This window comes from Nocardioides sp. URHA0032, from assembly GCF_000620645.1.
GTDB lineage: Bacteria > Actinomycetota > Actinomycetes > Propionibacteriales > Nocardioidaceae > Nocardioides.
The window spans coordinates 244,384-299,577 of record NZ_KK211161.1 but is presented as its reverse complement, the minus strand read 5'-3'; the positions used below and the strand labels follow the sequence as shown (position 1 = coordinate 299,577).

Sequence of the window (55,194 nt, the reverse complement as noted above, 5' to 3'; positions counted from 1 at the left end):
GGACCGTAGGACGGGCCCGGTACGCGCCAGCGCTGATCGGCACCGACGCAGTCAGGTTGGTGGCAGGTTCGCCCGCGGAGGATCTGGCCCTGCTGGCGCCCGGGATCGGGCAGTCCTCCGACCGCCGGTCGGGCCCCAACCCCCGTGGGGGTCCGGCCGGCCCGGGAGCGCCGCCGAGTCAGTCCCGCACGAGGCGGAGCGCGAGCGCCGGACACGCCGCCACAGCGCGGCGGGCGTGACGTACCGAGTCCCGGGCCACGGCGGTGTCGTGGACGACCGGATAGCCGTCGGGGTCGGAGCCGAGGTTCTCGGCCAGCAGCAGGGCGCACAGGCCGTGGCCGTCGCACCGCGTCCAGTCGACCTCGATCCTCATCAACGGACTCCGTCGTCGAGCGGGAGGACGGCGAGGTACGGCCGGCCGCAGCCGCCTCGGTCGACGTGCGCGTCGAGCTCGGCGGTCATGGTGGTCAGCGCGCTGGCGACGAACGCTGCGGTGCCGTCCGGGTGGGCGCAGGCGCCGCGCCGGACCAGCCCGTGGAGCCGGGCGCTCACGTCCGGCGCGGGGCGGCCGTACAGCAGCGTCGAAACGTCGCGGGCGACCGCGGCGGTGCCGAACAGGCACGGGCCGCACTGCCCGGCGGACTGCCGGGCCAGCCAGCCAGCCACGGCGGCCACCTCCGCGAGTGCGCAGCCCGACTCCGGCAGCCGGGCGACGACGCCGGCGTTCAGGGGGACGCCGGCCTCGCGCAGCGACGGGCGGGTGACGCGCAGACCACGCGCGTCCGCGACCCAGTGCCCGTGGTAGCCGCCGACCAGGACCGGGCCGCCGGCAGCCGGCAGCAGCGCGTCGAGCGGCAGGCCGGTCGGCACCTCCGCAACGCCGGGGGCCGGGACGTCGCCGAGGAGGGTGACGAGCGTGGTCCCGGGCTCCGCCCGGTCGCCGACCTCGGCGTACCGCCGTGCGCCGAGCGAGACGAGGACCGCGATCTGGGCGAACGTCTCGACGTTGCTCGCGAACGTGGGCGCACCGCCGAGGCCGTGCCGGGTGGGCAGCACCCGGTGCCCCGGCGGTACGGCGGGCCGGCCGTCGAGGCCGCGCAGCACGGCGCGCACCTCGCCGGACACGAACCGGGCGGGCTGGAGCCGGACCGACACGCGCTCGGGGTGCGGCTCGCTCCCGCGTCGTTCCTCCAGCGCGAGCGTGAGCGAGGCGTGCGCGGCAGTGTCGTGGACGGCGATCGTCACCCGCCGGGTGCGCAGCGCCCGCGCGACGACCAGGGCGCCGTCGACCACCAGGTGCGGCACCAAGGTCATCAGCGTGCGGTCCTTGCGGCTGGCCGGCTCGCTCTCCGAGCCGTTGACGACGACCTCGACCGAGGACCCGGTGGGCATCCCGGCCAGCTTCGTGGACACCGGGAACGCCGCGCCGCCTCGTCCGAGCAGCCGGACGGCCCCCGTCTCCTCGACCAGGGTCGCCCGGGTGCGGTGCTGCTGGGCGCCGTGCACCGCGCGGTGCGCGGCGAGGTCGGCCCGGACGCCGTGGGTGGCTCCTGCGAGCAGCCGTGCGGAACCGTACGCCGTCGGCGCGGCCGGCCGGTGCAGGGTCGTCATCAGGCCCTCCCGGCCAGGCGGCGCTGGGTGTGGCGGGTCGCGGCCAGCGCGCCGGAGACGTGCTCCTCCTCGGCGCCGAGCCGGACCCAGACCGCCCAGACCACGGTGAGCGCCGAGCCGCCGTACAGCAGCCACGCCCACCAGGTCGCGGTGTCGGTGCCCGAGAACAGGCCGTGCGCCATCGCCAGCGGCCAGGCGACATAGGCGAGCGTGTGGACCGGCCGCCACCAGCGGGCGGCCGCCGCCGACCCCGCCAGCCGACCGCGGACGGCGCCGGCGAGGGCGACGACCGCGAAGCAGTAGAGCGCGAGGGTGCCGAGGCCGACGGCCCAGCCCCGGTAGCCGGCGGTGAACGCCACCAGCGCGCCGGGCAGCGAGATCGCGACATGACGGTCCGCGACCAGCAGCACGCCGTGGAGGCCGAGCAGCGCGAGGGTGACGACGGCGGCGGAGCGGTGGGCGAGCTGGAGGAGGAGCCGGGACTCGCGGCGGCGCAGCCGGGTCGCGGGGGAGGAGCCCGACGCGATCGCGCCGAGGGAGACGGCCGCGGTCGCGCCGATCAGCGCCATGAAACCGGCGGCGCGGGCGAGGAACCAGAGCGTCATGCCGCTCGCACCTCGCCGGGCCAGGCGCCGATCGGCCGCACCGCGCCGCCGCGCTCGACGAGCCGGGCCGCGACGCCGGCGAGCTCGAGCCGCGCGGCAGCCGAGCACCCCCAGACCAGGGCGGCGGTGCTGAACGTGTTCGCCTCGACGCAGGTCGGCGCCCACACGGTGGCGGTCCGTACGGCGCCGTCGGTCGGTGCTCCGGTGCGCGGGTCGATCAGGTGGTGCGCCGATCCGGACCCGGTGCGCCAGCGTCGTGCCGACTCCGAGGACGTCGCCAGCCCGCCGTGCGTGAGGCCCACGACCTCCCCGGCGCCGTCGGCGACCTCGGCGACCTGCACCAGCCACGGCTCGTCGGCGGCTCCGGCTACGGCGACGTCGCCGCCGATCTCGACCAGCACGGGACGCCGGTAGCGGGTCACCACCCTCCGGGCCGCCTCGTCCGCGGTCCACGCCTTCGCGGTCGCGCCGAGGTCCAGCCGGAGGCCGCGGGCGACGCCGACCCGCCCCAGGTCACGGTCGACGACGACCCGGCGCCAGTCGGCGGGCGGACCCGGCTCCGGCACGTCCGCACGACGGTCCCGCACGACGGCGATGTCGGCGTCGTACCCCCACGCCGCCACGTGTGCCCCGACCGTCGGGTCCACGGCACCGTCGGTGCCGCGGGCCGCCTCGACCGCGGCTGCGACCAGGCCGAGGGCCAGCCCGCTGACCGGGACGATCCGCGGGGCCAGCTCGTTGACCCGCTCGGTCTCGGAGTCGGAGCGGAACCTGCTGACGGCCCGGTCGACGTCGGCCATCAGCTCCCGGACGATCCCAGCCGCACCGTCGAGCGGGGGGCCGGGCGTGACGACGCGGACGGTGCACGACCAGTCCTGCCAGGTGGTGGTGCTCATGACGCGTTGGTCGCGGCCTGGGGCTGGCTGCTCGCGGGCGCCTGGACGACGCCGGTGCCGCCCTGGGACGAGCGCGCCCGGCCCTGCTGGTCGGGGGCCTGTCGCTGTCCGCCGTTGCCGCCGGTGCTGCCGCCACCCGTGCCGTCGCCGGTGGCGGTGGCGTTCGAGGCGACGGCCGTGAGTGCCCCGGTGCCGGCGACCGCGGTGACCGCGATCCCAGCAGTGGTCAGGCGGGCCCGGCGAAGGAGCCGGCGACGCGGGTTCTCGTTCATGGCACCACGGTCGCTCGCGGCTGCTCAGGTGGACCGGAACAGCCGGTCAAATCGAGGTCAAATCATCCTGTGACCCGGCTCAGGGCCGGCCGAGCCGCAGCCGGACGACGGACCAGCCGTCCTCCCGGAGCACGTCGAACCGCCCTCCACTGGTCTCCGCGCACACGCGCGCGATGTCGAGCCCCAGGCCGGTCGAACCGCGGTCGCTGCGCCCCCGGTGCACGGCGCCCGACGGGATCCCGGGACCACGGTCGCGGACGTCGACCCGCACCAGCTCGGGGTGGTCCGGATCGGGGTCGGTCAGGACGACGGCGATCGCCACCCCGTCCGCGGTGTGCGCGATGCAGTTCTCGATCAGGGCGTCGAGCGCGGCCCGCAGGTCGTCGGCCGCGCAGCGCACCGGGACGGGGCAGGCGGGCAGGTCGAGCCGGACCGGGCGGTCCTGGTCCTCGGCGAGCGGGCGCCAGAAGTCGACCTGCGCGCGCAGCACCTCCGTGGCGTCGCAGCGCGGGCGGACGCCCTCCCGCTCGGGCCGGCGCGCGGCGCGGATGACCGCCGTCAGGGTCCGCTCGAGGTGGTCGAGGTGGGACTCGAGCTCCTCGGTCCGTTCCGACGCCGGCAGCGCCTCGACGTCCAGGCGCACCGCGGTGAGCGGCGTCCGGAGGCGGTGGGACAGGTCGGCGACCGTCTCCCGCTCGGCGGCGAGCAGGTCGTCGATCCGGCCCGCGAGCCGGTTCAGGGCCGCGGACACGCGGCGCACCTCCGAGGGCCCGTCCTCCGACGCGCGGGCGGTGAGGTCGCCGTCGCCGAGCCGGTCGGCGACGGCGGCGGTCCGGTCCAGGTCACGGACCAGGCGACGCGCCACCAGCTCGGCGGCAGCGGCCACCAGCAGCAGGATGACGACGGCCGCAGCGCCGAGCAGCAGCAGCCGGTCGGTCATCCGGGCCCGGGCGTCGGTGGCGGTGGTGTGGGCGAGGACGACGACCGGTCCGTCCGCGGTCGTGGCGCGCACGCTGACGAGCTGGCCGCCGGCCACCTCGTGGATCTCCGGCTCGGACACCGGCATCAGGCCGTCGCCCTCGGGGTCCCCGCTCGGCCCGTCGTCGTCCCCTTGGGGCCCGCGGAGGTCGGTGTCCCCGTGCAGTCCCTCCGGCAGCTCGGCGCCCAGCCGGGTCCCGTCGGGCAGCAGCACGGTCACGGTCGCGCGGTCGTCGCGGGCGTTGAGCCGGTCGACGTACGCCGTCAGCTGGTGCCCGGTCGGGCCGGTGCTCACGTAGTCGGCCACCCCGCGGGCGACGTCCACGGCGCCCTCGCGGCTCTCCTCGGTCGCCGCCCGGTCGAGCAGCAGCCACAGCGGGATCGCGAAGAGGATGAGCACGCTGGCGGTGGCGCCCACCGCCAGCACCAGGATCCGCTGCCGGAGGCTCATCCCGTGCCCGGGTCGACGAGCTTGACGCCGACCCCGCGGACGCTGACCAGGTACCTCGGCTGCGCGGCCGTCTCGCCGAGCTTGCGGCGCAGCCACGACAGGTGCACGTCGACGGTCCGGTCCGCACCGCCCCACGGCATCTGCCAGACCTCCGCCAGCAGCTGCCGCTTGGTGACGACCTCGCCCGAGCGGGAGGCGAGCGCGAGGAGCAGGTCGAACTCCTTGCGGTTCAGCGTCAGCTCCCGGCCCTCGAGCTCGGCGGTCCGTGACACGGGGTCGACGACCAGGTCGCCGACCACCACCCGCGGGTCCTCGCGGACCGCGGGCGTCGTACGCCGGAGCACCGCCCGCACCCGCGCCATCACCTGCGCCGCGGAGAAGGGCTTGATCAGGTAGTCGTCGGCGCCCGCGTCCAGCAGCCGGACGATCTCGCGCTCGTCGTCGCGGGCGGTCGCGACCACGACGGGCAGGTCGCTGCTGGCGCGGATCAGCGCGAGCACGTCGGCGCCGTCGAGGTCGGGCAGGCCGAGGTCGAGCACCACGGCGTCCGGGCGCTCGGTCCCGACGGCCTTGATCGCCTCGACCGCGGTCTCGACGGGGACGACGGTCGCGCCCTGCTCAGTGAGCCCGCGGGTCAGGGTGCGGCGGATGTCCGGGTCGTCCTCGACGAGCAGGAGGCGCACCATGGACGTCACCGTACTGCCGGTCGGCCGGGGCGGTCGGCTCGTCCGGTCAGCCGCCGGCGCTGCCGGTCCCGGACCAGGCCGCCTTGGCGCCGCTGTGCCCGATCCGGGCGACCTGCACGCCGGTGCCGAGCGCGGTCAGGACCGCGAGGACGGCGACGACCGCGGTCAGCGTGCGCATCCGGTCCCGCGACTGCTCCGCCTCCGGCGTCGCCGTACGCCGCCGGTCGAGCCACCAGTACGCGGCCGCGAACACGAACAGCGCGACCGTGAACCAGATCAGCTGGTCGCCGAGCTCTGCGTGCTGCTCGATCAACCGGGTCTCGGGCAGGGAGTGCTCGAGGTTCTCCCCGCTCGCCGTCGACAGCGGGGTGAGCACCAGCGCCACCAGGCTCAGCCCCATCGGCAACGGGCCCGCCCAGCGCCGGAACCGCGGCACGAGCACGGCGCCGAGCACGGCCAGGACCGCCAGGGGCACCATCACGACGGTCGCGTGGACGATCAGCGGGTGCAGCGGGAGGCCGAAGAACGTGGACGGCATGGAGTTCCTCCTGGAGTGGGTGGCACCTGCACGATGGGACATCCAGACTCATTCCGTCCCCAACGCAACGTCAAAACCGGCTCAAATGCGGCCGAGAGGCTCCCGCGGGTACGTCGAGGGCTCAAGTGCGCGGTCCTACCGACCGATGTGCAGACATCGGGGGCACACTCGGAAAGGGAACCTGTATGCACACCATCACCCGGACGCTCTGCGCGTCCTTCGCCGGTCTCGTCCTCGTCGGCGGCCTCACCGCCGTCGCCACGGCCGATGCGCACGAGAGCGGCTCGGGCAAGACCTGCGCCCGGCAGGAGGCCCAGGTCGCGAAGGCCGAGGACGCCCTGGCGCGCGTCACCGCGGTGTTCGAGCGCAAGCAGCAGGCGACCGACGACGCCGAGGAGGCGGTGGTCGCCGCCACGGGCAGCGAGAAGGCGGCAGCCCGGAAGGCACTCGCCCGCGCCAAGGCCGCCGAGGCGGCCGCGAAGGGCGTCAAGAACGCGCAGCAGCAGCGACTCGCCCACGCCGAGAAGCGCCTCGCCGACTGCCAGGCGGGCGAGCAGCCGACGGACGATCCCACGGACGACCCGACGGACGTGCCCACCGACGGGCCGACGGAGACCTCCGCCGCCTGAACGGCGCGGCGGCGGGCCCCTCGCCCGACCACGGCTGAGCCATGCTGGGTCCATGGTCAACCGCCTGAAGGACGCGACCTCGCCGTACCTGCTCCAGCACGCCGACAACCCGGTCGACTGGTGGGAGTGGGGACCGGAACCGTTCGAGGAGGCCCGCCGGCGGCACCTGCCGGTGCTGCTGTCCGTCGGGTACGCCGCCTGCCACTGGTGCCACGTGATGGCGCACGAGTCGTTCGAGGACGAGGCGACCGCGGCGTACCTCAACGAGCACTTCGTGAGCGTCAAGGTGGACCGCGAGGAGCGGCCGGACGTGGACGCGGTCTACATGCAGGCGACCACGTCCATGACCGGGCACGGCGGCTGGCCGATGACGGTCGTGCTCGACCACGACGGCAACCCCTTCTTCGCCGGCACCTACTTCCCGGACCAGCCGCGGCACGGGCAGCCGTCGTTCCGGCAGGTGCTCGAGGCGCTGACCGACGCCTGGGCCAACCGGGCCGACGAGGTGGCCCGGGTCGGCGCGACGCTGCGCGAGCACCTGAACCAGCACGCCGTGCTCGCCGCGGGGCCGATCACCGCCGAGGTCCTCGACGGGGCCGTGGCCACGCTGGCCCGGGAGTTCGACCCGCGGTCGGCGGGCTTCGGCGGCGCCCCGAAGTTCCCGCCGTCGATGGTCCTGGAGTTCCTGCTCCGGTACGGCGAGCGCCGGATGCTCGGCGCGACCCTGGAGGCGATGGCCCGCGGCGGCATCAACGACCAGCTCGCCGGTGGGTTCGCGCGCTACTCCGTCGACGGCGACTGGGTGGTGCCGCACTTCGAGAAGATGCTGTACGACAACGCCCTGCTGATGCGGGTCTACGCCGGGTGGGGGACCCGGCTCGGTGACATCGTCGCCAGCGAGATCGCCGACTTCCTGCTCGAGGAGCTGCTGACCGAGGACGGCGGGTTCGCCTCGGCCCTGGACGCCGACTCCGAGGGCGAGGAGGGCACGTACTACGTCTGGACGCCGGCGCAGCTCGTCGAGGTGCTCGGTCCCGAGGACGGGGCCTGGGTCGCGGACCTGCTCTCGGTGACCGACGCCGGCACCTTCGAGCGCGGTGCCTCGACGCTCCAGCTGCGTCGCGATCCCGACGACTGGAATCGCTGGCTGCAGTGCCGGATCAAGCTGCTCGCCGCCCGCGAGCGCCGCGAGAGGCCGGCTCGCGACGACAAGGTCGTCGCCTCCTGGAACGGCCTCGCGATCAGCGGCCTCTGCAGGGCGGGGTACGTCGAGGAGGCCGAGCGGGCGGCCGAGCTGATCTGGGAGGTGCACATTGTCGACGGCCGCCTGCGCCGCGTCTCCCGCGACGGCGTCGTCGGTACGCCGGCCGGGGTGCTGGAGGACCACGGCTGCGTCGCGGCGGGGTTCCTCGACCTGTTCCAGGTGACCGGTACCGTGGACTGGTTGCAGCGCGCGGGGACGATCCTCGAGGTCGCGCTGACGCACTTCGTGGCCGAGCACGGTGGGTTCTTCGACACCGCCGACGACGCCGAGGTGCTGGTGGCGCGCCCGCGGGATCCGTCCGACAACGCCTACCCGTCCGGGCTCTCGTCGATGGTGCACGCCCTGGCGGCGTACGCCGCGATCACCGGCTCGGGGCGGCACCGGGACGCCGCCGAGGCCGCGCTGGCGACGGTCGCGCAGCTCGCCGAACAGGCACCACGGTTCGCCGGCTGGTCCCTGGCGGCCGCGCAGTCGATGCTCGACGGCCCGGTCGAGGTGGCGATCGTCGGTGCGCCGGGGAAGGACCGCGACGCGCTGGAGAAGGTCGCCCGTCGCGACCCGAACGCCGTGGTGGTCGTCGCCGAGGGTCCCCGTGACGACGTCCCGCTCCTGGTCGGGCGCGACCGGGTCGACGGACGGCCGGCGGCGTACGTCTGCCGCCACCTCGTCTGCGAGCGCCCGGTGACGACGATCGAGGAGCTCAGCGCTGCGCTGAGGCGCTGACCAGCCGGTCGCCGAGGTCGGAGCGCAGGTAGAGCACGGACCGACCGTGCCGGGCGGAGGTCAGCAGCCCGCCGTCGCGCAGGGCGCGGAGGTGCTGGTTCACGGCGCTCGTGGTCACGCCGAGCCGCACCGCGAGCTCGGTCGACGACGCCGGTGACTCGAGCAGCCCGACCAGCCGCGCCCGGACGCCGCCGAGCAGGTCCGCCAGCGCGTCCCGTGCGCCGGGTGGCTCGCTCTCCCAGAGCGTGCCGACCCCGCGGGCGCCGTACATGATCAGCGGCGCCTCCTGCGCCGAGATCGGCGCGGTCGCGTTCCGGGTGAACAGCGACGGCGCCAGCGTGAGCCCCTCGCCGGCGGTCGACCGGCGGAACCCGACCTTCGAGGTCATCTCCACCCGCACCACGTCGTCGACGAGCCGGATCCGCGGCGACAGGTCCGCGAACATCGCGGCCAGGCCCTCGCGCGCGATGGTTCGGCCGCGGAACACGATGTCGGCCTCGAGCACGGTCCGCATCCGCGGCCACCACGGCTCGAAGCAGGCCTCCCAGTACGCCGCCAGCTCGCTGACGATCCGCTTCAGCAGCCGGTCCCGCCGCCCGGTGAGCGCCGCCGGCCGGGCGCCGGGGTGCACCTCGTCGAGGTCGTCGCGCACCACGTCCAGCGGCGTGGCCGCCACGGCCGCGAGCTCGTCGTCGAAGCGGGTCAGCGGCGAGCGGGGCCGCGGGGTGAGGAAGTCCGGCGTCCAGAGGTTCTCGTTGGTGAGCGCGAGCAGCAGCTCGCGATCGAGGCCCGCGCGGGCGGGCTCGGTCAGGTGCAGCCACGGCAGCATGAGCGGGTAGCGGCCCGGCTCGCGCCAGGTCCGCAGGGACAGTGCCAGCTCGTTCATCGGCGACAGCGCGAAGCGCACCTCGCCGAGGTCGGCACCGGCCAGCTCGTACTCGATCAGCCCGGCCATGAAGCCATACGCTACATCGTTGGTGCGCAGCCGTCGGCCGTGACAGAACTGTCCCGTGCTCCTGCCCGACGAACCCGTGCACCGCTCGCTGACCCTGACGACCGCCTCCGCGTCGCTCGCGACCGGCCTGTTCTACAGCGTCAGCGCGTTGTACTTCACCCGCGTCATCGGGCTCGAGGCGACGACGGTCGGACTCGGCCTCACCGTCGCCGGCGCGGTCGGCGTGCTGGCGTCGTTCCTCGGCGGGTACGCCGCCGACCGGGTCGGGGCCGACCGGCTCCAGTTGGTCGCCAACGCCGTGCAGGGGTCGGCGATGCTGGCCTACGTGTTCGCCGGCTCGGCGCTCGCCTTCACCGTCGTGGCGTGCGTCGCCGTGGGCAGCCGGAGCCTCCAGGGCTCCGCCAAGGCGGCGCTCCAGGCACGGTGGTTCGCCGGTGCCGACCGGGTGGAGGTGCGCGCGCGGCTGCGCGTCGTCACCAACGTCTTCATCGGTCTCGGCACGGTCCTCGCCGCCCTCGCCCTGCTGGTCGACACCGCGGCGGCGTACCGCACCACGATGGTCGTCGTCGCCGTGCTCCTCGCTGCGTCGACGGTCCCGCTGCTCGCACTGCGCACGGTCCCGGGTTTCGCGGCGGTGATGGACGTCCACCTCGACCCCGACCGGGTCCGGGGACGGTCACCGCTGCGCGACCGCACCTACGTCACCTCGGTCGCGCTGAACTCAGTGATCGCGATGCAGTTCTCGATGACCAGCGTCGGCGTCCCGCTGTGGATCGTGACGCGCACCGAGGCGCCGACCGTCGTCATCTCGGTGCTGCTCGTCCTCAACACGGTCGTGGTCGCGCTGTTCCAGGTGCGCGCCGCGCGCGGCACCCACGACATCGCGATTGCGGGCCGCACGGTCCGGCGGGGGAGCCTGCTGCTGGCGGCCGGCTGCCTGCTGTACGCCGCGGCCGGCAGCGTCGGCGCCGTGGCCGCCGTCGCGCTGCTGGTGTCCGCGGAGCTGCTCGGGACCTGGGCGGAGATCTGGTGCGAGGCCGGCGGGTGGGGGCTCGCCTTCGAGCTGGCCGACGCCGCGAGCGCCGGCGCCTACCAGGGGCTGACGCAGACCGGGTACGCGCTGGCGAGCATGGTCGCGCCGGCGCTGGTGACGGCCACCGCGGTCGACCACGGGTTCCCGGGCTGGGCCTTCCTCGCCGTCCTGTTCGCCGCCGCCGGAGCCGCCGTCGGCGTCCTGGCGTCGCGGGCCGCGCGACGTACCCCTCAGGCGGTCGGGCTCGCCGCCTGAGCGCGCTCCTCGCCGGCCGCGATCTCGGCCATCAGGTCCAGGCAGTAGCGGCCGAAGTCGATCTGGATCGTGTGCCGGGGGGCTGAGTAGTACTGCTCGAGGTGCGCGGCCTCGTCGGCGCGCATGATCCGCTCCTGCTCCGCGACGCTCGGCAGCACGTAGCTCCCGTCGAGCAGCGTCGCCAGCAGCTTCGACTGCTGCTCGGCGAGGTTGACGATCGTCGGCGACGACTGCGCGAGGCCGAGGTAGAAGAGGTGGTCGACGCCGGGCTTGATCATCCGCTTGAACAGCGGGTAGCGGTGCTGGTCGTCGGGGTGCAGGTCCGGCTCGGTGTCCTCGAAGAACGGGAACCGCATCTCGTAGCCCGTCGCGCAGACGATCACGTCGGCGTCCACGGTGTTGCCGTCGGCGAGGTGCACGGTGTGCCCGTCCAGCCGCTCGATGGCCGGCAGCATGTGGATGTCGCCCGAGCCGGCCTTGGTGAGGAAGTCCGCGCTCACCGACGGGTGCGCGGCGAGCGGCTCGTGATCCGGCTCGGGCAGGCCGTAGGTGCTCATGCTGCCGACCAGCTCGCGGATCAGCGTGCGCGAGGCCGCGAGGGCCTGCTCCTTGGGGATGTCCGGCGGCGCCATCACCTTGTCGGCGGGCTGGCCGTTGCGGTACTTCGGCAGCACCCACACGCCGCGTCGCGCGGACACGTAGAGCTTCTCCGCCATCCAGGGCGCGGACAGCTCGCTGGCGATGTCCATCGCCGAGTTGCCCATCCCCACCACGACCACCCGCTTGCCGCGCATCTCCACCGGCTCGAACGGCGAGACGTAGGCGTGGCTGTGCATGAGGACCCCGTCGAAGGTGCCGGGGTAGTCGGGCAGCCGCGGCTGCCAGTGGTGGCCGTTCGCGACGACCAGGTCCGTGTACTGCCGCGTCTCGCCGGTGCTGAGTTGCACGTCCCACCCGTCCGCCCCGGTTGAACTGGTGGAGCGGCGGGCGCGCTCGACCCCCGGTGTTGAACGCGATCCGGTCGCGCAGCATGAAGTGGTCGACGTAGTCGCGGAAGTACTGGTGGATCAGGGTGTGGTGCGGGAAGTGCGGCCAGTCCTCGGGCGCGGGGAAGTCCTCGAACTGCAGCCGCGTCGTGGAGGTGTCGATGTGCAGCGACTCGTAGACGGCGGAGTGGCCGTTGGGGTTGCGGAAGTACCAGTTGCCGCCCACGTCGTCGGACAGCTCGAACTGGTCGTAGTCGATCCCGTGCTCCTTGAGCCGCTTGGCCGTCGTGATGCCGGAGCAGCCGGCGCCGATGATGCAGACCAGGGGCGGGCTGACGGTCACAGGACCCCCTCGAGACAGGCGAACGCGGTGCGCAGGTAGCCGTCCGTCCGCGGCGACGACGTGAAGTGGCCGACCATCCGGTTCATCGCGTAGGCGACGGTGGTGCGGCGGTCCAGGTCGTTGACGACGATCGACCCGCCGTACCCGGTCCACCAGCAGACCCGGCCCTCCGGGACCGCCGGCGCCGTCGGGTGGGGGAGCGCGTAGCCGATGCCCCACCGCAGCGGGACCAGCAGCACCAGGTCGGGGCCGTCGGCCTGGACCTCGAAGATCCGGTCCAGCGTCTCCTTCGACAGCAGGCGTACGCCGTCCACCTCGCCGCCGTGGGAGACGACGCTCTGGATCCGCGCGACCGAGCGGGCGTTGCCGTGGCCGTTGGCGGCCGCCACCGACACCCGGCGCCACGGCGCGGTGTTGCAGAAGCCGCCGACGTCGATGAAGGGGTTCGCCAGCGTCGGCACCAGCAGGTTGCCCTCCGGCAGGGCTGCGATGTCGATGGTGCCCTGCGGCGGTGCGACGAGATCCGCGCAACGACCGAGCGCGTCCTCGGGCACGCCGAGGTGGAAGTCAGCGCCCATGGGTTCGGCGACCAGCGTGCGGAACTGCTCGGCCAGCGTCGACCCCGTGGCGCCGCGCACGATCCCGTCGAGCAGGTGCCCGTGGCTGAGCATGTGGTACCCGGACGCGGTGCCCGGCTCCCACCAGGGCTGCTGGGCCGCCAGCATCGCCTCGGCGTACGGCAGGTCCATCAGCCCGGCGGCGTCGAGCGGCTCGCTCCAGCCGGCGTACCCGGAGGTGTGGCCGAGGACGTGGCGGACCAGCACGTCGTCGCGGGCGAAATCGGTCCAGTACGTCGCGACCGGCGCGTCCAGGTCGACCACGCCGCGGTCGGCGAGCACGAGCATCGTGAGCGCCGACATCGTCTTGGTGACCGACCAGGTGTGCACGAGCGTGTCCCGCTCCCAGGCCCGGCCGGGTGCCGCCTCGCCGCCCCACAGGTCGGCGACCAGCTCACCGTCGTGCACCACTGCGAGGGAGGCACCGGTGTCGGTGCCGTCCGCGAGGTTGGCCTCGAAGAGCTCGGCGAGGGGCGCGAAGGCGGGATGGGTGGATCCGGGCACCTCCGCACTCTAAGAACATGTTCTAGTCCGGGCAACGGGCCCGCGGTCGGCCCGGACCGTCAGCGGAGGGCGTAGACCGCCATCGAGACGCCGACGTAGTGGGCGACGAACGCGAGGATCGTGAACGTGTGGAAGACCTCGTGGAAGCCGAACCAGCGCGGCCACGGGTCCGGCCGCCGGAAGCCGTAGACGACGCCGCCGAACGTGTAGAGCGCGCCGCCGACGCAGATCATCGTGAACGTCGCGATGCCGATGCCGACGCCGAGCCGGGTGGCCCCGTCGAACAGGCTCGGCATGAAGAAGACCGCGGCCCAGCCCAGCCCGATGTAGATCGGCACGTAGAGCCACCGCGGGGCATCGGTCCAGAACACCCGGAAGCCGACGCCGAGGATCGCGCCGGCCCAGACGGTCGCGAGCAGCACCGTGCGCTGCGTGCCCTCGAGGAGCAGCAGGCTGAACGGCGTGTAGGAGCCGGCGATCAGCAGGAAGATGTTCGCGTGGTCGAAGCGGCGGAGGAACGCCCACACCCGCGGCGACCACGTGCCGGTGTGGTAGATCGCCGAGACGGTGAACAGCACCAGCGCGGATCCGATGAAGACCGCCGACCCGAGGCGTGCGGCGGTCGTCGGGGCGAGGGAGACCAGCACGATCCCGGCGACCAGCGTGAGCGGCGCCGTACCGAGGTGCAGCCAGCCGCGGAGCCGGGGTTTGATGTCGGCCCGGAGGTCGGCAACGGCGTCCTGGAGCGCGTCGACGCCGGCCCGCATCGACTGGTTCATGTCCTCGACCCTACCGGCGGGTCGGTCACGAGAAACCCCACGCCGGGGGATCGCCGGAGTCACCCTGTGAGCAACGTCGCGCCGGTAGGATCGGGGGGTGGCGGACTGGAAACGCGGACTCCGGCGGGTGCTCTACCCGGCGTACGAGGCGCGGATGCTGCGCCGGATGCCGGACTCGGTCCCCAAGCACGTCGGCGTGATGCTGGACGGCAACCGCCGCTGGGCGAAGGCCGTCGGCCGCGACACCGCGCACGGGCACCAGGCGGGCGCCGCGAACATCGAGCCGCTGCTCGGCTGGTGCGACGAGGTCGGCATCGAGGTGGTCACCCTGTGGCTGCTCTCGACCGACAACCTCAACCGGCCCGAGCGCGAGCTGGCGCCGCTGCTCGACATCATCGGCGAGGCCGTCGCCTCGCTGGCCGACCAGCAGAAGTGGCGGATCCACCCGGTCGGCGCGCTCGACCTGCTGCCGGCCCCGGTCGCCGAGAAGCTCAAGGCCGCCGAGGAGGCCACCCGCGAGGTCGACGGGATGCTCGTCAACGTCGCCGTCGGGTACGGCGGCCGGCGCGAGATCGCCGACGCCGTCCGCTCGCTGCTCACCGAGGCCGCGGCCCAGGGCACCTCCATGGAGGAGCTGGCCGGGATCATCGACGTCGAGCACATCTCCGAGCACCTCTACACCAAGGGCCAGCCCGACCCGGACCTGGTGATCCGCACGTCCGGCGAGCAGCGGCTCGGCGGCTTCCTGCTCTGGCAGAGCGCGAAGTCGGAGTTCTACTTCTGCGAGGCGTACTGGCCGGACTTCCGCCGGGTCGACTTCCTCCGTGCGATCCGCGCCTACGCGCTGCGGGAGCGGCGGTTCGGGGCCTGACGACACGTCGGGTTTCTCCGGTCAGCCGGTGAAACCCGCAGGACACGCCGGAGCCCCCCGGCGTGTCGGTCGGGTTTCGGCGGACAACCCCCTCCTCGGGCGGGGGTCCGGGGCCTCATCCACGGTTCATCACGCGTTCTGGCGTGTCGACCGGGAACCGACCGGGTACCGGCGTACTTTCCAAACATCGGGGAGTGGGGAAGCTCTCCGTATCGGGAGGCCCGTTCGTGAGAAATCGCGACTGCACAGCACGGTGGCTCCGCTGCCGCGCGACCGGGAGCCGGCACTCCGGCGCTCGGGTCGGAACCGGTCCGTCTGCTTGACCACACGGCCGGTGCGCGAGTGCACGTGTCGGCCTGCGAAGGGGTGTCACCGTGCCGAACCAGGCTCCGAAGACCCAGCGCTCCGCCTCCGCCACCGCGAAGACCCGGACCCCCGCGAGAACCGCGCCGACCGTGCGCACCTACGTCCTCGACACCAGCGTGCTGCTCGCCGACCCGGGCGCGCTCAAGCGCTTCGAGGAGCACGAGGTCGTGCTTCCGGTCGTGGTGATCACGGAGCTGGAGGGCAAGCGGCACCACCCCGAGCTGGGCTTCTTCGCGCGCACGGCGCTGCGGATGCTCGACGAGCTCCGCATCACCAACGGCCGGCTCGACGAGCCGGTGCCGGTCGGTGACCTCGGCGGCACCGTCCGGGTCGAGCTCAACCACACCGACCCGGAGTCCCTCCCGTCCGGCTTCCGGCTCGGCGACAACGACACCCGGATCCTGGCGGTCGCGTGCAACCTCGCGAACGAGGGGTACGACGTCACGCTGGTCTCGAAGGACCTGCCGCTGCGGATCAAGGCGTCCGCGGTCGGGTTGGACGCGCAGGAGTACCGCGCCGAGGCGATCAGCGACTCCGACAGCGGCTACTCCGGCATGGCCGAGCTCGAGGTCGCCTCCGTCGACGTGGACCAGCTGTACGACGACGGTGTCGTCGACCTCGAGGAGGCCCGGGACATGCCCTGCCACCAGGGCCTGGTGCTGCTCTCCGACCGCGGTACGGCGCTGGGCCGGGTGGGGCCGGACAAGCAGGTCCACCTGGTGCGCGGCGACCGCGAGGCCTTCGGGATCCACGGCCGCTCCGCCGAGCAGCGGATCGCGCTGGAGATGCTGCTGGACCCCGAGGTCGGCATCGTCTCCCTCGGCGGCCGGGCCGGCACCGGCAAGTCGGCGCTCGCGCTGTGCGCCGGCCTCGAGGCGGTGATGGAGCGCCGCCAGCACAAGAAGGTCGTGGTGTTCCGGCCCCTGTTCGCCGTCGGGGGCCAGGAGCTCGGCTACCTGCCCGGTTCGGAGTCGGAGAAGATGTCGCCCTGGGGCCAGGCCGTCTTCGACACCCTCGGTGCGATCACCTCCCGCGACGTCATCGACGAGGTGCTCGACCGCGGCATGCTCGAGGTGCTGCCGCTCACCCACATCCGCGGACGGTCGCTGCACGACGCGTTCGTGATCGTCGACGAGGCGCAGTCGCTCGAGCGCAACGTGCTGCTCACCGTGCTCTCCCGGATCGGCGCGAACTCCAAGGTGGTGCTCACCCACGACGTGGCCCAGCGAGACAACCTGCGGGTGGGACGCCACGACGGCATCGTCGCGGTGATCGAGAAGCTCAAGGGGCACCCGCTGTTCGCCCACGTCACCCTCACCCGGTCCGAGCGCTCCCCGATCGCCGCTCTCGTCACCGAGATGCTGGAGAACGTCACGCTGTGAGGCCGGCGACAGTGGCGGGTTTCCCCGGTTAGCCGGGGAAAACTCCCCACTCCTGAGACCAGTGTGACTGCTGTGGCGGGGGAGGCGGGAACTTCTGGCAGACCAGAGGTCGGATCCGGCCGTTCGGTTTGCAACCTCCTCCCTCGTCAGGCAGGGTGGCCCGTGATCTTTTCGTGACCTTCCGGCCGAGCGTCATCGGGGACAGCGCGCCGGGGGACAGCGGAACGCCCGAGTCGTCTACCCGAATACGAGCCCTTGTCGAAACGCACCAAGTACGTTCCGAAGCACCGGCACGTCCCTGAGCGGACCCTCGTCGAAGCGCCGAAGAAGGCCATCAAGAACACCGTGGTCCTGTCCTCGGTGGCGGTGGCCGTCACCGGCGTCGCCGTGTCCGGTGGCGTCCTGAAGGACGCCACGGGCCTCTCGCCGACGGCGGCGGAGCAGGTCGGCTCGCCGACCACCGCGCCCCTGCAGGGCGGATCTGTCCCCGACAGCGACCGCGCCCCGGTTGCGTCCCGCTCTGGCGACCGGCGCGACGCCGCCGACCCGGCCAAGGAGGCGGCGCTGTCGGTGGAGGGCGGCCCGGCCGTCACCGAGCGGGTCGAGCTCTCCGACGGCGACCCGCGCGACATCGCCCGGGCGCTGCTGCCGCAGTTCGGCTTCTCGTCCGACCAGTTCGGCTGCCTCGACTCACTCTGGATGCGCGAGAGCGGCTGGAATCCCGCCGCGCAGAACGCCTCGTCCGGTGCGTACGGCATCCCGCAGTCCCTGCCCGGCTCCAAGATGGCGTCGGCGGGCGCCGACTGGGCGACCAACCCCGCCACCCAGATCGAGTGGGGCCTCGGCTACATCCGGGACCGGTACGGCAGCCCGTGCGGCGCCTGGGGTCACTCCGAGTCCTACGGCTGGTACTAGGGGTACGACGCAGTCACGGGTGCGTCATCGACTCCACGTCCAGCGCCTCGTCGAGCTGCGCCTCCGTGAGCTCGCCGCGCTCGACGTACCCCAGCGCGAGCACGGTCTCCCGGATCGTCGCGCCGTCGGCCAGCGCCTGCTTGGCGACCTTCGCCGCGGCCTCGTAGCCGATGAACCTGTTCAGCGGCGTCACGACCGATGGCGAGGACTCGGCGTACTGCCGCATCCGCTCGGCGTTCGCGGTGATGCCATCGACGCAGCGCTCGGCCAGCAGCCGTGAGGAGGCGGCAAGCAGCCGCACGGACTCCAGCACGTTGCGCGCCATCACCGGCATCGCGACGTTCAGCTCGAACGCGCCGCTGGCGCCGGCGGCGGTGACCGCCGCGTCGTTGCCGATCACCTGGAAGCAGACCATCAGGGTCGCCTCCGGCAGCACCGGGTTGACCTTCCCGGGCATGATGCTCGACCCCGGCTGGAGGTCGGGCAGGTGGATCTCCGCGAGCCCGGTCGTGGGACCGGACGACATCCAGCGCAGGTCGTTGCAGACCTTGATGAGCCCCACCGCGTAGGTCCGCAGCACGCCGCTGAGCTCGACCAGCGAGTCCCGGGTGCCCTGGGCCTCGAAGTGGTTGCGCGCCTCGGTGAAGGGCTGCCCCGCCGTCTCGGAGAGCACGGCGATCACCCGCTCCGCGAAGCCGGGCGGGGTGTTGATGCCGGTGCCGACCGCCGTACCGCCCAGCGGCAGCTCCCGGACCCGGGGGAGGACCGACTCCAGCCGCTCGGCGGCGTACCGGACCGTGGCGGCGTACCCGCCGAGCTCCTGGCCGAGCATCACCGGCGTCGCGTCCATCAGGTGCGTGCGGCCGGACTTCACGAGGCCGGCGAACTCCTCGGCCTTGCGCTCGAAGCTGCTCGCCAGCACGTCGAGCGCGGGCAGCAGGTCGTCGGTGACCGCGAGCGCGGCCGCGACGTGGATCGCCGTCGGGAACGTGTCGTTGCTGGACTGGCTCGCGTTGACGTGGTCGTTGGGGTGCACCTCGTGGCCGGCGCGCTGCGCGAGGGTGGCGATCACCTCGTTGGCGTTCATGTTCGAGCTGGTGCCGGAGCCGGTCTGGAAGACGTCGATCGGGAAGCCGTCGTCGTGCCGGCCCTCGACCACTTCGGTCGCCGCCGCGACGATGGCGGCGGCCCGGTCGGCGTCGAGGATGCCGAGCTCGCCGTTCACGGTGGCGGCCGCGGCCTTCACCCGGCCGATCGCGTGCACGAGGGCCGGCTCGATCGGCGTACCGCTGATGGGGAAGTTCTCCACCGCGCGCTGGGTCTGCGCCCGCCACACCGCGTCCACAGGCACCCGGACCTCGCCCATGCTGTCGTGCTCGGTCCTGAACTCGCCCTCGTCGCTCATGTCCGGGACGGTACCCGCGCGACATACAGCCAGTACCGCTCGTCGCGGTCCTGGAGCCGCACCCGATGCCCGTGCCCGTGTGCGTCGTCGAAGACCGCGGTCAGGACGTCGAGGAGCTCCGGGGTCTCGGCGGCCGACCAGATCGCGAGGGCGCCCCCGGGACGCAGCGCCCGGCGCGCGGACCGGAGGAACGGCTCGCGGTAGAGCTCTGCGTTGACCTCGTGCACCAGGTAGCCGGGCCCGTTGTCGACGTCCAGCAGGACCAGGTCGTACGACGCGGGTGGGGCCTCGGCGAGTGCCACCGCGATGTCGGCGACGACGACCGTGACCCGCTCGTCGGCGAGCAGCGAGGGGCCGTGGGGAACGGTCCCGTCGCGCATCCAGTCGACCAGCGCCTGCTCGATCTCGACGACCGCGCACTTCTGGACCCGGCTGTCGGCGAGCACCGCGTGCATCGTGAACCCGAGGCCGAGCCCGCCGACCACCACCGCCCGCGGGTCGGCCACCTGGGCGAGCGCCGACTCGGCCAGCGCCTGCTCGCTGCCGGTCTCGAGCGTGTCCATCACGAACACGCCGTTCGCCCGCAGCTCGAGGGTGGTCGGCCCGGCGCCGTTCCGGCGCTCGCGCAGCACCAGCTCGCCCCGCTCCGACTCGGCCCGCGCGATCTCGACGTACTCCACGGGGCAACCGTACGGAACCGCGAAGTGGGTACCTGCCCGCCATGGCTGAGAACACGCAGGACGAGGGTCAGGTCTCCGAGGTCAGCGGGATGAAGGCCCCGGGTGAGTCGATCTCCGACGGCGACGCGGTCTCGGGGCAGCCCGAGGGCGAGAGCGGGAAGGTCGACGACGGCCCCACCGGTCCGGACGCGCCGACGTTCGCGGCGGACCAGCACCGCCACCCGGACCAGGACGACGTCGAGACGACCGGCTTACGCGCGGCGCCTACTCCGCCGAGCGCACCCGGAGTCCGGAGACGGGGACGGTGACGGTTCCGGACGGGTCGGTGAAGAAGTCGTTGCCCTTGTCGTCGACGACGATGAACGCGGGGAAGTCCTCCACCTCGATCTTCCAGACCGCCTCCATGCCGAGCTCGGGGTACTCGATGACCTCCTGGCTCCTGATGCAGTCCTGGGCGAGGCGGGCCGCGGGGCCGCCGATCGACCCCAGGTAGAAGCCGCCGTGGGTCCCGCACGCCTCGGTCACCACCTTGGACCGGTTGCCCTTCGCGAGCATCACCATCGAGCCACCGGCGGCCTGGAACTGCTCGACGTAGGAGTCCATCCGGCCGGCGGTGGTCGGGCCGAACGATCCGGACGCCATGCCGGCGGGCGTCTTCGCGGGGCCGGCGTAGTACACCGGGTGGTCGCGGAGGTACGCCGGCATCTCCTCGCCGGCGTCCAGCCGCTCCTTGATCTTGGCGTGCGCGATGTCGCGCGCGACCACCAGCGGGCCGGTGAGCGAGAGCCGGGTCTTGACGGGGTGCCTCGACAGCTCGGCGAGGATCTCGGGCATCGGCTGGTTGAGGTCGATCGAGACGACCTCACCCCCGGCGATGTCCTCCGCGACGCCGGCGGACGGCATGTAGTGCGCCGGGTCCGTCTCGAGCTGCTCGAGGAAGACGCCCTCGGCCGTGATCTTGCCGAGCGCCTGCCGGTCCGCCGAGCAGGACACCGCGATGGCCACGGGGCAGGAGGCGCCGTGGCGCGGCAGCCGCACCACGCGCACGTCGTGGCAGAAGTACTTGCCGCCGAACTGCGCGCCGATGCCGAACGACTGGGTCAGCTCGAAGACCCGCTGCTCGAGCTCCACGTCGCGGAAGCCGTGCGCGGACATCGATCCCGAGGTCGGCAGGGTGTCGAGGTAGTGCGCGGAGGCGTACTTCGCGGTCTTCAGCGCGAACTCCGCCGAGGTGCCGCCGATGACCACGGCCAGGTGGTACGGCGGGCAGGCCGCGGTGCCGAGCGAGCGGATCTTCTCGGCGAGGAACTCCAGCAGCCGCTGCGGGTTCAGGATCGCCTTCGTCTCCTGGAACAGGAACGACTTGTTCGCCGAGCCCCCACCCTTGGCCATGAACAGGAACTTGTACTCCGGCGACCCGTGCGAGGGCGTCGAGTAGATCTCGATCTGCGCCGGCAGGTTGGTCCCGGTGTTCTTCTCGTCGTACGTCGTCAGCGGCGCGAGCTGCGAGTAGCGCAGGTTCAGCTTCGTGTAGGCGTCGTACACGCCGCGCGAGATCGCCTCGCCGTCGTCGGCCCCGGTGAGCACGCCCTCGGACTTCTTGCCCATCACGATCGCGGTGCCGGTGTCCTGGCACATCGGCAGCACGCCACCGGCGGAGATGTTGACGTTCTTGAGCAGGTCGAGCGCGACGAAGCGGTCGTTACCGGACGCCTCCGGGTCGTCGATGATCTTGCGCAGTTGGGCCAGGTGCGCCGGTCGGAGGTAGTGGGAGATGTCGTGCATCGCCTCGGCGGTCAGCCGCTGGATCGCCTCGGGCGAGACCTGCAGGAAGGTCCGGCCGTTCGCCTCGAACGTCGACACGCCCTCGGTCGTGACCAGCCGGTACGGCGTCTCGTCGGTCCCGGTCGGGAGGAGGTCGCTGTACCGGAACTCCGGCTGGCTCTGGGGTTCGCTCACGAGCGTCGAGAATATCCGCCCGACTACGCTGACCGGCATGGAGGGACCGCTCGAGCCCGACCCCGCCCGGATGCGCATCTCGGACGCCGACCGGCACCGCGTCGCGGAGATCCTCCGCGAGGCCGCCGGCGAGGGCCGGCTCGAGCTCACCGAGCTCGACGAGCGCCTCGAGGCGACGTACGCGGCGCGCACCTATGCCGACCTGGTCCCGATCACCCACGACCTGCCGGTCCAGGGCTCGCCGCCGCAGCCGGCACGCCGGCCGTCCCCGGTGGTGCCTGGACCGGTGGGGGAGCGGCACGTCGCGATCCTCGGCGGCTTCGACCGGAAGGGCGCGTGGATCGTCCCGCAGCACCTCTCGATCTTCGCGATGATGGGCGGTGCGGACCTCGACCTGCGCGAGGCGAAGTTCGCCGCCCAGGAGGTGACGATCACCGTCAACTGCTTCATGGGCGGCGCCCAGATCACCGTCGGCCCGCACGTGAACGTGGTGATGGAGGGGACCGGCATCATGGGCGGCTACTCCGGCCCGGGGCGGCGTACGCCGGCCGAGGTCGACGACAGCTCCCCGACCGTGCGGGTCCGCGGCGTCGCCGTCTGGGGCGGCGTCTCGGTCGAGCGGAAGGCCTAGACGGCCTCCGGCTCGGCCTGCGCCCGCGACACGGCCTCCGCCTCCGCGACCGGTGGGGGGATCCGGCCGCAGCGCTCGCGGTCGACGGTGAGGTTCTCGCCGGTGGCGGGTTCGAAGAGGTGGATCTTCGAGCCGTCCACCCAGATCTCCGCCTCCTCGCCCTCGCGGATCCGGCTGGCGCCGTCCAGCGACACCACGAGCTGGGTGCCCATCGGCTCGCCGTCCAGGTCGCGCTCGAGCTCGCGCAGCTGCGCGTCGACCTCCGGGGGCGCCTCGAACGGGATGTAGGCGTACGTCTCGTTGCCGAGCCACTCGACCACGTCGACCGTGGCGCGGAACGTCGAGCCGCTGCCCTGGTCGGTCTTCACCGAGGCGTCCTCGAAGTGCTCGGGCCGGATGCCGGCGATCAGCAGCCCCTTGCCGTCCGCCTTGCTCGCCTTGTCGGGGGGCAGCTGGACGGTGCCGAACGGCAGCTTCGCGGACGTGCCCTCGACGGTCACGGGGAGGAAGTTCATCGGCGGCGAGCCGATGAACCCGGCCACGAAGAGGTTGCCCGGGTGGTCGTAGAGCTCGCGCGGCGTCGCGAGCTGCTGCAGGATGCCGCGCTTGAGCACGGCGACCCGGTCACCGAGGGTCATGGCCTCGGTCTGGTCGTGGGTGACGTAGACGGTGGTGATGCCGAGACTCTTCTGCAGCCGGGCGATCACGGTCCGCATCTGACCGCGCAGCTTGGCGTCCAGGTTCGACAGTGGCTCGTCGAAGAGGAAGGCGTCGGCCTCGCGCACGATCGCCCGGCCCATCGCGACCCGCTGCCGCTGGCCACCGGAGAGGTTGCCGGGCTTGCGCTCGAGGTGCTCGTCGAGCTCGAGGGTCTTCGACGCCGCGCGGACCTTCTCGTCGACCTCGGCGTCCGGCACCTTGGCGAGGCGCAGCGGGAACGCGATGTTCTCGTAGACGGTCAGGTGCGGGTACAACGCGTAGTTCTGGAACACCATCGCCAGGTGCCGGTCGCGCGGCGCCAGGTCGTTGACCCGCCGGTCGCCGATGATCATGTCGCCCGAGGTGATGTCCTCCAGGCCGACGATCATCCGCAGCAGCGTGGACTTCCCGCAGCCTGACGGCCCGACGAGGATCATGAACTCGCCGTCCTGCACGTCGATGCTGACGTCGTTGACGGCCGGGAAGCCGTCGCCGTACTTCTTGACGATGTTCTTCATGTCGATGGCAGCCACGAGGTCACCCCTTCACGGCGCCGGAGGTGAGCCCGGCGACGATCTTTCGCTGGAACAGCAGGACGATGATGATGATCGGGACGGTGACCACCACGGAGGCGGCGGCCAGCAGTCCGTACGGCGGGTTGAACGGGTCGGGTCCCACGAAGAAGGACAGCTGCGCGGGCACCGTCCGGGATTGCGTGGTCGAGGTGAGCGAGATCGCGAGCACGAACTCGTTCCACGCGAAGAAGAACGTCAGGATGGCGGCGGTGAACACCCCGGGCGCCGCGAGCGGCACGATCACCTTGCGGAAGGCCTGCCAGGACGTCGCGCCGTCGACCTGCGCCGCCTGCTCCATCTCCCACGGGATCTCCCGGAAGAACGCCGAGAGCGTCCAGATCGCCAGCGGGAGCGTGAACGACATGTACGGGATGATCAGCCCGGGCCAGGTGTTGAACAGGTGCAGCGTCCGCCAGAGGTCGAAGAGCGGGCCGACCAGGGCGACGACCGGGAACATCGCGATCGCGAGCGCCAGGGAGAGCACCAGCCGCTTGCCCTTGAACTCCAGGCGGGCGATGGCGTACGCCGCCAGCGTCGCGAAGAGCACCGCCAGCAGGGTGGAGATCGCCGCGATGCCGAACGAGTTGCGCAGCGCGTCGAGGAAGTCGCTGTGGGTGTTCTCCTGGCCGGGGGTGACCGTGCCGAAGCCGAGGATGTCCCGGTAGTTCTGGAGCGTCCAGACCTTGGGCAGGAACTGCGGGCTGCCGGCGGCGGTCTCGCCCGGCCCCTTGAACGACAGCGAGAGGATCCACGCCACCGGGAGCAGGCACCACACCAGGACGAGGACGAAGCCGACCCCGGTGCCGACCTGGGTGCGCGTGCTACGGGCCGCCATCACGCCTCACCCCTCGCCTGCGCCAGGTCGACGCGGAAGAGCCTGACGATCAGGTACGCCAGCAGGAGCACGGTGAGGAAGAGCAGCACCGAGAGCGCGGAGCCCAGGCCGAGCTGGAACTGCTGGATCACCTGGCGATAGGTCAGGAACGACGACGACTCGGTGTCCTGGGCGCCTCGGGTCATCACATAGATGTTGTCGAAGATCCGGAACGCGTCGAGCGCCCGGAAGAGCACCGCGACCATGATCGCGGCCCGCATGTTGGGGAGGATCACCTTCCAGAGCCGTTGCCACCAGGTCGCGCCGTCGACCTCGGCCGCCTCGATCATGTCTTCCGACACCTGCGAGAGACCCGCGAGCAGGAGCAGGGCCATGAACGGCGTCGTCTTCCAGATCTCCGAGACCATGATCGCGAACATCGCCGGCCAGTGGCTGCCGAACCAGTTGGTGTCGGGCGTGATCCACGGCAGCCAGGCGAACCACGCGTTCACGAAGCCGTTGTTGAGGCTGAACGCGAACTGCCAGGCGTAGGCCGAGACCACCGTGATGATGCCGTAGGGGATGAGGATCGAGGTCCGGATCGCGCCCCGGGCGAACACGATGCGGTGCATCACCATCGCGAACGCGAAGCCGATGACGAGCTCGACGGCCACGGTCAACACCATGATGATCACGGTGTTGAGGGTGTCCTGCCAGAACAGCGAGTCGGTCAGGACGGTCCCGTAGTTGGACAGGCCGACGAACGCCTTGTCGTCCGGCGTGGTCAGCCGGTAGCGGAACAGCGACAGGTAGATCGCCTGGATCATCGGCCACGCCGTGACGAGCAGCATGATGATCACGGCGGGCAGCACGAGCTTCTGCCCGAGCCGGTTCTCGGCCCTCGCCCGGTCGCTCACCACCGGCTTGCCCGGTGCCTTCGCGATGGCACTCACAGCAGGCTCCTTCCGTGGAGGACGTCGTCGACGAAGCTCTGCGACTCTGCCGGGGTGCCGGCGTTCACGCCCGAGGGCGGGTGCCACGTCGACTGGAGGCCGCCGGAGATGTCGCTCCAGTACGGCGTGACGGTGCGCGGCGCCGCGGCGTCGAGGCTGTCCTGGAACAGCTTGAGGAGGTCGGCCGGGTAGATCTTCTGCAGCGCGTTGTCGTTGGCCCCGTAGCCCGCTTGGCTCGCCGGCATGTTGCCGGTGATCTCGGCGTTGACCTCCTGGTTCTCCGGGCTCGTGAGGCACTCGACGGCCTGCATCGCCTCGTCGACGTGGTTGGAGTAGGCGCTCACGCCCAGCCCGATCCCGCCGTACGGCGGGTGCGACTCCTGGCCCTGGACCGTCTGCGGGTAGCGCGTGTAGCCGATGTCCTTGTTGAAGCCCGGGTTGGTCGCCTCGTAGCTGTTGAAGATGTAGGTCCAGTTGACCATGAAGGCGCCCTGCGGGCCGCCGAACGTGCTGCCGGCCTGACCTTCCTGGGCGACCGACAGGTCGGCCGGTGCGGCCGCGGAGTGGGCGAGCTTCTGGATCACCGCGGCGGCCTTGTCGCCCGCGTCGGAGTCGATCTCGAGCTTGAGGTCGATGCCCTTGTCGGTGTCGGTGGCGAGCTCGCCCCCGGCGCCGGCGATGAGGGCGTTGATCCAGACGACGTAGCCCTCGTACTTGTTCGCCTGGACGGCGACCTTGCCGCCGTTCTTGGCCGCGGCGTCGATGATCTGGTCCCAGGTGACCGGCTGGTTCATGTCGATGCCGGCCTTCTGCACGAAGGACTTCCGGTACCAGAGCACCTGGGTGTTCGACCAGAACGGCGCCACCACCAGCTGGTCGTTCCAGGTGGCCGCATCGGTCGCGCCCTGGAAGGACTGCTGCTTCAGCTTGTCCTGGAGGTCCTGGGGGATCGGCGCCAGGAACCCGGCGTTCGAGAACTCCGCGGTGAAGGGCGGGTCGATGCTCATGATGTCGATGCCGGAGTCCCCGGCGGCGAGCCGCCGGGCCAGCTGGATGCGCTGCTCGTTGGCGTCCTGCGGGAGGACCTGAGTGGTGATCGTGTAGTCGTCGGTGCTGCAGTTCGCAGCCACCTTCGCCTGGCCGCCCGAGTCCGGGTTGATGTACCAGATCAGCTGCGTCTTCCCGTCGTTCGCACTGGCCGAGCAGGCGGCGAGCAGACCGGCGGCGGTCACGAGGGCCGCGGTCGCGGCCAGTGCGCGAACCCGAGACATGCGCTCTCCCTCCCTTGTGGTCTACCTCACACTTAGCCCCCTGAGGGGGGTCTGTAAACCCCACGCCGGCCACCAACTGGCACCGCGAGGTACTGTGACCGCGCTCACCTTTACTACGGATCGTCCGGCACGTACCTGCCGGTGAAGGAGTTGTCGAAGCATGGCCACAGTCAGGTTCGAAGAGGCACAGCGCTGGTATCCCGGCGCGGACAAGCCCGCCGTACCAGGGATCAGCCTGGAGATCGGCGACGGAGAGTTCATGGTCCTCGTGGGCCCCTCCGGTTGCGGCAAGTCCACCACCCTGCGGATGCTCGCGGGGCTGGAGGAGGTCAACAAGGGGAAGATCTTCATCGGTGACCGCGAGATCACCCACACCCCGCCGAAGGACCGGGACATCGCGATGGTGTTCCAGAACTACGCGCTCTACCCGCACATGTCGGTCGCGGACAACATGGCGTTCGCGCTGAAGATGGCGAAGGTGCCGCACGACGAGCGGCAGCGGCGGGTGGCGGACGCTGCCAAGATCCTCGGCCTCACCGAGTACCTCGACCGCAAGCCGAAGGCGCTGTCGGGCGGCCAGCGGCAGCGGGTCGCGATGGGCCGCGCGATCGTGCGCCAGCCCCAGGTGTTCTGCATGGACGAGCCGCTGTCGAACCTGGACGCGAAGATGCGCGTGCACACCCGCACCGACATCGCGAAGCTCCAGTCCGACCTCGGCGTCACCACCGTCTACGTCACCCACGACCAGATCGAGGCGATGACGATGGGCGACCGGGTCGCGGTGATGAAGGACGGCTACCTGCAGCAGGTCGACACCCCGCTGGCGCTCTACGACCGGCCGGTCAACCTGTTCGTCGCCGGCTTCATCGGCTCGCCGCAGATGAACCTGATCGAGGCCAAGGCCGACAACGGCCAGGCCAAGATCGGCGACTACCTGGTCCCGGTCGACCCGACCGCCGCCAAGAAGATGACGGGCAACATCACCGTCGGCGTACGCCCGGAGGCCTGGCGCGTGGTCGGCAACAGCGAGGACGGCCTGCCGGTGAAGGTCACCGTGGTCGAGGACCTCGGCGCCGACGCGTTCGTCTACGGCACCTGCGGTGTCGAGGGGACGCCCAACAACATCATCATCCGGGTCGCCGGTCGTGATCACCCGATGAAGGGCGAGACGATGTACGTGACCACGGACCCCCGCAACGTGCACGTGTTCGACAGCGACACCGGTCACCGCCTCTCCGAGTGACCAACGCCGAGTCGGCGCAGTCTCAGCCTGACCAGACGCCGAGTCGGCGCAGTCTCAGCTGAGACTGCGCCGACTCGGCGTTTCAGGATCGATCGGCAGTGCGGCGGATGGCCGCCACGAAGGTCTCGAACAGCGCGGGCGGGAGGTCGTGGCCCATGCCGGCGATCAGCAGCAGCTCCGCGCCGGGGACGGCCGCGGCGGTGGCCCGGCCGCCGGAGACGTGCACCATCCGGTCCGCGAGGCCGTGCACGACCAGGGTCGGGACGCGCACCGAGCGCAGCCGTTCGCCGCGGTTCGGCTGGGTGAGGACCGCCAGCATCTGGCGGGTCACACCGCTCGCGCTGACGCCCCGGTCGAAGGTGTCGCCCGCACGCTTCTCGACCTGCGCCCGGGTCTGCGGGTAGCCGGGCGAGCCGATCAGCTTCCAGAACTCCGCGCTCGCGCGGACGTAGGCCTCCCGGCCGGGCTTGCGGCCACCGATCAGGCCGGGGATGAGCGAGGGGTGCTGCCAGCCGACGGTGCGCTTCCCGGTCGTCGACATGATGCTGGTCAGCGACCGGACCCGGTCGGGCCGGATGATCGCCATGGTCTGGGCGATCATGCCGCCCATCGACACGCCCACGACGTGCGCCGACTCGAGCCCGAGGTGGTCGAGGAGGCCGAACGCGTCACCGGCCAGGTCCGCCATCGAGTACGGCGTGCGCACCCGCGCGCCGGCGAAGGCCCGCACCAGCGTGGACCGGCTCACCCGGGCGTCCAGGACCGTGGACCGCCCGACGTCACGGTTGTCGTAGCGGACCACGTAGAACCCCGCCCGGGCCAGGGCAGCGCAGAGCTCGGGGTCCCACCAGGTCATCGGCCCGCCCAGCCCCATCACCAGGAGCAGCGGGTCGCCGTCGGGGTCGCCGAAGGTCTGGTAGCAGAGCTCGATGCCGCGGCCGACGGGGGCGAACAGCTCCTCGGAGACCGGGACGGCGGCGGGGGCTGGCATGCCCCCCAGTGAACCAGCCGGGCGAGAAAGGGACGCGACACCCCCGATTCACCGGCCGCCGTTCGGGTACAGGACGTAACGTGAGTCACATGTCGTCCACGCTGGCGGACTTCCTGCTCCCGCAGGGGTTCGCGGCCCCGCACCCGGCCGCCGTGCTGCGCGAGGGGAGCGCGGCCACCGAGTTCGGCCGGTACGCCCTGCGGGCCGCCGCCGACCGCCGGGCCCGCCGCAGCACGCCGTACGCCGCCCGCCCCGGCTCACGGCTGGGTGACCCGGTGCTGCTGGTGCCCGGCTTCCTCGCCGGGGACGGCACCCTCGCCCTGATGGCGCGGTCGCTGCGGGCGCAGGGCTTCCGGACCTACCGCTCGCACATCCACTCGAACATCGGCTGCACGCTGAACGCCGCCGCACAGCTCGAGGCGCGGCTGGAGTCGATCGCGGCGCGGCGCGGCTCGCGGGTGCAGCTCGTCGGGCACTCCCTTGGCGGCATGCTCGCGCGCGGCATCGCCGTACGCCGGCCCGACCTGGTGTCCAACGTCGTGACGATGGGCAGCCCGATGCTGGCGCCCGGCGCGCACCACGTCTCGCTGGCGGCCAGCGTCGACCTGCTCGTGCGGCTCAGCAGAGCAGGGATCCCGGGCCTGATGTCCGCCGACTGCGTGCGCGGCCACTGTGCTCGGCAGAGCTTCGGCGAGAGCCGGCAGCCGGTGCCCGTGGGCGTCGGCCTCACGACGATCTACAGCAGGCGCGACGGCATCGTCGACTGGCGGGCGTGCATCGACCCGGCCGCGGTCGCGGTGGAGGTGAGCGCCTCGCACCTGGGCATGGCCTTCGACCCGCGGGTGATCGACGTGGTGGTGGGTGCGCTGCTGCGCACCGACACCTCAGCTGTCGAAGTCGATCGCGGCAAAAGCGCGTAGCTTCTGGAGCTGGTGCTCCGAGGTGATCGAGCGGATCGTGCCGCTGCGCGACCGCATCACCAGCGAGTGCGTGGTGGCGCCCCCGGCGCGGTAGCGCACCCCGCGCAGGAGCTCGCCGTCGGTGATGCCGGTGGCGACGAAGAAGCAGTCGTCGCCGGTGACGAGCTCGTCGGTGGTGAGCACGTTGTCGGGGTCCAGGTCGTGCCCGGCGTCGAGGGCCTTCTGCCGCTCCTCGTCGTCCAGCGGCCAGAGGCGGCCCTGGATGGTGCCGCCGAGCGACTTCATCGCGCAGGCGGTGATGATGCCCTCCGGCGTGCCTCCGACGCCGAGCAGCAGGTCGATGCCGGTCTCCGGGCGCGCCGCCATGATCGCGCCGGCGACGTCGCCGTCGGTGATGAACTTGATCATCGCCCCGGTCGCGCGGATCTCGTCCACGAGCTGCGCGTGCCGGGGACGGTCGAGCAGTACGACGGTGACGTCGGTGGGCCGCTTCCCCTTCGCCTTGGCGACCTGCTGGATGTTCTCGGCGACCGGGTAGCGGATGTCGACGACCCCGGCGGCCTCCGGACCGGTCACCAGCTTCTCCATGTAGAAGACCGCGGACGGGTCGTACATCGAGCCGCGCGGCGCGACGGCCATCACCGAGACGGCGTTCGTCATGCCCTTCGCTGTGAGCGTGGTGCCGTCGATGGGGTCGACGGCGACGTCGCACTCGGGACCGGTGCCGTCACCGACCGCCTCGCCGTTGTAGAGCATCGGGGCGTTGTCCTTCTCGCCCTCGCCGATCACGACGGTGCCGTTCATGCCGATCGTGGAGATCATCACCCGCATCGCGTTGACCGCGACGCCGTCGGCGCCGTTCTTGTCGCCGCGGCCCACCCAGCGGCCGGCGGCCATCGCCGCCGCCTCGGTGACCCGCACCAGCTCCAGCGCCAGGTTGCGGTCGGGTGACTCGGGGGTGACGGAGAGGCTGTCGGGCTCGGTCATGGGGTGACTGTACCGAGCCTCAGGTCCCGTAGACCGCCACCTCGCTCGCCTTCACCGCGAAGACGACCGGCGTCCCCGGAGCGAGGTCGAGCTCGGCGGCCGACTGCACGGTGACGTCGGCCGCCAGGTGGTCCGCCCGGATCCGGACCTGGTCGCCGCGCGGCTCGAGGTCCGTCACGGTCACCGGCAGGCTGTTGCGCGGGCTCCCTCCCGGCGCCTCGCGGAACACCGAGACCGCACTGGGCCGGAACACCGCGACCGCCGGGGCGCCGGACGCGGGCTCCGGACCGACCGGGATGCCGCGCACGCCGCCGACGGCGCCGTCCCGCCAGCTGCCGGACACGAGGTTCAGGCCGGCGATCCGGGCGGCGAACGCGCTCCGCGGCCGCTCCAGCACCGCGGCCGTCGGGCCGGCCTCGACGACCCGGCCGCCCTCGAGGACGACCACCCGGTCGGCGAGCAGCAGGGCGTCGAGCACGTCGTGGGTCACCAGGACGACGGTGCGGCCGGCGAGCACCCGGCGCAGCGTCTGCCGGAGCGCCGGGAGCACGGCCACGTCGAGCGCCGCCATCGGCTCGTCGAGCAGCAGCAGGACCGGGTCGGCGGCAAGGGCGCGGGCGAGCGCCACCCGCTGGGCCTGGCCGCCGGACACCTGGCCGGGCCGGCGATCGGCGAGGTCCGCGGCGCCCACCTCGCCGAGCCAGTGCCGGGCAGCGGCGTGCGCGTCCCGGCGGCCGGCGCCGCGGCTGCGCGGGCCGAAGGCGACGTTCTCCAGCACGGTCAGATGCGGGAACAGCAGTGGGTCCTGGGCGAGCATCGCGATCCGGCGGTCGTGCGTCGGGACGAAGGTGCCCGGCGCGGTGAGCTCCCGGTCGTCGAGCGTGACCCGACCGCGATCGGGCCGCAGCAGGCCCGCGGCCACCTCGAGCAGGGTCGACTTCCCGGCACCGTTCGGCCCGAGCACCGCCAGCGTCTCGCCATCCGCGACGTCGAGCGTGACGTCGACGCCGCGGTCCGCCACGACTGCCTCGAACCGCAGGTTCACGCCGCGCTCCGGCCCTGTCGGGCGAGGCCGATCACCAGCACGGCCACGACGACGAGCACCAGCGAGAGCGCGACGGCGGCGTCCACGTCGGTCTCGCGGAGCTGGTAGATCTCCAGCGGGAGCGTCCGGGTCACGCCCTGCAGGCTGCCGGCGAACGTGATCGTCGCGCCGAACTCGCCCAGTGAGCGCGCGAACGCGAGCACCGCCCCCGACACCAGCCCGGGCAGCACGAGCGGCAGCGTGACCCGGCGGAACACCGTCGTCGGGCGCGCGCCCAGGGACGCGGCTGCCACCTCGTAGCGCTGGCCGGCCGTGCGGAGAGCGCCCTCGATGCTGACGACGAGGAACGGCATCGCCACGAACGTCTGCGCCAGCACGACTGCGGTCGTCGAGAACGCGACCTGGAGGCCCAGGACGTCGAGCTCGTGGCCGAGCAGCCCGCGCCGGCCGAAGGTGTAGAGGAGTGCGATCCCGCCGACCACAGGCGGCAGCACCAGCGGGAGCAGGACCAGGGACCGCACCACGCCCTGCCCCGGGAACGAGGTGCGGGCGAGCACCACGGCCATCGGCGTACCGAACAGCAGGCAGAGCAGGGTGGCGATCGCCGAGGTGCGCAGGCTCAGCCAGAGGGCGTCCTTCGACGCCTGGGACGTGACCAGGTCGAAGAGGTCGGTCCACTCCACCCGCGCCGCGATCGCGACGAGCGGCAGCAGCACGAAGGCGGCACCGACGGCGGCAGGGGCGTAGAGCCAGCGGGGGATCACGGCTGCCCGAAGCCCGCGTCCTGGAGGATATGCTGGCCGGCGTCACCGAGCACCAGCTCGATGAACTCGCGCGCCAGGTCGGGGTCGTCGGTGCCCTCGACCGGCGCGATCGGGTAGGTGTTCACGACCTCGGCCGACTCGGGGAACTCGATGCCGTCGACGCTGTCGCCGGCCGCGAGGACGTCGGTGACGTAGACGACGCCGGCGTCGGCCTCACCCGAGGTGACCTTGCCGAGGACGTCGGTCACCGACTGCTCCTCGCTCACCGGGTGCACGGTGACGCCCGCCCGCTGCGCGACCTGGCTGGTCGCCGCTCCGCACGGCACCTCGGGGGCACAGACGACGACCTTGACGTCGGGTCCGGCGAGGTCCTGGAAGGAGTGCACGTCCGCCGGGTTGCCGGGCGGCACCGCGATCTCGAGGACGTTGGTCGCGAAGTCCTGGGGGTCGCCGCCGTCCAGCCCCGCAGCGACGAGCTTGTCCATGTTCGCGGTGTCGGCAGAGGCGAAGACGTCGGCCGGGGCGCCGTTCTGGATCTGGGCGACGAGGTCGGAGGAGCCGCCGAAGCTGAACTTCACCTGGACGCCGTCGTGCTCCGCCTCGAAGCGCCTGCCGATCTCCTCGAACGTCGAGGTGAGCGACGCGGCGGCGTACACGGTGAGCGTGGTCGTGCCCCCGCCGGTCTCGTCGTCGCTCCCGCAGGACGCGCTCGGCAGCGCCAGGACGGCCAGGGAGATCCCGAGCAGGACCCCGCGGGCGCGCCGGGTCACGGACGCTCCACGACGACGTTGGTGGACTTCACGGACGCGATCGCGCGAACGCCGGGCTCGAGCCCGAGCTCCCGGGCGGCCTCGGAGCTCATCAGCGAGACCATCCGGTACGGCCCGCAGATCATCTCGACCTGGGCCATGACCGTGTCCTTGGTGACCTTCGTGACGATGCCGGCCAGCCGGTTCCGCGCGCTGACCGAGGCGGCCCGGGTGGCCTCACGGTCGGGCTGGTCGGCGAGCGACTCGGCGAGCGCCGCCAGGTCGGTGCCGCGCACGACCGTGCGCCCGTCGTGCCGGGTGCTCGGGACCCGGCCGGCGTCGATCCAGCGCCGCATCGTGTCGTCGCTGACGCCGAGCAGCTCTGCTGCCTCCGCGACCCGGAAGGTGTTCATGCTCCCATCATGCCGCATCTGCGGAGAGTATAGCGCTAGTTACCCGCAACTGCGGAGAGCATCGTCACGGCGGCGAGCAGGCTGAGCGGGGTCGCGACGAGCGACACGCGGTGCAGCCGGCCGAGGGACGGCCGGATGTCGAGGCGGACCAGGGTGCGCCGCCACAGCAGGTTCGCGAGCGAGCCCGTGTAGGTGAGGCCGGACCCGATGTTCAGCCCGAGCAGGGCGGCGAGCACCGCCGTGTCGCCGAGCGGGGCCACCAGTGGCACCAGCAGCAGCGTGGCCGAGAGGTTCGTCAGCAGGTTCGCGAGCACGGTGGCGAGGACGGCGATCGCCAGCAGGTCGGCGTACGACGTCCCGCCGGGCACCAGGTCGGCGACCAGGTCGCCGAGGAACCCCGTCGACAGGGCCGCGACGACGATCCCGAGACAGAGCACGAACACCGCAAAGGCCGGGTGCGCGGCGTGACCCGCCTGGCTCGGGGTGACCAGCCCACGGTGTCGCGCCCAGGCGACGAGGGCCACCGCGGCCGCCGCCGAGATCCAGCACGGGTCGACGCCGAGCGGCGACCCGACCGCGAAGCCGGCCAGCATCAGCGCGACGACGACCAGCGGCACCGGCTCCAGCGCCGGGTCCGGGCCGTGGTCCGCCGGCTCGCCGGGGGTGGCGAGCTCGCGGCGGAACAGCAGCCGCAGGACGACGTACTCCACCACGAGGACCGCGAGCAGCACCGGCGCCATCACGACGGCGAATCCCGCGAACGTGAGGTCGAGGTGCGGCATCGCGAGCAGGTTGGTCAGGTTCGAGACCGGGAGCAGCAACGAGGCGGAGTTGGCCATCCGCAGGCAGGCGTGGGAGCCCGGCCAGACCGACGTCCCCGCGGCCGCGGCGGCTGCGACGACGACCGGGGTGAGCAGTACGACGGTGGCGTCCAGGCTCAGCGCCGAGGTCACGACGGCGGCGAGCAGGAAGACGCCCGTGAACAGCCGGACCGGTCGGCCCGAGCTGGCGTGCCTGATGCGGGCGGCGACGGCCGCGAACAGCCCGGCCCGCGCGCACACGTCCGCGACCACGAGGATCGTGACGAGGAAGAGCACCACCGGCCCGAGGTGGCGCAGCACCGCCTCGACGTCGCCGGCGTCGAGGATGCCGGTCGCGAGGGTGGCCGCGGCGGCGGCGAGGCCGACACCGAGCTCGGTGCGCGCCGAGGGGTGGACGTACGCGGTCACGAGCAGCACCAGGAGCGCCGCCAGCGGGATCGCGTCGAGGGGCGGCACGCGGCGACCCTAGAGGACTTGCGAGGATGGGCCGGTGAGCCAGGCGTCAGACACCGGTCAGCCGAGCCGGTACCAGCGGAGCTTCGGCGGGCTCGTCGGCTCGATGATCGTGCTCGTGCTCGTCGTGCTGGGCATCGTCGCGTTCCGCGCTGCCTTCCGGGACACCCCGGAGTACGACCCGCAGCCCGTGGACTACCGGTCCCTGGTCGTCAGCATCCAGCAGGCCGGCATCACCCCGGCGTACCCCGCCGAGCTGCCGGACGGCTGGTTCGTCAAGGACGCGACCTTCGACACCGGCGACCGCCCGGTGCTGGACCTCGCGATGACCACGTCCGACGACCACTTCGCGGGGCTGCACGAGGAGGACGAGGACGTCGCCGAGCTGGTCGACACCTACGTCGGCACCGACGCCATCGAGGGCGACCCGGTCACGCTCGACAGCGCGGTCGCGTCCCGGTGGCTGACGTTCTCCGACCCCGGCGGCGACCATGGGTACGCCGCCGAGGTCGGTGGCCAGACCGTCCTCGTCTATGGCTCCGCCCCCCAGACGGAGCTGCAGACACTGGTCGAGTCCTTGACGACCGAGCCGCTCAAGCCCTAGCCCTGTCGGCCTAGCCGATGGCGACCCCGACTCCGTGGAACAGGGGTCCGGGATAGCCGGCCAGGTCGGAGCGACCACGGACCGTCAGGTAGTAGTCGACGCCGTGGAAGGTGACGACGCTGCCCGGGATCGTCCCCTGGTAGGTGCCGTGCCCGGTGGACCTCATCGGCGCGGACCTCCACACGCCGTCGTGCGTCCGGTAGTGCAGCACCACCGGCGCCGCCCTGCCCCCGAGCACCACCGCGGTCACCGGGATCGCCCGGCCGACGATGTCGTCGCGGACCGCGGTCGTGTAGACGACCGGCTTGCCGGCCGGGTGGTACCGGCCGGTCCTCACCCCGAAGTGCTTGAGCACGGTGCCGAGCAGGTCGAGGGTCTCGGCCGCCTTCGCGTCGTCGCCGAGGTTCCACCCGAGCGTCACGGTCCGGAACGACTGGTGCGCCGCGTCTCCGTCGACCGCGATGCCGACGTACGGCGGGTCCTCGGCCGGGACGACCGCGGCCAGGGCCGACTCCGGCGCGGTGAGGATCCCGGTCGCCGTGCCCAGCGGGTCGATCGCGGTGCCGAGGGCGCCGTTGCCGGCCGAGGAGAGCCCGGAGAGGCCGAAGAACGGCCGCGCCGGGGCCTGCAGGCTGGTCACCTGGGTGCCCTTCAGCAGGCCGGCACCGCTGAACGTGAGGGCTCCGGACTGCGAGGCGACGTACGACGCGTTGCCCTCCGGCGTGCGGATGCCGAGGTACTGGCCCGCGAACGTCGGGTCGACCACGCTCGACACGCCGTCCGGGCGGTTCGTGCTGAGCAGCAGCCGGCCGCCACCGTCGAGGTAGCGCTTCAGCGCGGCCACGTCACCGGGCGCCAGGACGCCGGGTCCGCGGTCCGTGCCGTTCTCCCAGATCACCGCGCCGTACCTGCCCATCTCGGTGGCGTTGGGGGACTTGGCGGCGATCGCGTACGGCACGCCGAGCGCCGCCAGGGCGCCGGCGATCGCACGCTCGTGGGCGAGGGTCTGGTCGTCGTCGACGACCAGGACGCTCGGGTCCTTCGGGCCGGACCACAGCGTCGTGACCTGCGCCTGGTTGCGCTCGCTGCCCTCGCTGATCCGGTCGGCCGGATCCACGACGGTCACCAGCTTCGTGACGCCCTCGCCCGCCGGCCGGTAGGTGAAGCGGACGTCCTTGCGCTCGTAGGCGCCGAGGCCGACCTGCTTGCGGGCGACCACCGGGCCGTTGACGGTCCGGGAGTGGACGACGACGTCGACCTTGCCGGGCGCCTTGCCGCCGTTGGAGAAGACCGGGACGGTGAGGACGTTGTCGCGGCCGGCGTTCAGGCGGCCGGTGACGAAGCCGGGGGAGACGTCCTTGTCGCCGGACAGGTCGAGCACGTCGAGCGTGATCGTGCTCGTGTCGCCGGACTCCGGGCTGTTGTCGATGCCGTTGCCGTAGCCGGACACGTTGGTGAACGCCCAGCCCGTGGGCTTCTCGGTCCAGCTCGACCAGGTGTCGGCCGCTCCCTGGGTGTTGAACGCACTGGCCCCGGTGAAGACGGCGCGGCCGGAGAACTGGAGGCAGGCCGCGAAGTCGCCGACGTTGGCGGTCCAGGTGCCGGCGGCCGGCTTCTTGACCGTGATCGACTCGGGGTCGCCGAAGCTGCCCGCGTCGGACTCGGCGGTCGTCGTGCCCGACGGGTCGGTGAGCGACAGCTTGCAGTCGCCCATGTTGTCGCTCGCGACCGTCACCGTCATCACCTGGTTGTTCGGGTTGTCCTCGACGTCGAACTGGACCGAGCCGCCCGCGACCGGCGCGGATGTGCCGGTCAGCTCGACCGGCTCCTGCGGCTCGCCGGACGTGGTCGGTACGCCGGGCGGCGCCTCGTGGGTGCCGGAGGTGATGCCGGTCGCGGCGCCGACCAGGAAGTCGGCCGGGTTGCCGCGGCTGTAGTTCAGCTGGAGCTCCTGGGTGTTGTCGTTCTGGTCGAACTCCTCGACGTCCATCTGGTAGCGGTTCGGGTCGCTCTGCGCGTCGTTCCCGTGCCCGAAGTACGTCGTGGACTGCCGCCAGTAGTCGAAGTGCCACACCAGCAGGCCCGAGGCGTGCTGCCGGTGGTCGAACATCGAGCCGGACGGGTTCTGCGGGGACAGCTTCGTCGTCACCGCGTCGCGGCTGACGTTCTCCACGTAGTAGCCCTCGACGACGAACTTGCCGGTCTTCGGGTCCGTCGCGAGGCCGTAGACGTCCTCCTGGGTCCAGGTGTGGCCCAGGGAGTCGGTGTCGCCGACTGCTACCTCGTAGGTCGGGACGAGCAGCAGGTTCGGGTCGACCATGCCGACGTGGTAGCCCTTCGCCGGCAGCGCGGTGCGAGGCGCCAGGGTGTAGCCGTTCAGGTCGCCGTGCACGACGGTCGGCGTGACCCACCCCTGGAAGACCCGGGTGGCGGGGTTGAACATCGTCGGGTTCGAGCCCGCCGGGTCACCCATGTACGAGCCGCCGGCCATGATGTCGAAGTCGCCGGTGCCGTTCGAGGTGTACGCCGTGTCGTAGTAGTCCGGCTCCCCGAGGGCGTGCGCCATCTCGTGGGCGGCGACGCCGATCGTGAGCGGGTCCTTGAGCGAGCCGCGCTCGGGGATGGTCACCACGCGGTCGACGAAGACGCCCGGGCTGTTGGTCGGGATGCCGGCCTTGAGGGTGCCCGCCGGCAGGCCGAGCGTGCTCTCCGCGGTCGAGGGCAGGCCGAGGGTCGCCTGCAGCGCGTGGGAGTGCGTGTCGCACGGATCGCTGGTGAACGCGTGGTCGGAGCCGGAATGGATGATGATCGTGAAGTCGACCTGGCCGTCGCCGTCGTTGTCGTACTTCGACCAGTCCATGCCCGGGTCGGCGAACGTCTGCGGGACCGCCTCGACCGCCATGCCGAGGGCGCCCGCGCCGCCCACGCCGAGCACCGAGCCGGCCGGGTCGGTGACCTTGAGGTCGCCGTCGTCGGGCGTGCCGTAGTGGCACGGGTCGCCGATCGACTCGGCCGAGGTGTACGGGCCGAACACGTCGATCTCCACCAGGAACTGGCCGAACGACGCCTCGTAGTAGAACTGCGTGACCGAGCCGTTCGGGTTGCCGCCGAAGCCGTCGAGGATCTTCTTGAAGTACGCGGCGTCGTGGCCGTCGTGGAACTGCGGCGTCGTCTCGCCGGCGTCCTCGTCGTACCAGGTCGCCAGCATCAGCGCGGGCACGTGGAAGACCCGCTCCTCGCCCTCGGCGGCGGCCGCGAGCTGGGCCCGGTAGGACGCGACCTGGAGCTGGCGCAGGATGCTGGCGCGGGCCGCCTCCTCCTTCGCGCTCACCCGCGTCTGCTGCCGGCCGGCGTGCGGTGCGACGGACGCGGGCGGGCCGGCGGGGCCGACCGCGTGGGCGAGCTGGACCCGGCCCTGCGCGTCCCGGCCGGACACGTAGTGCCAGGTGCCGGCCCGGTCGCGGCTCACGCTGTAGCCGTCGACCTCGAAGAGGCCGCCCGCCCTCGCGTCCGTGAGGACGGCCCGGAACTGGTAGCCACCGGGCTGCCGCAGCACTTGGGAGTACGGGACGGTCACGCCCGGATCGGCCACCGGGTGAGAGTGGTGGCCGGCCGCGGTCGCGGGGACCGCGGCGCCGGCGGCGCTCCCGATCAGCGCGAGGGCGGCGAGGGCGGCGATGCGGGCGCGCAGGGGCATGGTGGCTCCAGGGGCGAAACGACAGGTGTACGGGGGTTTCCCGCCGACGCCGCAACGACTCCTGTCCGCACCGGGTTACGCGGGAAGGTCTAGACGTCCGGGCCGGCGTCCTTCTCCACGGCCGCGTCGAGACGCTTGCGGGCGCCGTCGAGCCAGTCCTGGCAGATCGTCGCGAGCTTCTCGCCGCGTTCCCACAGCGCGAGCGACTCCTCGAGGGTGGTGCCGCCGGCCTCGAGCGAGCGGACCACCTCGACCAGCTCCTCGCGCGCCTCTTCGTACGACGGCGTCTCAGTCTTCTTCTCGGCCATCGGTCTCCTCGAGCTGCTCGGTCCTGGTGGTGGTGGCGTGGATGCGGCCGTCGGCGACCCGGACGCTGATCTTCTGCTTCGCGGCGACGCCGGCGACGGAGGTGATGACGTGGCCGTCGGCGTCCTGGAGCACGGCGTACCCGCGCTGCAGCGTCGCGAGCGGCGACAGGGCCCGCGCGCGGGCGCGCTGGTGGCCGACGTCATCCGCGGCGCGGTCGAGGGCGTGGCCGAGGGTGCGGCGGGCCCGGTCGCGGAGCCGGTGGACCTCCTCGAGGCGCGCGTCGAGCAGGGTCCGCGGATCGGCGAGCGCCGGGCGCGACCGCAGCGCGTCGAGGCCGGCCTGCTCGCGGGCCAGCCAGCCGGTGAGGGCGGCGCGGATCCGCTGGCGGGCGTGCACGACGTTGCGGGCCTCCTCGGCGACGTCGGGCACGACGAGCTTCGCGGCGTCGGTCGGCGTGGACGCCCGGACGTCCGCGACCAGGTCGAGGAGCGGCTGGTCGGGCTCGTGGCCGATCGCCGAGACCACCGGCGTGCGGACCTTCGCGACCGCGCGGACCAGCGCCTCGTCGGAGAACGGCAGCAGGTCCTCCACCGAGCCGCCGCCGCGGGCGACCACGATGACCTCGACGTCGGCGTTCCGGTCCAGCCGCTCGACCGCCTCGATGACCTCGGCTGCGGACCGTGGACCCTGCATAGCGGCGTACGCGACCTCGAAGCGGACCGCCGGCCAGCGGCGGCGAGCGTTCTCCAGCACGTCGCGCTCGGCGGCGCTGTTGGGTGCGGTGACCAGCCCGACGGTGCCGGGCAGGAACGGCAGGGCACGCTTCAGCTCGGCCGCGAAGAGCCCCTCCGCGGCGAGCAGCTGGCGGCGCCGCTCGAGGCGCGCGAGCAGCTCGCCGAGGCCGACCATCCGGATGTCGCGGGCGTAGAGGGACAGCGTGCCGCGGTTGGCGTAGTACGACGGCTTCGCGTGCACGACGACGCTGGCGCCCTCGACCAGGGGCGGGTTGAGCCCGTCGAAGAGGGTGCGCGAGCAGGTCACCGGGACCGAGATGTCCGCGACCGCGTCCCGGAGCGTGAGGAAGACGGTGTTCATGCCGGGGCGGCGGCTGACCTGCGCGACCTGGCCCTCGACCCAGACGGCGCCGAGCCGGTCGACCCAGCCCGCGATCGCGTTCGCGACCTGCCGGACCGGGGCCGGCGACTCGAGCGAGGTCTCCAGGGCCATGCGGGCGAGATTAGGGGATCGCGCCGACGCTCCTAGACTGGACACATGACGACCGACATGGGCATGCCGCCGATCCTGTCGCCGGAGGACGCCGACCGGGCCGTCCTGCTGGCGGCGCCGCGCGGCTACTGCGCCGGGGTCGACCGCGCCGTGATCACCGTCGAGAAGGCGCTGGACCTGTACGGCGCCCCCGTCTACGTGCGCAAGCAGATCGTCCACAACAAGCACGTCGTCGCCGACCTCGAGGGTCGCGGGGCGATCTTCGTCGAGGAGCTCGACGAGGTGCCGGCGGGGGAGACCGTGGTGTTCTCCGCGCACGGCGTCTCGCCCGAGGTGCACCGCCAGGCGGAGGCCCGCTCGCTCAAGACCATCGACGCGACCTGCCCGCTCGTGACCAAGGTGCACCACGAGGCGAAGCGCTTCGCGAACGAGGACTACGACATCCTGCTCATCGGCCACGCTGGCCACGAGGAGGTCGAGGGCACCGCGGGGGAGGCGCCCGAGCACATCCAGCTGGTGCAAGGACCCGACGACGTCGCCGGCATCGTGGTGCGTGACCCCTCTCGCGTGGCCTGGCTGTCGCAGACCACGCTCTCGGTCGACGAGACGCTGGAGACCGTGGCCGCGATCCGGGAGCGCTTCCCCGAGCTGCTGGACCCCCCGAGCGACGACATCTGCTACGCCACCCAGAACCGCCAGCTCGCGGTCAAGGAGATCTCCGCCGGCACCGACCTCGTCATCGTCGTGGGCTCCGGCAACTCCTCGAACTCGGTGCGCCTGGTCGAGGTTGCGCTCGAGGCCGGCGCGCACGCGGCGTACCGCGTCGACGACGCCTCGGAGATCGACGAGACCTGGCTCGAGGGTGTGAGCACCGTCAGCGTCACCTCGGGGGCGAGCGTGCCGGAGGAGCTCGTGAACGGTGTGCTGTCGTTCCTCTCCGACCGGGGCTACCCGGACGCCCGGGCCGTGCACAGTGCCGAGGAGTCGCTGATCTTCGCGCTGCCACCGGAGCTGCGCCGCGACCTCAAGGCGGCCGGCCGAGTCTGATGGCCCGCTTCATCGACGTACACCCCGACAATCCGCAGCCCAGGCTGGTCCAGCAGATCGCGGACGCGCTGCGCGAGGACCAGCTCATCGCCTACCCGACCGACTCCGGCTACGCCCTCGGCTGCCAGCTGGGCAACCGCGACGGACGGGACCGGATCCTGCGGATCCGCGGGCTCGACGACAAGCACCACTTCACGCTGATGTGCAAGGACTTCGCCCAGCTCGGGCAGTTCGTGAAGCTCGACAACTCGGCGTTCCGCGCGATCAAGGCGGCGACGCCCGGGCCGTACACGTTCGTTCTCCCCGCGACCCAGGACGTGCCGCGCCGGCTGATGCACCCGAAGAAGCGCACGGTCGGCGTCCGCATCCCCGACCACGTCTTCGTGCAGGCGCTGCTGGACACCCTCGGCGAGCCGCTGCTCACCAGCACCCTGATCCTGCCCGGCGAGACGGAGCCGCGCAGCCTGGGCTGGGAGATCAAGGAGGAGCTCGACCACGCCGTCGACGTCGTCGTCGAGGCGGGCGAGACGCTCGCCGAGCCGACGACGGTGATCGACTGGTCGGAGGGCTACCCCGAGGTGGTGCGCCTCGGCGCCGGGGACCCCGCGCGCTTCGAGGCCGCCTGACGCCGGTGGGCGCTGTCAGTGGTCGCTGTCAGTGGGCGCTGCGGGCCGGAGGCCGCGACTGCGTGAGCACCCGCTGCCGGACCGCGAGGATCCCCAGGCACAGGGCGTAGCCGGTGACCAGCGCGGCCGCGTGGTGGCCGAGCCCGGAGACGACGGCCTGGATCACGCCGTCGCCCTGGTCCGCGATCACGTCGGGGCGGGTGAGGCCGAGCAGCGTGAACACCGCGACCATGAGCAGCGGTGGCAGCACGCCGACGGTGAAGAAGTCGCTCGGCCGGACGGCGAGCGCCATCGCGATGCAGATCAGCACGTAGCAGACGTCGAAGAACGGCCCGACGTGCCCGAAGACCGCTTGGTCCAGCACCACCGCGGTGAGGGCGAGCGCCAGCCCGAGCGCGACGACCTGACGGCCTGGCTCGCGCCCCTCCTCCCAGAGAGTCCGGCGCTGGCTCACAGGGCCACGGTATGGTCCGTGCCCTCCTCGCCGTCGGCGGCGCGCCGGTCCACGACCCGCAGGTCGACCGGTGCCATCGACCGGGTCTGCGACTCCACCTGGCGGGGTGCGGGCAGGTCGCCAAACCGCCGGGCGCTGACCAGCACCCGCGACTCCAGCGAGCCCACCGTCTGGTTGTAGTGGCCGACCGCGGCGTTGATGGACCGGCCCAGCTGGTCGAGGTGGGCGTTCAGGCCGGCCAGCCGGCCGTGCAGCTCGCGGCCCGCCCGGTGGATCTCGCGGGCCTGGTCGGCGAGGGCCTCGTGGCTCCAGCCGTGGGCGACCGTGCGCAGCAGGGCGATCAGCGTGGTCGGGGTCGCGAGCACGACCTGCCGCGCGGCGGCGTACTCGATCAGCGACCCGTCGGTCTCCAGCGCCGCCGCGAGGAAGGACTCGGCCGGCAAGAACAGCACCACGAACTCCGGAGTCTCGGTGAGCGAGCGCCAGTACTGCTTGGAGCCGAGCGCGTCGACGTGGGTGCGCAGCTGCCCGGCGTGGCGGCGGAGGTGGTGCTCGCGCTGGTCGTCGTCGTCGGTCGAGGTGGCGTCGAGGTAGGCGTCGAGCGGCACCTTGGCGTCCACGATCACGCTGCGACCACCGACCAGGTGAACGACCAGGTCGGGCCGTCGGGCGCCGTCGTCGAGGCGCACCTGCTCGGCGAAGTCACACCGGTCGACGAGCCCGGCGAGCTCCACGGCGCGGCGCAGGTGCAGCTCGCCCCACCGCCCGCGCACCTGCGGCTTGCGCAGCGCGGTCGACAGCGAGCGGGTCTCGCGCTGGAGCTGCTCGACCTGGGTGTCGAACTGGCCCTGCCAGGTCGCGCGGGCCCGGTCGAGGTGCTGCATCTGGTCGCTGAGGCGGTCCAGCCCCTGCATCACCTCGGCCTGGTCGACCAGGCCGGCGACGTACGGGGTGCGCGAACGCGACCACAGCACGCCGAGCAGGCCACCCAGGCCGAGCCCGACGAGCAGGGTGAGGAAGAGCGTCACTGCGGTCATGGCGCCAGCATGGCGGGGGCCACCGACAGTGGGGTCGTTGTTCGGGTCCGCGGTGAACCTGAGGCGGTCGAGCGCGAGGTCGAGGTCCAGGTCGACCGACCCGTCAGTCGAGGTCGACGACCACCGGCGCGTGGTCGGAGGCGCCGGTGCCGGCGCGCTCCTCGCGGTCGATGAAGGCGCCGGTCACCCGGGCGGCGAACGACGGCGAACCGAGCACGAAGTCGATCTTGAGGCCGCGGTCGCGCTCGAACCGCTGGCGGTAGTAGTCCCAGTACGTGTAGCCCGGCGCGTGGGCGCGGGTCACCTCGACGTACCCGTCGTCGAGGAGCGCCTGGAACGCCGCCCGCTCGCGCGGGGTGACGTGGGTCGACGTCGCGAACTGCGCGATGTCGAACACGTCCTCGTCGCGGGGTGCGATGTTCCAGTCGCCGACCAGCGCGGTGGCGCCGTCGCGCCACTCGTGGGCGGCGGTCCGCAGCTTGGCCAGCCAGTCGAGCTTGTAGACGTAGTGGGGGTCGTCGGGCTTGCGGCCGTTGGGCACGTACAACGACCACAGGCGTACGCCGCCGCAGGTCGCGCCGATCGCCCGCGACTCCGGCTCGGCCACCTCGCCCCAGGCCGGTTGTCCCGGGAACCCGGTCTCGACGTCGTCGAGCCCGACCCGGCTGATGATCGCGACCCCGTTCCACTGGTTCACCCCGGCGACCGCGACGTCGTAGCCGCGCGCCTCGATGCCCATCAGCGGGAGCTGGTCCTCGCGGGCCTTGGTCTCCTGGAGCGCGAGCACGTCGATCTCGTGCCGGTCCAGGAAGGCCTCGACGCGGTCGATGCGGGAGCGGAGGGAGTTGACGTTCCAGGTGGCGATGCGCACGCGGGCCACCCTAGTGAGGCAGGCCGACCGGCTACGGGATGACCTCGAACGTCGTTGTCATCCCGTGGTCCTCGTGCTCCAGCATGTGGCAGCGGATCCTGAACGGCCCCGTGTAGTCGGTGAACCGGGCGGCGACCACGACCTCCTGGCCCGGGGCCAGCTTCCAGGTGTCGTCGAGCCCTCGTTCCCAGGCCGGCGGCGGCTGCCCGTCACGGTTCGCGGTGCGCCACTGCTCCTCGTGGAGGTGCACCTGGTGGGCTCGTCGATTTGCGAGCCTCACCCGGCATCTCGACCCGGCGATCGGGCTTACAGTGCTGGAATGCGCAGACTTCTCGGCATCCTGTCAGTCGCTCTCCTCGCCCTCTCCCTCGCGGGCTCGGCACACGCCGCCGCGCCGCTGCCGCACTGGAGGCACGTCGACGTCCACACCGACCAGCAGTTCCGCGGCCTCGACGCGGTCGACGCGCGCACCGCCTGGGTCGGCGGCAGCGCCGGTGGCGTCTGGCGTACGACGGACGCCGGCCGCACCTGGCACAACGTCTCGCCGGCGGGTGCGAAGGGGTTGCTGTTCCGCGACGTCGAGGCCCGAAGCGCTCGTGTCGCGCTCGTGATGTCGATCGGCAACGGCCGCGACAGCCGGATCTACCGCACCACCAACGGCGGGCGGACCTGGACGAAGGCCTTCGTCAACCGGGACAGGAAGGCGTTCTACGACTGCATGGCGATGTACCCCGGCGGCAAGAACGGGCTCGCGATGAGCGACCCGGTGAACGGCAGGTTCCGGATCATCGCCACCCACGACGGCGGCGCCTCGTGGCGGCGGGTCGACCCGGCCGGGATGCCGCGGGCGAAGAAGGGCGAGTTCGGGTTCGCCGCGAGCGGCACCTGCCTGGTCACGGCCGGGGCGCACGACGCCTACCTCGCCTCGGGCGGGTCCGTGGCGCGCGTCTTCGCCAGCCACGACCGGGGCAAGCACTGGACCGCCACGAACTCGACGATCCCGGCCTCGGCCGCGGGCGGGGTGTTCTCGCTGGCGTTCCGCTCCGGCGTCGGTCTCGCCGTGGGCGGCGACTTCGAGCACGAGAACCGCGGGGCCGATGCCTCGGCGTACTCCCACTCGCACGGCCGCCACTGGCGGAACGGCGGCGACCTCTCCGGCTACCGCTCCGGCGTCGACTGGCGGACCGACGACGTCGCCGTCGCGGTCGGGCCGTCCGGCAGCGACCTGACCCGCAACGGCGGGAAGCACTGGACGCGCTTCAGCCGGCTCGACCTCGATGCGGTGCAGTGCGTGCCCGGCACGTGCTGGGGCAGTGGACCCGAGGGCGTCGTGGTGCGCCTCGTCAAGCACTGACGTCTGCCACGATGCGCCCATGAGGCGCACCGTGCAGGCGATGCTCGCCATCGCGATCCTGATCGACGTCGCGTACTGGTCGATCTGGTTCACCGATCGCGACGTGCTCGCCAGCGAGCACACCCAGGGGTACTACGACTTCGAGAACGCCTTCCCGCTCGCCGACCTGTGGCTGGGCCTCGCGTGCGTGCTCGCCCTGGCGGCGCTCGCGCGGGACACCGCGTCGGCGACCTTCTGGCTGACGTGTGCCGGTTCGGCGGGGATGTACCTGTTCGGGATGGACTTCCTGTACGACGTCGAGCACGGCATCTTCACCTCCGGTGGGGGTGGCGCCGTCGAGGCCGTGATCGTAGCGCTCACGCTGGTGTTCTCCGTGACCGTGCTGCGGTTCGCCTGGACCCGGCAGCCCGCCGTAGCGTGAGGACGTGACTGCCCGCCTGACGTCGATCCACCGGTTCCCGGTCAAGTCGTGCCGGGGTGCGGCCGTCGAGGTCGCGACCGTCGACCCGTGGGGCCTCGCGGGGGACCGGCGCTGGATGGTCGTCGACGACCGGGGCGTCGTGGTCACCGCGCGAGAGGTCAACAGGTTGGTGCTCGTCGCGCCCGAGATCACGGCGTACGGACTCCGCCTGACCGCGCCCGACCTGCCCGCGCTCGAGGTGGACCTCCCGGACCCAGGCGACCAGGTGCCGGTGGAGATCTGGTCCTCGCGGCTGACCGCGGCCGCAGCCGGACCGGAGGCCGACGCGTGGTTCAGCAAGGCCCTCGGCAGGGCCGTGCGACTCGTGCACCTCGACGACCCGATGCGCAGGCCGACGAACATCGAGTTCAGTGAGCGGGGCGACCGGGTGTCGTTCGCGGACGGGTACCCGCTGCTGCTGGCGACCGAGGCCTCGCTGGGCGCGGTGAACGACGAGGTGCTCGCGTCGTCGCCGTTCGACCGCGAGCCGCTGCCGATGACGCGGTTCCGGCCGAACGTCGTCGTCAGCGGCGTCGAGGCGTGGGCCGAGGACGACTGGCGCCGGATCCGGATCGGAGACGCGGTGTTCCGGGCCGTCAAGGGCTGCGACCGATGCGTGCTCACCACGATCGATCCCGACACCGCCGTACGCGAGAAGGAGCCGATCCGCTCGCTCGCGAGGATCCGCCGCTGGGACGGCGCCACCTGGTTCGGGATCAACCTCGTGCCGGACACCCCCGGAGTGACCATCCGGGTCGGTGACGACCTCGAGGTGCTCGAGGCCGTGCCGCCGGGCGGCGGCCCGATCCGGCCGCCGCGCTGATTCGGGCGCGGTCCGTCCGCGCCGTAGAGTTGCCGCCCGTGGCTCTCACCATCGGCATCGTCGGACTCCCCAACGCGGGGAAGTCGACCCTCTTCAACGCCCTGACCAAGAACGACGTCCTCGCGGCGAACTACCCGTTCGCGACGATCGAGCCGAACGTCGGCGTCGTGGGCGTGCCGGACGATCGGCTGCCGAGGCTCGCGGAGCTGTTCGGGTCCGTCCGGATCCTGCCCGCGACGGTGGAGTTCGTGGACATCGCGGGCATCGTGCGCGGCGCCTCCGAGGGCGAGGGCCTCGGCAACAAGTTCCTCGCGCACATCCGCGAGTCCGCGGCCATCTGCCAGGTGACCCGGGTGTTCCGGGACGAGGACGTCACCCACGTCGACGGCGAGGTCAACCCCGCCAACGACATCTCCACGATCCAGACCGAGCTGATCCTCGCGGACCTCCAGACCGTCGAGAAGGCGATCCCCCGGCTGGAGAAGGAGGCCCGCGGCAACAAGTCGCTCGTCGCCAACCTGGACGCCGCGAAGGAGGCGCTCGGCCACCTGGAGGCCGGCACTCCGATCACCGCGACGAAGGTCGACCGGACGCTGGTCCGGGAGCTGTCGCTGCTCACGGCCAAGCCGTTCATCTACGTCTTCAACTGCGACGCCGACGAGCTCGCCGACGAGGCGCTCAAGGCGCGGATGCAGGAGCTCGTGGCGCCGTCCGAGGCGATCTTCCTGGACGCGAAGTTCGAGGCGGAGCTGGTCGAGCTCGACGACGACGAGGAGGCCCGCGAGATGCTGCGCGAGATGGGCGTCGAGGAGCCCGGTCTCGAGGTGCTGGCCCGGGTCGGGTTCGAGACCCTGGGCCTGCAGACCTACCTGACGGCGGGCCCCAAGGAGACGCGCGCCTGGACGATCCCGAAGGGCGCGACCGCCCCCGAGGCCGCCGGCGTGATCCACACCGACTTCCAGCGCGGCTTCATCAAGGCCGAGATCGTCTCCTTCGACGACCTGCTCGAGGCGGGCTCGCTGCTCAAGGCACGCGAGAGTGGCAGGGTCCGCATGGAGGGCAAGGACTACGTCATGCAGGACGGCGACGTCGTGGAGTTCCGCTTCAACGTGTGAATCGGCGCGTTTGCCCAGGCCAGATGGGCTGTGACCCCTCAAGGTCCGCACCAGTCCCCAAAAAGATTTGGTGACCCGGGCCCGATCGGGCGGTTTCAGAGGCGCGCCGTGGGGATCGCGCGGGCATGACGGGGCCGCGCGTGGGGTCCGCATCCTCGCCTTCACCCGCGGTGAGCGGGGGAGGCGGAGCCGGGCGCGTGGACACGCTGGTGGAGGTGGTGACTCAGCGGTGTGCGGTTCACCGCCAGCGTGGGGTGTTAGTCGCGCCCGCGTCCGGCCGGAGAAGGCCGGTCAGTGGGCCGGGATCTCGAGACCCTCCTCTTCGGGCAGCACGACCTCGCGCATCATCTCCTCGATCTCTTCCTGGGGCAGGCAGACCTGCATGGCCCAGTAGAAGATCGCGAAGCTGAACAGCACCGTCACCAGCATGTCCCACAGGAACGGCAGGGGCGGGTCGTCGAGGGGACCGAACGAGCTGATGTAGATGATGATCCCCAGCCCGACGAGGTACGCCGGCAGCCAGGCCGCGGCTCGCCAGTTGATCATCGGCCGGTGCTCGTTGAGGTGCAGCAGTCGGTTGCCGATCAGGATCACGTAGCCGATCAGGATCGCGACGCCGAGTTTCCAGTCGGTGTTCCACGTCGTCCAGAGGATGATCAGGCTGGCCACGGCGAACGCGACCGGCGAGAGGACCTCAGCGGCCGGCAGTCGGAAGGGCCGTTCCTGGTCGGGCAGCCGCTTGCGGAAGGCGCTCAGGGACAGCGGCGCCCCGGCGTACATGAGCACCGAGGCGCTGGTGATCAGACCCACCAACGACTGCCACGACGGGAACGGCAGGAAGCAGATGCAGCCGGTGATGAATGCGGCGATGAGCCCGACCCAGGGGACCGCGCGCTTGTTGGTCCACTCGAAGATCGAAGGGACGTAGCCGTTGCGCGACAGCCCGTAGGCCACCCGGGATGACCCGGTCGTGTAGATGATGCCGGTCCCGGCCGGGCTGATGATCGCGTCGGCGTAGATGATCGCCGCCAGCCAGCCGAGGCTGAGCAGCGTGGCGATCTCCGCGAAGGGGCTGGTGAACAGCGTGTAGTACGTCTCCTGGCTGGTGGAGGTCCACGTGTTGCCGATGGCGCTGTCGGGCAGCGCGAACAGGAAGGCGACCTGCAGCAGCACGTAGATGACCGTGCCGATGAGCATGGAGCCGATGATCGCGAACGGGATGTCGCGCTTGGGGTTCCGCGCCTCGCCCGCTAGCTGGTCGGCCTGCTCGAAGCCCAGATAGCTGAAGATGATGCCGCCGGTCGACACCGCCTCGAGCACGCCCTTGAGTCCGCTCGGAGCGAACCCGTCCGCGGCGTGAAGATTGCCGGTGTCGAAGTTGTTGAACGACAGCACGATGATCACCAGCAACGGAACGGCGACCTTCCACCACGTCATCGCACTGTTCGTCGTCGCCAGTAGCCGGACACCCAGGAAGTTGATGGCCGTGAAGATCGCCATCAGGATCACGGCGACGATGATGCCGGTGGTGGTGAGGACGCCGTTCTCGGGCTTCACCCAGCTCTGCGCCCAGCTGTAGTGCTGGGCGTAGGTGATCATCGCCGAGACCTCGATCGGCGCGACCGTCGCCGCCTGCAGCCAGGAGAACCAGCCGAAGGAAGCGCCGACCGCCCCTCCGAACGCGTAGTGCGGGAAACGCGCGGTGCCTCCAGAGACGGGGAACATCGCGCCGAGCTCGGCATGGACCAGCGCCAGGAGCAACATGCAGACCGCACCGATGATCCAGGCGAAGATCACCGCCGGTCCAGCGGCGATGAGGCCCTCCTGGGCCCCGAACAGCCAGCCCGAGCCGATGATGGACCCCATCGAGGCCCACATCAGGCCGATCAGACCGACTTCCCGCTTCAGCGCGAAGTCGCGCCTCCGACCGGGCTGTGACGAAGTGGCATCCACGGACATTGACGTCCCCTTCGTTCGGGGGCCCCCCGGACCGGCCCGCGCCGGTGCCCATTTGACGTATGTCCCCCGCACGGGTCACCTCGAAACGCGCGCTCTCCCATGGCGTCACGAGCGCGCATCCGGAATGATCCCGCGCGTCTATGCCCGCCCTGACGCGTCCTGACGCGGGCGGCCGCTCTCCGAGCTCCAGCAGCAATCAACGACACCGACCGAGCCCGCGCCCCGTGCCTCGCGCATATTGATGATGCGCCCCCGGTGGCCGGCGAAGATGCTGGCAATGAGTGCGTGGCGTCCCCGACGACTTCCCGTTCGCGACCGAACTCAGGCGCCGCCTTCGTGCGTGCTCGCGAGTGCCCGGGATCGGGCGACCGTCCGATGCCCACCCTCCGTCCGGGAGTTGAGCTCTATGCGCCGGTCCATCAACATCATCTTGTCCGCCACGTGCGCCGTCGCGCTCAGCGCCAGCACAGCTGGCGCGGTCAGTGCCCGGGGACACACCAGCGGGTCGCCCGAGTCAGCCGATCTGGCAGTCAGCGGCGCGGTCGCCGGTGGCGCGCGCACCTTGGAGTACGGGCACCTGGCGGTCTTCGTCTTCACGCTGCGTAACCGCGGGCCTGCCGCCATCGTCGACAACTCCGCCGACATCGGCTACACCGCCGTCCGGAACGGCACCGTGGTCGATCAATACTGCATCAACACCAGCGGCAGCAGCTTCAACCCCGACTCGCCCGCGTGCGAGTTCGGCGACCTGGCGCCAGGGGAGCACACCCGCATGGTCGTGATCGTGCAACCGGACAACGTGGCCTCAGCCTACGTCAGGGTCCGGGTCTGCGCCTCGAACGAGGCAGGGGTTCCCGACGACTTCCCGGGTAACGACTGCGTCACCAGGAGCGTCCTCGTCTGAGGGGCAACCGCCGCAGTGCTTGCGGCTCGCGGCAAGGTGGTCGGGCAGGTCGCCGTACCGCAGGCTCGGCCACCTCGCGCCCGATGCCGAGGCCGCCGTCCGTGGCTCCCACGTTTCGGGACATGGTGGGTGGGGAGATCGCCCAGGCCGCAGACGTCGCGCGGACCGGTTCCGTGGACCAGTCCGCCCGACGTCCGCCCGAGGGCGCAGCGGCCCGGTCGGCTCCCCCGACTGTCGACCGGTCCGCTGCGCAGTCATGAGACCGTGTCGCCCGCGGCATGTCACGCGCGTTGCAGGATCCTGCAATCAGGTGTCGGCGTCAGCGTCGGACCAGAACTGGAGCCGCACGCCGGCAGCGAAGCGCGTTCGCACGCCGAGCAGTTCGAGCAGCGCGGCCACGTCCGCACGGACGGTCCGCACGCTGACGCCAAGCCACGTCGCGATGGCGTCGTCCCCGAGACCGCTCGCCATGAGCGCCACGACCTGCCGTTGTCGAGGCGTCAGGTCGACGACACCACCGACCCAGTCCGGAGCCGGGACCGCGAACCGCCGGACGGCTTCCCAGTAACGCCAGGCGGCCTCGAGGCAGGGCCCTGACCGCACGACCATGACCGAGGCGGTCCCGTCGAGCTCAGGCCCCTGGAGCATGACCTCGGTGCGGTCGACAATCTTCATCGTGACGGGTGCGAAGCTCATCAGGTAGCTGCCGATCGGCTCGTTCGCCAGCAGCAGCAGCGCGCCGACGCCGGTGCCCTGGGCATCGAAGACGCTCTCCATGCGGAGGCCGCCCTCGAGGACCCTGCGGTTGTTCGGCAAGCTGCGCCGCAGCTGGGAGACGTTCGCCCAAGCGCGCACCGAGTGCAGCTCCCGCCAGCGCGACGACTGGTCGATGACGAGTCGGTTCAGCTCCACCTGATCCTGGCTGCTGGCCAGGATCTCGGCATCCCGCACCGGACCCGCCTCCAGCGCCGTCGCCACCTCGCTGCGGCGTACCTGGAGCAGCGCCGCGGCGTCGAGGACAACCTGCTTCTCGGACTCGGTGAGCAGCTGCCGCGGCGGGAATCCGAGGTCCGTCACAGTTGCACCTTCTCCGCCGACCACTCCCGCAGCCGCTGGCCCGCGGCAGACCGGGACCGCACGTCGACGGCGACACGGTCCGCTGCCGGCTCCGCGGCGATCTGCTCACGCCGCACCTGGAGCACGGCGGCGGCGTCCAGCACTGCTTGACGCTGCTCAGCGGTGATGACCCGACGCGGTCGGTCGCCAAGGACGTCCACCGTGAGGCACCCCCGTGTGCATCGTTCTCCAGGACACCCGAAGTCTAGGGTGGATCCATGGGCAGCGTGGTCGACCAGCTGATCCGGTGGGAGGAGTCCGGCGGGACCTGGTACGCCGTCGGCACGACCGAGGTCGCGCTCTGCCGCTGCGACGGCGGGGAGATCGTCGAGCGGCTGCGGGTCGAGGACGCCGAGACCGCGGCGTACCTGCGCCGGCGCCCGTCCAGCGACCCGGCCGGCGATCCTTCCGGCGGCTGAGCGTCAGCGACGCAGGGCGTCGATCGCCGCCATGTCTCCGTCGCTCAGGCTGAACCCGGCGACGTCGGCGTTCGAGCGGATCCGGTCCGCGTGGACCGACTTCGGGATCACGACGACGCCGTGCTGGAGGTGCCAGCGGATGATCACCTGCGCCGGCGTGCGCCCCAGGCGCTCGGCGAGCGCGCCGATGGCGGGGTCGTCGAGGGTGCCGCCCCGCAGGGCGCTGTAGCCCTCGAGGACGATCCCGCGCTCGCGGTGGGCGTCCAGTGTCGCGCTGTCGAAGAGGAACGGGCTCCACTCGATCTGGTTCACCGCCGGCACGACATCGGTCGCGCCGGTGACCTCGTCGAGCAGCGCGACGTCGAAGTTGCTGACGCCGATCTCGCGGGCGAGGCCCGCGTCGCGCGCCTCGACGAAGGCCCGCCAGATGTCGCTGTTGACCGCTCCGTCACCGGGCCAGTGGATGAGCCAGAGGTCGACGTGGTCGGTGCGCAGCGCCTCGAGGCTCTGCTCGAGCGTCTCCCGCTCCCGCCCGGCGCGGTTCGGCGGGCACTTCGTCGTGATGAACACGTGGTCACGGGCGACACCGCTGTCGGCCAGCGCCCGCCCGACCTCCGCCTCGTTGCCGTACACCGTGGCGGTGTCGAGGTGGCGGTACCCCGCCTCCAGGGCCGCGGCCGTGGCGCGGACCGCGTCCTCGCCGGTGATCTGCCAGGTGCCGAAGCCGAGCAACGGCATGGAGCTCCCGCCGGGGAGCGGGGCGGCGTCGGCGGGCAGGGCGGGTGCGATGTCGGTCATGTCCCGAGTTGTACCCGGTTTGCCCAAGCGGAGCATCGGGGAACCGCCGGATATGGCCGTCTTCATGGCGTGGACCGACGCCGACCTGACCGGCGCGGACCTGCCCGGCCCGTGGTGGGAGGTGGTCGTCGCCGCGCCGGGCCTCCTGTTCGTCGACAGCGACGAGACGCTGTCGCGGGTCTACCACGAGCTGAAGTGGTCGCTCCCGAGGGCTCTGCGCTGGCCGTCGCCCCGGTCGCCGGGCGGCCGAAGGCCAAGGGCCTCGCTGCCGGGACGAACACCTGGCTACGTCAGCGCACCACGATCGAGGCGTCGCCCGCCGGCACCAGCTCGCCGATCACCGGGTAGCCGGGCACCTCGCCGGCGACGAGCAGGCCGCCGGACGTCTGGGCGTCGGCGAGCAGCACCAGCTCGTCCTCCGGCACCGCGGTGTCGACGTGAGGGCGCACCCACTCCAGGTTGCGCCGGCTGCCGCCGGGGACGTAGCCGGCGGCGTACGACGCCCGCACCGGGTCCAGGTACGGCACCGCCGCGGAGTCCACCACCGCGGAGACCCCCGATGCGCGGCACAGCTTGTGCAGGTGGCCGAGCAGCCCGAAGCCGGTGACGTCCGTCGCGCACACGGCGCCGGCGGCGAGGGCGGCGCGGGAGGCGTCGCGGTTGAGGGTCGTCATCACGTCGACGGCGTCCGGGAACACCTCTCCGGTGGCCTTGTGCCGGTTGTTGAGGACGCCGAGGCCGAGCGGCTTGGTCAGCGTGAGTGGTACGCCGGGGGAGCCAGCGTCGTTGCGCAGCAGCCGGGCCGGGTCGGCGATGCCCGTGACGGCCAGCCCGTACTTGGGCTCGGGGTCGTCGATGGTGTGCCCACCGGCGAGGTGGCAGCCGGCGAGGACGGCGACGTCGGCGCCACCACGCAGCACCTCTGCAGCGAGCTCGAACGGGATCCGGTCACGCGGCCAGGCCAGCAGGTTCACCGCCACCAGCGGATCGCCGCCCATCGCGTACACGTCGGAGAGCGCGTTCGCGGCCGCGATCCGGCCCCAGTCGTAGGCGTCGTCGACGACCGGGGTGAAGAAGTCCGCCGTGAGGACCACGGCACGAGACCCGTCCAGGCGGACCACCGCGCCGTCGTCGCCGTTCTCGACCCCGACCAGCAGGTCGGCTCCGGCGGCCGGCGTGAGGCCCCCGAGCACCCGCTCGAGCTCACCGGGCGGGACCTTGCAGGCGCAGCCGCCGCCGGACGCGAACTGGGTGAGTCTGAGCGCGTGAGTCGTCACTGCGCCATTGTGCCGGGCGCTCTCGGGATGGATACCCGGTGAGCCGGGGATCCCGGCGCTTATGG

56 protein-coding genes and 2 pseudogenes are annotated in these 55,194 nt (G+C 72.1%); 19 read left to right on the top strand and 39 right to left on the bottom strand.

What is annotated here, in order from left to right; all coding sequences use genetic code 11:
• Positions 1–178: 178 nt before the first annotated feature.
• From N538_RS0122645 to N538_RS0122610, 8 genes are all read right to left on the bottom strand, one after another.
• Positions 179–373, bottom strand: coding sequence for a ferredoxin (locus N538_RS0122645; RefSeq protein WP_028639184.1), 195 nt, complete (start codon positions 371–373; stop codon positions 179–181).
• A complete protein-coding gene (locus N538_RS0122640; RefSeq protein ID WP_028639183.1) occupies positions 373–1,611 on the bottom strand; it encodes an NADH-ubiquinone oxidoreductase-F iron-sulfur binding region domain-containing protein in 1,239 nt (412 codons plus the stop codon). The genes N538_RS0122645 and N538_RS0122640 overlap by 1 nt, the downstream gene beginning before the upstream one ends.
• Positions 1,611–2,216: a hypothetical protein gene (locus N538_RS26905; protein WP_051549556.1), complete on the bottom strand. Its 606-nt coding sequence runs from the start codon at positions 2,214–2,216 to the stop codon at positions 1,611–1,613. The genes N538_RS0122640 and N538_RS26905 overlap by 1 nt, the downstream gene beginning before the upstream one ends.
• Positions 2,213–3,112, bottom strand: coding sequence for an FAD:protein FMN transferase (locus N538_RS0122630; protein ID WP_028639182.1), 900 nt, complete (start codon positions 3,110–3,112; stop codon positions 2,213–2,215). Before N538_RS0122630 ends, N538_RS26905 begins: the two co-directional genes overlap by 4 nt.
• The gene (locus N538_RS0122625) at positions 3,109–3,384 is read right to left on the bottom strand and encodes a hypothetical protein (protein WP_028639181.1); all 276 of its coding nucleotides are present in this window, start codon (positions 3,382–3,384) and stop codon (positions 3,109–3,111) included. The genes N538_RS0122630 and N538_RS0122625 overlap by 4 nt, the downstream gene beginning before the upstream one ends.
• 79 nt (positions 3,385–3,463) lie before the next feature.
• Positions 3,464–4,813, bottom strand: coding sequence for a HAMP domain-containing sensor histidine kinase (locus N538_RS0122620; RefSeq protein ID WP_028639180.1), 1,350 nt, complete (start codon positions 4,811–4,813; stop codon positions 3,464–3,466).
• Positions 4,810–5,499 (bottom strand): response regulator transcription factor, encoded by a 690-nt coding sequence (locus tag N538_RS0122615; RefSeq protein WP_028639179.1) that lies wholly within the window; start codon positions 5,497–5,499, stop codon positions 4,810–4,812. Before N538_RS0122615 ends, N538_RS0122620 begins: the two co-directional genes overlap by 4 nt.
• A 46-nt stretch (positions 5,500–5,545) precedes the next feature.
• Complete coding sequence (locus N538_RS0122610; RefSeq protein ID WP_028639178.1) at positions 5,546–6,037, bottom strand: DUF2231 domain-containing protein; 492 nt, start codon at positions 6,035–6,037, stop codon at positions 5,546–5,548.
• A gap of 185 nt (positions 6,038–6,222) precedes the next feature.
• Between N538_RS0122610 and N538_RS0122605 the strand changes: the two genes are divergently transcribed.
• Together N538_RS0122605 and N538_RS0122600 are read left to right on the top strand one after the other, a co-directional pair.
• Complete coding sequence (locus N538_RS0122605; RefSeq protein ID WP_028639177.1) at positions 6,223–6,666, top strand: hypothetical protein; 444 nt, start codon at positions 6,223–6,225, stop codon at positions 6,664–6,666.
• A 52-nt stretch (positions 6,667–6,718) separates the two neighbouring features.
• Positions 6,719–8,653, top strand: a complete 1,935-nt coding sequence (locus N538_RS0122600) for a thioredoxin domain-containing protein (RefSeq protein WP_028639176.1) — start codon at positions 6,719–6,721, stop codon at positions 8,651–8,653.
• Here N538_RS0122600 and N538_RS0122595 read toward each other — a convergent pair.
• On the bottom strand, positions 8,631–9,608 hold the full coding sequence (locus N538_RS0122595; RefSeq protein ID WP_231496305.1) for an ArsR/SmtB family transcription factor: 978 nt from the start codon (positions 9,606–9,608) through the stop codon (positions 8,631–8,633). The two genes, N538_RS0122600 and N538_RS0122595, sit on opposite strands and share 23 nt — an antisense overlap.
• 55 nt (positions 9,609–9,663) lie before the next feature.
• On the opposite strand from N538_RS0122595, the gene N538_RS0122590 reads away from it, so the two are divergent.
• Positions 9,664–10,896 carry an MFS transporter gene (locus N538_RS0122590; protein WP_051549555.1) on the top strand — a complete coding sequence of 411 codons (1,233 nt, stop codon included), beginning with the start codon at positions 9,664–9,666 and terminating at the stop codon, positions 10,894–10,896.
• Here the strand turns inward: N538_RS0122590 and N538_RS26900 are convergent.
• The 4 genes and pseudogenes from N538_RS26900 to trhA all read right to left on the bottom strand — a co-directional run.
• Positions 10,872–11,846 (bottom strand): annotated as a pseudogene (locus N538_RS26900) (flavin-containing monooxygenase); the annotation flags it as partial. The gene N538_RS0122590 and the pseudogene N538_RS26900 sit on opposite strands and share 25 nt — an antisense overlap.
• 61 nt (positions 11,847–11,907) lie before the next feature.
• Positions 11,908–12,225 (bottom strand): annotated as a pseudogene (locus tag N538_RS29745) (NAD(P)-binding protein); the annotation flags it as partial.
• Complete coding sequence (locus N538_RS0122580) at positions 12,222–13,346, bottom strand: EstA family serine hydrolase (protein WP_028639173.1); 1,125 nt, start codon at positions 13,344–13,346, stop codon at positions 12,222–12,224. The gene N538_RS0122580 and the pseudogene N538_RS29745, both read right to left, overlap by 4 nt.
• Before the next feature lie 59 nt (positions 13,347–13,405).
• On the bottom strand, positions 13,406–14,125 hold the full coding sequence (trhA, locus tag N538_RS0122575) for a PAQR family membrane homeostasis protein TrhA (protein WP_028639172.1): 720 nt from the start codon (positions 14,123–14,125) through the stop codon (positions 13,406–13,408).
• Between the two features lie 97 nt (positions 14,126–14,222).
• Here trhA and N538_RS0122570 point away from each other — a divergent pair, with 97 nt between their 5' ends.
• From N538_RS0122570 to N538_RS29175, 3 genes are all read left to right on the top strand, one after another.
• Positions 14,223–14,996, top strand: a complete 774-nt coding sequence (locus N538_RS0122570) for an isoprenyl transferase (RefSeq protein WP_028639171.1) — start codon at positions 14,223–14,225, stop codon at positions 14,994–14,996.
• 455 nt (positions 14,997–15,451) lie between these two features.
• Positions 15,452–16,744 (top strand): PhoH family protein, encoded by a 1,293-nt coding sequence (locus N538_RS0122565; RefSeq protein ID WP_231496315.1) that lies wholly within the window; start codon positions 15,452–15,454, stop codon positions 16,742–16,744.
• 255 nt (positions 16,745–16,999) lie between these two features.
• Positions 17,000–17,659 carry a transglycosylase SLT domain-containing protein gene (locus N538_RS29175; RefSeq protein WP_028639169.1) on the top strand — a complete coding sequence of 220 codons (660 nt, stop codon included), beginning with the start codon at positions 17,000–17,002 and terminating at the stop codon, positions 17,657–17,659.
• Between the two features lie 13 nt (positions 17,660–17,672).
• On the opposite strand, the gene N538_RS0122555 is transcribed toward N538_RS29175, so the two are convergent.
• The gene (locus N538_RS0122555) at positions 17,673–19,064 is read right to left on the bottom strand and encodes a class II fumarate hydratase (RefSeq protein WP_028639168.1); all 1,392 of its coding nucleotides are present in this window, start codon (positions 19,062–19,064) and stop codon (positions 17,673–17,675) included.
• Complete coding sequence (locus N538_RS0122550; RefSeq protein ID WP_028639167.1) at positions 19,061–19,744, bottom strand: spermidine synthase; 684 nt, start codon at positions 19,742–19,744, stop codon at positions 19,061–19,063. The genes N538_RS0122555 and N538_RS0122550 overlap by 4 nt, the downstream gene beginning before the upstream one ends.
• A gap of 41 nt (positions 19,745–19,785) precedes the next feature.
• Here N538_RS0122550 and N538_RS0122545 point away from each other — a divergent pair, with 41 nt between their 5' ends.
• Positions 19,786–20,052, top strand: a complete 267-nt coding sequence (locus tag N538_RS0122545; RefSeq protein ID WP_028639166.1) for a hypothetical protein — start codon at positions 19,786–19,788, stop codon at positions 20,050–20,052.
• Here N538_RS0122545 and N538_RS0122540 read toward each other — a convergent pair.
• Entirely contained in the window at positions 20,009–21,703 is a 1,695-nt protein-coding gene (locus N538_RS0122540) for a fumarate hydratase (protein ID WP_028639165.1), read from the bottom strand. The two genes, N538_RS0122545 and N538_RS0122540, sit on opposite strands and share 44 nt — an antisense overlap.
• A 37-nt stretch (positions 21,704–21,740) precedes the next feature.
• On the opposite strand from N538_RS0122540, the gene N538_RS26895 reads away from it, so the two are divergent.
• On the top strand, positions 21,741–22,334 hold the full coding sequence (locus N538_RS26895; protein WP_051549554.1) for a DUF1707 SHOCT-like domain-containing protein: 594 nt from the start codon (positions 21,741–21,743) through the stop codon (positions 22,332–22,334).
• On the opposite strand, the gene N538_RS26890 is transcribed toward N538_RS26895, so the two are convergent.
• The 4 genes from N538_RS26890 to N538_RS0122515 are packed head-to-tail and all read right to left on the bottom strand — an operon-like array spanning position 22,331 to position 26,646.
• Positions 22,331–23,566 (bottom strand): ABC transporter ATP-binding protein, encoded by a 1,236-nt coding sequence (locus N538_RS26890; RefSeq protein WP_051549553.1) that lies wholly within the window; start codon positions 23,564–23,566, stop codon positions 22,331–22,333. The genes N538_RS26895 and N538_RS26890 overlap by 4 nt on opposite strands.
• A 4-nt stretch (positions 23,567–23,570) precedes the next feature.
• Positions 23,571–24,443, bottom strand: a complete 873-nt coding sequence (locus tag N538_RS0122525; RefSeq protein ID WP_028639164.1) for a carbohydrate ABC transporter permease — start codon at positions 24,441–24,443, stop codon at positions 23,571–23,573.
• Entirely contained in the window at positions 24,443–25,375 is a 933-nt protein-coding gene (locus N538_RS0122520; protein WP_028639163.1) for a carbohydrate ABC transporter permease, read from the bottom strand. Before N538_RS0122520 ends, N538_RS0122525 begins: the two co-directional genes overlap by 1 nt.
• Positions 25,372–26,646 carry an extracellular solute-binding protein gene (locus tag N538_RS0122515; protein WP_028639162.1) on the bottom strand — a complete coding sequence of 425 codons (1,275 nt, stop codon included), beginning with the start codon at positions 26,644–26,646 and terminating at the stop codon, positions 25,372–25,374. The genes N538_RS0122520 and N538_RS0122515 overlap by 4 nt, the downstream gene beginning before the upstream one ends.
• Positions 26,647–26,806: 160 nt before the next feature.
• Between N538_RS0122515 and N538_RS0122510 the strand changes: the two genes are divergently transcribed.
• Positions 26,807–27,889: an ABC transporter ATP-binding protein gene (locus tag N538_RS0122510; RefSeq protein ID WP_028639161.1), complete on the top strand. Its 1,083-nt coding sequence runs from the start codon at positions 26,807–26,809 to the stop codon at positions 27,887–27,889.
• An 82-nt stretch (positions 27,890–27,971) separates the two neighbouring features.
• On the opposite strand, the gene N538_RS0122505 is transcribed toward N538_RS0122510, so the two are convergent.
• Positions 27,972–28,880: an alpha/beta fold hydrolase gene (locus tag N538_RS0122505; RefSeq protein WP_051549552.1), complete on the bottom strand. Its 909-nt coding sequence runs from the start codon at positions 28,878–28,880 to the stop codon at positions 27,972–27,974.
• 89 nt (positions 28,881–28,969) lie between these two features.
• Here N538_RS0122505 and N538_RS26885 point away from each other — a divergent pair, with 89 nt between their 5' ends.
• Complete coding sequence (locus tag N538_RS26885) at positions 28,970–29,800, top strand: alpha/beta fold hydrolase (RefSeq protein ID WP_051549551.1); 831 nt, start codon at positions 28,970–28,972, stop codon at positions 29,798–29,800.
• Here the strand turns inward: N538_RS26885 and glpX are convergent.
• The 6 genes from glpX to N538_RS0122470 are packed head-to-tail and all read right to left on the bottom strand — an operon-like array spanning position 29,765 to position 35,035.
• Positions 29,765–30,787, bottom strand: a complete 1,023-nt coding sequence (gene glpX / locus N538_RS0122495) for a class II fructose-bisphosphatase (RefSeq protein ID WP_028639159.1) — start codon at positions 30,785–30,787, stop codon at positions 29,765–29,767. The two genes, N538_RS26885 and glpX, sit on opposite strands and share 36 nt — an antisense overlap.
• Before the next feature lie 19 nt (positions 30,788–30,806).
• Positions 30,807–31,832, bottom strand: a complete 1,026-nt coding sequence (locus N538_RS0122490) for a sulfate/molybdate ABC transporter ATP-binding protein (protein WP_028639158.1) — start codon at positions 31,830–31,832, stop codon at positions 30,807–30,809.
• Complete coding sequence (locus tag N538_RS0122485; protein WP_028639157.1) at positions 31,829–32,596, bottom strand: ABC transporter permease; 768 nt, start codon at positions 32,594–32,596, stop codon at positions 31,829–31,831. The genes N538_RS0122490 and N538_RS0122485 overlap by 4 nt, the downstream gene beginning before the upstream one ends.
• Complete coding sequence (modA, locus tag N538_RS0122480) at positions 32,593–33,366, bottom strand: molybdate ABC transporter substrate-binding protein (RefSeq protein WP_028639156.1); 774 nt, start codon at positions 33,364–33,366, stop codon at positions 32,593–32,595. The genes N538_RS0122485 and modA overlap by 4 nt, the downstream gene beginning before the upstream one ends.
• Positions 33,363–33,758 (bottom strand): TOBE domain-containing protein, encoded by a 396-nt coding sequence (locus N538_RS0122475; RefSeq protein WP_028639155.1) that lies wholly within the window; start codon positions 33,756–33,758, stop codon positions 33,363–33,365. Before N538_RS0122475 ends, modA begins: the two co-directional genes overlap by 4 nt.
• Positions 33,759–33,793: 35 nt before the next feature.
• Positions 33,794–35,035 carry an SLC13 family permease gene (locus tag N538_RS0122470; RefSeq protein ID WP_036571769.1) on the bottom strand — a complete coding sequence of 414 codons (1,242 nt, stop codon included), beginning with the start codon at positions 35,033–35,035 and terminating at the stop codon, positions 33,794–33,796.
• 34 nt (positions 35,036–35,069) lie between these two features.
• On the opposite strand from N538_RS0122470, the gene N538_RS0122465 reads away from it, so the two are divergent.
• Entirely contained in the window at positions 35,070–35,636 is a 567-nt protein-coding gene (locus N538_RS0122465; protein ID WP_028639153.1) for a DUF4245 family protein, read from the top strand.
• Between the two features lie 10 nt (positions 35,637–35,646).
• On the opposite strand, the gene N538_RS0122460 is transcribed toward N538_RS0122465, so the two are convergent.
• The 3 genes from N538_RS0122460 to xseA form a co-directional block, all read right to left on the bottom strand.
• Entirely contained in the window at positions 35,647–39,333 is a 3,687-nt protein-coding gene (locus tag N538_RS0122460; protein WP_028639152.1) for an immune inhibitor A domain-containing protein, read from the bottom strand.
• Positions 39,334–39,422: 89 nt separating this feature from the next.
• Positions 39,423–39,641 carry an exodeoxyribonuclease VII small subunit gene (locus N538_RS0122455; RefSeq protein ID WP_028639151.1) on the bottom strand — a complete coding sequence of 73 codons (219 nt, stop codon included), beginning with the start codon at positions 39,639–39,641 and terminating at the stop codon, positions 39,423–39,425.
• Positions 39,622–40,869, bottom strand: coding sequence for an exodeoxyribonuclease VII large subunit (gene xseA, locus N538_RS0122450; protein WP_028639150.1), 1,248 nt, complete (start codon positions 40,867–40,869; stop codon positions 39,622–39,624). The genes N538_RS0122455 and xseA overlap by 20 nt, the downstream gene beginning before the upstream one ends.
• 45 nt (positions 40,870–40,914) lie before the next feature.
• On the opposite strand from xseA, the gene N538_RS0122445 reads away from it, so the two are divergent.
• Together N538_RS0122445 and N538_RS0122440 are read left to right on the top strand one after the other, a co-directional pair.
• Positions 40,915–41,916 (top strand): 4-hydroxy-3-methylbut-2-enyl diphosphate reductase, encoded by a 1,002-nt coding sequence (locus N538_RS0122445; protein WP_051549550.1) that lies wholly within the window; start codon positions 40,915–40,917, stop codon positions 41,914–41,916.
• A complete protein-coding gene (locus N538_RS0122440) occupies positions 41,916–42,542 on the top strand; it encodes an L-threonylcarbamoyladenylate synthase (RefSeq protein ID WP_028639148.1) in 627 nt (208 codons plus the stop codon). The genes N538_RS0122445 and N538_RS0122440 overlap by 1 nt, the downstream gene beginning before the upstream one ends.
• 28 nt (positions 42,543–42,570) lie before the next feature.
• Here N538_RS0122440 and N538_RS0122435 read toward each other — a convergent pair whose 3' ends face one another.
• The 4 genes from N538_RS0122435 to N538_RS0122420 form a co-directional block, all read right to left on the bottom strand.
• On the bottom strand, positions 42,571–42,996 hold the full coding sequence (locus N538_RS0122435) for a DUF6542 domain-containing protein (protein WP_028639147.1): 426 nt from the start codon (positions 42,994–42,996) through the stop codon (positions 42,571–42,573).
• Positions 42,993–44,033 carry a DNA recombination protein RmuC gene (locus N538_RS26880; RefSeq protein WP_036571767.1) on the bottom strand — a complete coding sequence of 347 codons (1,041 nt, stop codon included), beginning with the start codon at positions 44,031–44,033 and terminating at the stop codon, positions 42,993–42,995. The genes N538_RS0122435 and N538_RS26880 overlap by 4 nt, the downstream gene beginning before the upstream one ends.
• Positions 44,034–44,136: 103 nt before the next feature.
• Positions 44,137–44,904, bottom strand: coding sequence for an exodeoxyribonuclease III (locus N538_RS0122425; RefSeq protein WP_028639146.1), 768 nt, complete (start codon positions 44,902–44,904; stop codon positions 44,137–44,139).
• Between the two features lie 31 nt (positions 44,905–44,935).
• The gene (locus N538_RS0122420) at positions 44,936–45,205 is read right to left on the bottom strand and encodes a multicopper oxidase domain-containing protein (RefSeq protein WP_081790661.1); all 270 of its coding nucleotides are present in this window, start codon (positions 45,203–45,205) and stop codon (positions 44,936–44,938) included.
• 18 nt (positions 45,206–45,223) lie between these two features.
• On the opposite strand from N538_RS0122420, the gene N538_RS0122415 reads away from it, so the two are divergent.
• Genes N538_RS0122415 through ychF form a run of 4 tightly spaced genes read left to right on the top strand, consistent with a single transcriptional unit; the run spans position 45,224 to position 48,656 of the window.
• Positions 45,224–46,258 carry a WD40/YVTN/BNR-like repeat-containing protein gene (locus N538_RS0122415; protein WP_028639144.1) on the top strand — a complete coding sequence of 345 codons (1,035 nt, stop codon included), beginning with the start codon at positions 45,224–45,226 and terminating at the stop codon, positions 46,256–46,258.
• A 19-nt stretch (positions 46,259–46,277) separates the two neighbouring features.
• Positions 46,278–46,679 (top strand): hypothetical protein, encoded by a 402-nt coding sequence (locus N538_RS0122410; RefSeq protein ID WP_028639143.1) that lies wholly within the window; start codon positions 46,278–46,280, stop codon positions 46,677–46,679.
• Positions 46,680–46,683: 4 nt separating this feature from the next.
• On the top strand, positions 46,684–47,541 hold the full coding sequence (locus N538_RS0122405) for an MOSC domain-containing protein (RefSeq protein WP_036571765.1): 858 nt from the start codon (positions 46,684–46,686) through the stop codon (positions 47,539–47,541).
• A 38-nt stretch (positions 47,542–47,579) separates the two neighbouring features.
• Entirely contained in the window at positions 47,580–48,656 is a 1,077-nt protein-coding gene (gene ychF / locus N538_RS0122400) for a redox-regulated ATPase YchF (RefSeq protein WP_028639141.1), read from the top strand.
• A gap of 291 nt (positions 48,657–48,947) precedes the next feature.
• Here ychF and N538_RS0122395 read toward each other — a convergent pair whose 3' ends face one another.
• A complete protein-coding gene (locus N538_RS0122395; RefSeq protein ID WP_036571761.1) occupies positions 48,948–50,615 on the bottom strand; it encodes an APC family permease in 1,668 nt (555 codons plus the stop codon).
• Between the two features lie 406 nt (positions 50,616–51,021).
• Between N538_RS0122395 and N538_RS0122390 the strand changes: the two genes are divergently transcribed.
• Positions 51,022–51,519 (top strand): hypothetical protein, encoded by a 498-nt coding sequence (locus N538_RS0122390; RefSeq protein ID WP_028639139.1) that lies wholly within the window; start codon positions 51,022–51,024, stop codon positions 51,517–51,519.
• Positions 51,520–51,825: 306 nt separating this feature from the next.
• Here N538_RS0122390 and N538_RS29170 read toward each other — a convergent pair whose 3' ends face one another.
• Both N538_RS29170 and N538_RS28765 read right to left on the bottom strand, forming a co-directional pair.
• Positions 51,826–52,596 carry a helix-turn-helix domain-containing protein gene (locus N538_RS29170; RefSeq protein ID WP_051549549.1) on the bottom strand — a complete coding sequence of 257 codons (771 nt, stop codon included), beginning with the start codon at positions 52,594–52,596 and terminating at the stop codon, positions 51,826–51,828.
• Positions 52,593–52,739 carry a hypothetical protein gene (locus tag N538_RS28765; RefSeq protein ID WP_155992409.1) on the bottom strand — a complete coding sequence of 49 codons (147 nt, stop codon included), beginning with the start codon at positions 52,737–52,739 and terminating at the stop codon, positions 52,593–52,595. The genes N538_RS29170 and N538_RS28765 overlap by 4 nt, the downstream gene beginning before the upstream one ends.
• A gap of 114 nt (positions 52,740–52,853) precedes the next feature.
• Between N538_RS28765 and N538_RS0122375 the strand changes: the two genes are divergently transcribed.
• Complete coding sequence (locus tag N538_RS0122375; RefSeq protein ID WP_028639138.1) at positions 52,854–53,054, top strand: hypothetical protein; 201 nt, start codon at positions 52,854–52,856, stop codon at positions 53,052–53,054.
• 3 nt (positions 53,055–53,057) lie between these two features.
• Here N538_RS0122375 and N538_RS0122370 read toward each other — a convergent pair whose 3' ends face one another.
• Both N538_RS0122370 and selD read right to left on the bottom strand, forming a co-directional pair.
• Positions 53,058–53,852 (bottom strand): aldo/keto reductase, encoded by a 795-nt coding sequence (locus N538_RS0122370; protein ID WP_051549548.1) that lies wholly within the window; start codon positions 53,850–53,852, stop codon positions 53,058–53,060.
• A 290-nt stretch (positions 53,853–54,142) separates the two neighbouring features.
• Positions 54,143–55,129: a selenide, water dikinase SelD gene (gene selD / locus N538_RS0122365; protein ID WP_028639136.1), complete on the bottom strand. Its 987-nt coding sequence runs from the start codon at positions 55,127–55,129 to the stop codon at positions 54,143–54,145.
• Positions 55,130–55,194: the final 65 nt, after the last annotated feature.

Coding starts and splice junctions, on each gene's coding strand:
- N538_RS0122645 (WP_028639184.1), bottom strand. CDS start 373: ATGAGGATCGAGGTCGACTGGACGCGGTGCGACGGCCACGGCCTGTGC.
- N538_RS0122640 (WP_028639183.1), bottom strand. CDS start 1,611: ATGACGACCCTGCACCGGCCGGCCGCGCCGACGGCGTACGGTTCCGCA.
- N538_RS26905 (WP_051549556.1), bottom strand. CDS start 2,216: ATGACGCTCTGGTTCCTCGCCCGCGCCGCCGGTTTCATGGCGCTGATC.
- N538_RS0122630 (WP_028639182.1), bottom strand. CDS start 3,112: ATGAGCACCACCACCTGGCAGGACTGGTCGTGCACCGTCCGCGTCGTC.
- N538_RS0122625 (WP_028639181.1), bottom strand. CDS start 3,384: ATGAACGAGAACCCGCGTCGCCGGCTCCTTCGCCGGGCCCGCCTGACC.
- N538_RS0122620 (WP_028639180.1), bottom strand. CDS start 4,813: ATGAGCCTCCGGCAGCGGATCCTGGTGCTGGCGGTGGGCGCCACCGCC.
- N538_RS0122615 (WP_028639179.1), bottom strand. CDS start 5,499: ATGGTGCGCCTCCTGCTCGTCGAGGACGACCCGGACATCCGCCGCACC.
- N538_RS0122610 (WP_028639178.1), bottom strand. CDS start 6,037: ATGCCGTCCACGTTCTTCGGCCTCCCGCTGCACCCGCTGATCGTCCAC.
- N538_RS0122605 (WP_028639177.1), top strand. CDS start 6,223: ATGCACACCATCACCCGGACGCTCTGCGCGTCCTTCGCCGGTCTCGTC.
- N538_RS0122600 (WP_028639176.1), top strand. CDS start 6,719: ATGGTCAACCGCCTGAAGGACGCGACCTCGCCGTACCTGCTCCAGCAC.
- N538_RS0122595 (WP_231496305.1), bottom strand. CDS start 9,608: ATGGCCGGGCTGATCGAGTACGAGCTGGCCGGTGCCGACCTCGGCGAG.
- trhA (WP_028639172.1), bottom strand. CDS start 14,125: ATGAACCAGTCGATGCGGGCCGGCGTCGACGCGCTCCAGGACGCCGTT.
- N538_RS0122555 (WP_028639168.1), bottom strand. CDS start 19,064: ATGAGCGACGAGGGCGAGTTCAGGACCGAGCACGACAGCATGGGCGAG.
- N538_RS0122545 (WP_028639166.1), top strand. CDS start 19,786: ATGGCTGAGAACACGCAGGACGAGGGTCAGGTCTCCGAGGTCAGCGGG.
- N538_RS26895 (WP_051549554.1), top strand. CDS start 21,741: ATGGAGGGACCGCTCGAGCCCGACCCCGCCCGGATGCGCATCTCGGAC.
- N538_RS0122525 (WP_028639164.1), bottom strand. CDS start 24,443: ATGGCGGCCCGTAGCACGCGCACCCAGGTCGGCACCGGGGTCGGCTTC.
- N538_RS0122515 (WP_028639162.1), bottom strand. CDS start 26,646: ATGTCTCGGGTTCGCGCACTGGCCGCGACCGCGGCCCTCGTGACCGCC.
- N538_RS0122510 (WP_028639161.1), top strand. CDS start 26,807: ATGGCCACAGTCAGGTTCGAAGAGGCACAGCGCTGGTATCCCGGCGCG.
- N538_RS0122505 (WP_051549552.1), bottom strand. CDS start 28,880: ATGCCAGCCCCCGCCGCCGTCCCGGTCTCCGAGGAGCTGTTCGCCCCC.
- N538_RS26885 (WP_051549551.1), top strand. CDS start 28,970: ATGTCGTCCACGCTGGCGGACTTCCTGCTCCCGCAGGGGTTCGCGGCC.
- glpX (WP_028639159.1), bottom strand. CDS start 30,787: ATGACCGAGCCCGACAGCCTCTCCGTCACCCCCGAGTCACCCGACCGC.
- N538_RS0122475 (WP_028639155.1), bottom strand. CDS start 33,758: ATGAACACCTTCCGGGTCGCGGAGGCAGCAGAGCTGCTCGGCGTCAGC.
- N538_RS0122460 (WP_028639152.1), bottom strand. CDS start 39,333: ATGCCCCTGCGCGCCCGCATCGCCGCCCTCGCCGCCCTCGCGCTGATC.
- N538_RS0122455 (WP_028639151.1), bottom strand. CDS start 39,641: ATGGCCGAGAAGAAGACTGAGACGCCGTCGTACGAAGAGGCGCGCGAG.
- xseA (WP_028639150.1), bottom strand. CDS start 40,869: ATGGCCCTGGAGACCTCGCTCGAGTCGCCGGCCCCGGTCCGGCAGGTC.
- N538_RS0122445 (WP_051549550.1), top strand. CDS start 40,915: ATGACGACCGACATGGGCATGCCGCCGATCCTGTCGCCGGAGGACGCC.
- N538_RS0122440 (WP_028639148.1), top strand. CDS start 41,916: ATGGCCCGCTTCATCGACGTACACCCCGACAATCCGCAGCCCAGGCTG.
- N538_RS26880 (WP_036571767.1), bottom strand. CDS start 44,033: ATGACCGCAGTGACGCTCTTCCTCACCCTGCTCGTCGGGCTCGGCCTG.
- N538_RS0122415 (WP_028639144.1), top strand. CDS start 45,224: ATGCGCAGACTTCTCGGCATCCTGTCAGTCGCTCTCCTCGCCCTCTCC.
- N538_RS0122410 (WP_028639143.1), top strand. CDS start 46,278: ATGAGGCGCACCGTGCAGGCGATGCTCGCCATCGCGATCCTGATCGAC.
- N538_RS0122395 (WP_036571761.1), bottom strand. CDS start 50,615: ATGTCCGTGGATGCCACTTCGTCACAGCCCGGTCGGAGGCGCGACTTC.
- N538_RS0122390 (WP_028639139.1), top strand. CDS start 51,022: ATGCGCCGGTCCATCAACATCATCTTGTCCGCCACGTGCGCCGTCGCG.
- N538_RS0122375 (WP_028639138.1), top strand. CDS start 52,854: ATGGGCAGCGTGGTCGACCAGCTGATCCGGTGGGAGGAGTCCGGCGGG.
- N538_RS0122370 (WP_051549548.1), bottom strand. CDS start 53,852: ATGACCGACATCGCACCCGCCCTGCCCGCCGACGCCGCCCCGCTCCCC.